Origin of the sequence: Bacteroides muris (ex Fokt et al. 2023) (assembly GCF_024704895.1) — a bacterium.
Lineage (GTDB): Bacteria > Bacteroidota > Bacteroidia > Bacteroidales > Bacteroidaceae > Bacteroides > Bacteroides muris.
The window spans coordinates 57,672-109,225 of sequence record NZ_JAMZEE010000010.1 but is presented as its reverse complement, the minus strand read 5'-3'; the positions used below and the strand labels follow the sequence as shown (position 1 = coordinate 109,225).

Sequence of the window (51,554 nt, the reverse complement as noted above, 5' to 3'; positions counted from 1 at the left end):
CAAGTGCTGTTTTGTTCATTGCTTTAATGTGTGGTAGGATACCATTAAAGATAATGAAAATCAGCCACTTGGCCTATCTTATTATACTAAATATTATTTACTAACTCATTTGTTTTCAACGGATTAACTGTAATTTTAACGAAGTATTATATTTATTTTCGCAGGCAATAAACAAAAGAGGCAAACAAGCATTTTGAGAACAAAAATGGTTATATGGAGCTATTGAGACAGAGGCTGACGGTCACGCCTACAGCAAATCCAGATTAAACTACTGATAAATGCTACCAAATTCACCCCGCAAGGCAACATTGTACTAAAGCAGGAAAAAGAAACGGACAACACCGTACTATTCACGGTAACAGATACCGGTTGCCGCATTCCCAAAGACAAGCAAGCCAATATTTTCCAACGTTTTGAAAAGTTGAATAAGAGAACCTGCTACGTATATATCTTGCTTCTCCAGCCGGTATCCCAAAATTGGAAATCTATATCAGGAAGGAATCAGTTACTTGAACAAGGCTTTTGAACTGACAGGTCTGCCTCCCTTGCCACTCAGATTGATTTATCGACAAAAGCTTTCAAAGGTATCTGTCAAACCGAAAATGCCGAAGAAAGAGAAATCGCAGTGATTACTTTTACCTATCCTACTCTTTCTTAAAAGCTGAAAACCGGTTTAAGTCCCAGCTAAATCCTATAATATCAAAACAATCCATTTACAAAAAGTTCAAAAACAAACATTTTTCAGTCTCTGCGGTATACTATGCCGCTTTCTTGAATTCTTATTTAGACGATATACAAATTATACGTTTTTTAATCAAGATTGATAGCAACTAATAAAGAAAACCACTATTTTTGTCGAACGAATTAGTACTAATAATAATTTAAATCTAAAAGAAAATGGCTTACGTAATTAGTGATGATTGTATTGCTTGCGGAACTTGTATCGACGAGTGTCCGGTTGGCGCTATCTCTGAAGGTGATATCTATCATATCGACCCCGAGACTTGCACAGAGTGTGGTACTTGTGCAGATGTTTGTCCTTCTGAAGCAATTCATCCGGGAGAATAATACAATCCCGCTTTAAGAAATCAAAGAGGTTGCATCAATATGATACAGCCTCTTTTTGTTTAGGGTCTTCCGGGGAATGCGTAGGGGATTTTTTGGGAAGTTATCAGGAGTTAGTTTGCGCATCCCCCTATCCATCAGGTTTTCCGGTGAAACCTTTATTACTATTTGTTGCATCTATAGATGCAACAAGTTATACCAATATCACTTCGGCATCCGTCAAGTTGAGGTTTACAACTGCCAACCTTAGCTTCAGCATCCTTACCTTATCGGCCTTTTCGTTCAAACAGCTTTCACCGGAAAATCCGATGGATAGGGGGAATACTCAAAAAGATGAAGGAGATGAGACCTAAAACTTACTGAAAAAATGATATTCGATTCGGTAGAGAAAACGCTCAAATTGGTTTCCATTAAGAATATTGCAGAACGAAACTTAAGTATTTTTTAATAAATGGGAATTTATCTTATACTTTTTCTTTCGCTTGTCCGAAAGAAAAAGTATCAAAAAGAAAGGCCCTGGGCTGAATCTTTGGTGCTACTCCGATACTGCCGCCGCAGACGGGGCTCGAACTCGCTCCGCTCAGACAATCGCCCCTTACCTGCGTCTGACAGCATCGGAGTTCACGCACCTACGCCTATGCCCGAAAGCTGCGCAGTGTGAGCGTTTGCATCCCATCCGCATGGTCTCGGGGCGTCAAGCGGAGGCAGTGATTTCAGCGTGAAGAAGGGCAGGCTATTTGAGCGTAGCGAGTTCCTGCCCTTTAGCTGAAAGCGCTGCCGGAGTAGCCCCAGAAGTGCAGCCTTGATGTTTTCTTTGGTACGCACCTCTCGGAAGAACCTTTTTTTAGAAACGAACAGTTCGTAATAGCATGACAGATGTCCTACAAACAATCTTGAGACTGCCCCAATATCCTTTTGATATGCTGCCGCAGAATGTAGAATGCTGGTTCTCCCATCGGTCCATGTCCATGACCGCCTATCTCATAAAGGTAGGTTTCTGCATGACCGACCAACTTCATCATTCGCCACATATAAGCATTCTCTTCGTATCGCCCAAAAAGTTCCAAGTTGCGGTCACCGGTAATAAGCACCAAGGGAGAAGCATCCTTACGTACATGAAATAGAGGCGCATACTCATCAATAGTGGGTTGCAGATTGTCTATGCCATTCATCTTCCGATAAGAAAAATGGCTGATTACCTGTCCACTAAAAGGAATCAGTCCTGCTATGGAATCGGCATCTACTTGGCATTTTCCCAACCATTTCTTGTCCAAACCAATCATGGCAGTCAGATATCCGCCTGCCGAATGTCCCGAAACAAAGATTTTCTTCTGACTCCCACCGTACTTCTCTACTTCCCGGAAAGTCCATGCCACGGCTGTCGCAGCATCGTCCAAACAAGTATCAATCGAAACATTGGGCAGCAAACGATAGTTGACTGCCACTACCACCATACCGGCATTCTTCAATTTTCCAGGGATAGACTTACTGCCACTTGTCAGGCCTCCTCCGTGGAACCAAACAACAGTCGGACAATTTTTTTTATTCTCGGGATAGTAGATATCCAGTTTGCAACGCTCTTGTGCATAGTTATCTTTAGAAGAAGAATAGGGTATATCCCGCAGCTCCCTATATGAGATTTTCTGAGCAAAAGAACTCAAGAAAATCAACAAGAAAGACAATATCAAATAAAACTTTTTCATATCAATACCTTTTGTTAAGTAATCAGTAGCCATAATTATTCCCACCTAACAATTTGTTTTCCGCCACTTCAGCAGCAGGAATAGCATAAAGCAAATTCTTCTTTGAACGGACAGTAGAACGGTTGGCATTACCACAAACAATAGATTGCGTTTCATTCATCACATCTAAATATAATCCCCAGCGCAGCAAGTCAAATTTTCGATTGAATTCCTGACAGAATTCCAGTCCACGCTCTTTCAGCACCATACTGCGGGCTTCCACTTGGTCTGTCACCTTACCTGCGTACAATGTTTCGGCTTTGGCTCGCTTTCTGATTACATCTACATCTTCCATAGCCGCCTGAACATTGCCCAATTCCACTTCGGCCTCAGCACGAAGTAGATAAGCTTCAGCAAAACGAATCAGTATGACATCCTGATTTTGCGCCGTGGCCTGTCGTGCTGAAAAGAACGAAGGATTGGCTATATCACCATTATAATGTTTGGTAAGGCAAGCAACGCCATATTTATAGGAACTATTAAAATCCGGACGAAAAGCCTTCAGATTTTCTGGAAGATTATCAGCATTATACACATCAGAGCTGGACGGGAAAGAAACCCACTTCGCAGTACCATTATAAGCCGTCTGATAATAATGCCACACTCCATGAACGATACGGTCATCGGTTTCATCATATTGTTCGTACAAATTGGGAGCCATATATATCCAGGCGCCAGCACCTCCATAAGGAGCCGGATTGTGATAATAGTGCAGATAGCTGTTATTGAAATCAGTATCGCCTCCGTTGGCAGATGCGCCCCATACAAATTCTTTATTTCTACGATTATTGCTTCCCCAAAGATTCAGATAGTCCGTAGCGAGATCATAATCCGTTCCCCTTCGGGCAATCACCATATCACACAATTCCTTTGCTCTGCTATAGCACTGTTCGGCATCGATATTGGCAGCACCTTCTACACCAGCACAATTGAACCTTTTCTGTTCACCTTTAATGTCCACTATCATTCCCACCCCTTTGTTGGAAAGTGCAGCAGACCCCATTGTACAGTATACCCGCGCCAACAATAAAGCTGCGGCTGTTTTATCCGCATGTCCCCATGCGCCAACATTTCCTTCTGAATTGTAGTACATACATTCAAGGGCTGTTTCCAAGTCTTCTGTAACTTGCCCATAGACATCTTCTACGGAAGAGCGCGGGCAGTTAAGCTCCGTTGCAGACGTCAGTCTCAAAGGCACAGCTCCATACATTCTCACCAAATGAAAGTAGGCAAATGCCCTAAGGAAAAGTGTCTCTCCATAAAGCTGCCTAACAACTGATTGCTCCGTATAGGCTGTGCTACTTTCAAGCGACTCCTTTGCTTTATTGGCTCGATTTATCATTCTATAAAAGACACTCCACAAATCATTGTTGGTATTGTAGGAATAATGCCCAGTAATATCTCCACTACCGGCTGAACTGAGCACCCAGCCTGGTGCAGCACAGTGGTCATGATCTTGGTCTGTCCATGCCTCGTAGGTCTGCTCCATACACCAGTTATCCCAAAAAATGGCATAGATTCCAGTTACCAACTGTTCAGCCCCTTTCTCGCTTTGAGCCAACTGCTCAGAGGTAATGGAGTAAGGATGTTCATCCAAAGAACAGCTTGCAGCAAAAACAGCCGCAAGAATTGTCATTATAATTATTTGTACCTTTTTCATACTTCAATTTCATTTTTATAATTAGAAAACTACATTAAGACCGAATGTAAAGCTACGCTGCTGAGGATAAGCACCAGAATCAATACCCCTCAACGAAGGTGTAGAACCAAAAGAATTTACTTCCGGGTCATATCCTTTATAGTTGGTAAAGGTCAGCAAATTATTTCCCGTGGCACTGAGCCGGATACTGTTGATGTGCGGCAACGGATTCTTTACAGTATAACCTATAGACAAAGAACGAAGTTTCAAGTAAGAACCATCATCCAAATACAGTCTGGAGAAGCGGATGTCCCTTCCCGTATAATAGAAATTCTTGGGTGCCACCGCAGTCTCAGGGTTAACGCTCCAAGACTGCTCATAGACATAATAAGGCTTGTTCTGCGTAGTACCTATGTCATAAAAGCGAAGTGAGTTCATGTTGAAGATGTCATTTCCTTGTACTCCCTGAAATAAGATGCTAAAATCAAGATTCTTCCAGTTTAGGTCAAGATTGAAGCCATAGTAGAAATCCGGATTGGCATCACCTATCCAATTCTGGTCTTTATCAGTGATAAAACCGTCATCGTCCAAATCCTTATACTTAACTTCCCCTACCCAGTCACGACGTATAATTTCTTCTGCAGCTGCATCCGAACCGTCGACTTTATAGTCAGGATATTGGGTTTTGAACTGATGGCTGTTGACAACCTCCTCTTTCGACTGCCAGATTCCATCGTGTACCCAGCCATAGAAAACTCCAATAGGATGCCCATCGGCAAGAGCATAAGGACGCATACTGTTGTAGATGGAATTAGGAAACATCGGTTCCTTACCGAAATCGCAAATTTCATTCTTATTAAACGATATATTCCCTCCGAATGACAATGAGAAATCTTTCCCTTGAATGGCAAAAACTTTCATATTGGCTTCAAAACCCTTATTTATGACAGAACCACTGTTGGACAGAATTTGTTCTATACCGGTACTGGAAGGAGTCTGTTTGTATTGCAATAAATCAGTTGTCTTCTTGTAATAATAATCCAGTTCCAAAGACACTCGCTTAAAAAACATCAACTCCAATCCCAAGTCATGCTGCCAAGTCGTTTCCCAAGTCAAGTCCTTATTACCAGGATTATAAGTATTGGTAGCATAACCGTTTTCAATATTCGAACCGAAAGGATAGTTGGCAGCTGCCATAATAGCAAATGTTTGATAAGAGGCAATGGCTTGATTGCCAGAAGCACCGTAGCTATAACGCAATTTCACATTGCTCAGCACACCGGATAATCCTTTCATAAATTTTTCTTCGGACAAGCGGTAAGACACTCCAACAGATGGAAAGAATGCCGCCCGTTTTCCTTTAGCAAACTTACTCGAAGCATCATTACGTGCCGTAAAGGTAAGATAATATTTACCAGCATAGTTATAGGCTAAACGACCGATGAGAGAAAACAACTGAGAATCTCCCTTATTGGAAGAAACCGAACTCATTGTACCTGCATCCTGCAAAAGCCATCCTTCTGTGTCGTCTGTTCCAAATCCCTGCACAGTGATTTTCTTATTATAAAAGCTTGATTCTTCCCATGAAGTACCTATCGTTGCACTAAGATTGTGCTTTTGATTAAAAGTTTTATTATACATCAACAAATTATCAAACAATAGAGAAGTACGCCAATTATCACCAGCATTAGATTTTCCTCCAATGCCTTTTCCTTCTGCCAAATAGCTTGGCCAATATTTATTTGCATCATTACGTGTGTAGTTATACCCTATTACAGTTCTAAAAATCAAACCATCCGCCAATGCTATATTCAAATAATTCGATGTTCTGAATGTCATATTCCGGTTCTCGTTCAGCGCATCAATATAACGAGTTGGTACTGCAACCATGCTGTATTCATTATCTAAATCATCTTGCGTCTGCGAAGCCGGATAGGTAAGAGCCGAACGTATCACTCCCTCCGTACCGTTATTTTGGTTATTGGTCGCTGTCTTCAATACATTAGAATTGGCAAATGTGCCCGACACGGATGTTCCAAACTTGAGCCACGGCTCCACCTGTCTGTTCAGATTAGCTTTCAATGTATAGCGGGAGTAGTCAGATTCCCTTATGATGCCCTCTTGGTTCAGATAACCTCCGCTTACAGAGTAGTCTCCCCCTTTAGACTGACCGGAAATGTTCAAATTCAGATCATGTGTCATACCTGATTTGAAAATCTGATTCTGCCAATAGTAAGGGTCGTTGTCATAATCATCTGGTCCCTTCAGATAAGTACCCTCACTATTGGTCACCCCTGGAAAAGGGAGATTAGTCTGTTCCCACTCAAAGTTGGAAACTTCCTGCGTATTGACGTAAGAGAGATTTCTGTATTCAGCATAATCCTTGGCTCCCATTACTTTTATCTTTTTGGCAACATGGCTACTTGTTAACTTATAAGACAGCGAGACTCGGTCTTTTACACTCAGTCCACTGCCACTTTTCGTGGTAATCAGAACTACGCCATTAGCACCGCGTGAACCATAAATGGCAGTAGCCGAAGCATCTTTCAGAATCTCAATGGAAGCGATATCATTGGGATTCAATGAAGAAAGTGCATTGCTGTAATTAGGCGAACTTGAATCAAAATTGATGGTATCATCATTGCTATCGGACACAGGTACTCCATCAATTACGTACAAAGGCTCCGTAGAGCCTTGGAAAGAGTTCGTTCCACGAATCTGAATGCTGATTCCACCACCAGGTGCACCATCATTGGACACCACATTCACACCAGTCAACCGCCCTTGCAAACCTTTTTCCAAGCTCACTGGGGAGTTCTTCAATAACTCTTCGCTTTTCATTTGTGCCACCGATCCGGTAAGGTCGCTCTTCTTCACAAAGCCATAACCTACCACCACTACTTCATCCAAAGTTTGGCTGTCTTCTTTCAAGATAATCTTCATACCAGAAACAGCCTTCACGTTTTGCGACAGATAACCGATAAAAGAAACTGTCAATGATGCACCAGCCGGACAATCTATTGCAAACCGACCGTCCAAATCAGTGATTACACCATTTGCCGCACCCTTTTGCAAGACATTGGCTCCTATCACCGGCTCACCATTCTGATTAACAACAGTACCTGTTATCTTCTTGTTTTGCTGCACAACTTCCATTACCGGACTTGCAACGACCCGTATTGGCGGCACCCCAACTAAGAGAAGAGCCATACAGGTTCCTCCAATCCAAAGATTTTTTTTAGAAATGCTTTTCATGTTTTTGTTTTTAGTTTTTAAATCCATTATCAAAGGCCATTATCAAAATTCTTCATACGTTTTTTCAAACAAGGGCAGGTACACCGCTCTATACCTGCCACTTGTTATCTAAGAAATACTTGTATGAATAGGCTTCAACCTTTTCGTCTGCAAAAGTAGAGTCACTGCCCAATAAATATACTTCCCATTTGAATATCGGGCTGTCCTATTTGTGTATGTAACCAAATCGGAAGTCTTTTTATTCAAAAGGGAAGTCCATATACTCCTCTATAGCCATGAAAATGTCTATCTTTGTGAACAGAAAAACATTCAATATTCTACTAATGAGGAACCTTTTGATAACCTTACTCTATTTGGCGGTCTGCGCCATACAAGCCAATGCTCAATTAAGTTTCCGTACATTTGATGTGAAATCGGGAATATCGGACAATTATGTACAATCCATACTACGTGACCAATATGGATTTATGTGGTTTGCCACTCTCAACGGCCTGAACCGTTACGACGGTTACCAATGCAAAAGATATACCACCACCCAGTTAGGTACTTACAATAACTGCATCAACACCATTGCCGAAGATGCATCCGGTATTATCTGGCTGAAGACACCCCAACACTACTTTTTCTACAACCGAGAACTTGACAAGATTGACAATAATATCCACAGTCAACTAAGTCCATTGGGCATAGAGGGAAACGTAGAAATGCTCTGCGTAGACGATGAGCATAACCTATGGTGTGCCACCAACAAGCGTCTCTATTACTATATATATAAGGAGAAGTTTCTCCACGAAATACCGCTGATTGGCAAAAAACCACTATCAGTCGCAGCTAAACTGTCACATTTCTACATTCAATTTGATGACGGAGAGATAGCACAAATAAATTTGGAAACGAAAACTATCCGGAAAGAATGCCAAGCGGCTTTCTCCCCGTCGGGAGAATACCGCATGTATATGGATACTCAATTTAGACTATGGGTCTACACAATCTATGGTTTCAACATCCAATGTTATGATACCAACAGTAAACAATGGATACACTTTTCCGGGAAAAAGATGTTAGAAAATGACTTCGCCAAATCTGTCATAGATGACGGAAAAGGAAATATATGGATAGGCTTCAACAGCAAGGGAATATATATCCTTAACAGCCGACTCGACAAATTCACCTCTATCCATAGAGACGGTGATAATCCTTTCTCCCTGCCCAGCAACCACATCAACTGTTTCTATAAAGACAGTCAGGATATCATGTGGATAGGTACCAGCAAACAAGGGGTTGCCTTTACCTGCTTGGACCATATTTCTTTTGAAATATGTCGCACACCAGTGCAAGAGGACATCAGCTGCATTCAGGAAGATGCCAAAGGATATTTATGGTTAGGCTTCGATGGGAAAGGGTTAGCACGCTACGACAAAAGGGACAAGACTTACCGACTGTTCACCACTGACAACAGCAACATCCCGTCAAACCTTATTATTGGTTCCTATCTCGACTCCAAAGGAAGAATGTGGTTCGGCAGCTATGGCAACGGTGTATTTTATGAAGAAAACGGAATTTTCCATTCCATCCCATATCCAGCGAAGAAGGCAGATGAAAGTCCCATCAACTACGTCCGGCATATCACCGAAGACGAAGAAGGGAATCTATGGATGGGAACCTTCATGAACGGAATATATTGTATGGATTCCAAAGGGATATTCACCTCCTATACCAAAGAAAACTCATGCCTACAGACCAACAGCATCACGGATTTATTCCGTTCAAATGACCATACCACACTATATATCGGAACAAGTACCGGACTATACAAAATGGATGTTCCAACTAAACAGCTTACACAAATAACCGGGAGAAAAGAGGATAAGCACCCTCTAAACAAGATACACGTCAACTGTTTGTATCAAGACTATCGGGGATTGTTATGGATTGGGACGCGAAACGGAATTTATATCTACGAAAATAAAGAGGGAAAAGTGACACACCTTACTAACGATGACGGCATATCCCACTCCTACATCCGAGGCATTACAGAAGACCTCAACAAAAACACCTGGCTGACAACAGACCGAGGAATCACCCACATCATCACAGTGAACGCCCCTCCTACAAGTTCATTTCTACACTATTGCTATCCCTATTTTGAAGAAGACGGCATCGGTGATATCGCCTTCAACAATTACTCCATCCATTGCAACCGAAAAGGTCACATCCTAATGGGAGGCACCGGAGAATATTTGAAGATATGTCCCGAACTGAAGAAAATCCGTTCAAACAATCACAAAGTAATCTTCACAGGACTCTACTTAGCCAATCAACGGATAAATGTAGGTAGCCTCACACAAGATGGAAGAATGCTACTTGACAAAAACATTCAGCTACTCGATAAAATCACCATGAAGTATTCGGACAATAATTTTGCATTGGAAGTGTCCGCCATGGATTATGGAGCACAACACAAGCTCCAGTATGCCTACCGAATGGGAACCAAAGAAGAATGGATAAAACTGGAAGGAAATCGCATCTACTTCAACAAGCTATCGCCAGGTATTTACAATCTGCAAGTGAAAGTAAACGAGCCTATCAGCAACAAAGCCCCCATCTCCACCCTCATCATCCGGATAACGCCCCCTTTCTATCTGTCAGCCACGGCTTACATCATTTACTTCATACTGCTGGTAGCAAGTATCGTTTTACTATTGAGGAGAATGCTCCACAAACACCAACGTATCCTGCAACAACAAAAACGAGAACTGGAAATCGCCAAACAACATGAAATGGACGAAGCTAAAATGCGCTTCTTTACAAATGTCAGTCATGATTTGCGTACTCCTCTATCGCTGATTATCACACCTATAGAAAAGCTGCTTCACTCCGAAAGAGCCCAAGCCTTCAAAGAAGACTTGAGCTTGATACATCGCAATGCCACCACCTTGCTTGACGAAGTGAACCAACTATTGGATTTCCGTAAATTAGACCAACAGAAAACTGGAAGGAAATCGCATCTACTTCAACAAGCTATCGCCAGGTATTTACAATCTGCAAGTGAAAGTAAACGAGCCTATCAGCAACAAAGCCCCCATCTCCACCCTCATCATCCGGATAACGCCCCCTTTCTATCTGTCAGCCACGGCTTACATCATTTACTTCATACTGCTGGTAGCAAGTATCGTTTTACTATTGAGGAGAATGCTCCACAAACACCAACGTATCCTGCAACAACAAAAACGAGAACTGGAAATCGCCAAACAACATGAAATGGACGAAGCTAAAATGCGCTTCTTTACAAATGTCAGTCATGATTTGCGTACTCCTCTATCGCTGATTATCACACCTATAGAAAAGCTGCTTCACTCCGAAAGAGCCCAAGCCTTCAAAGAAGACTTGAGCTTGATACATCGCAATGCCACCACCTTGCTTGACGAAGTGAACCAACTATTGGATTTCCGTAAATTAGACCAACAGAAGACAACATTCTCCCCATCATACGGAGACCTACCAAATTTCATCGCAGAGACATGCAAAGGATTCAAAGCCTTGTCACAAAAGAAGGGAATTTCTCTACAGATATGCATAAATTCCCCAAAAATAGAGATGGATTTCGACTGTAACAAAATGCAACGTATCATGTTCAATCTACTGTCCAACGCCATCAAATACAATTGTGAGAATGGAAGTATCATCGTCACCGTAGACAAAATCTTGACGGACAAAGGTGAACGGGCATGCATTCGAATAGCCGACACCGGCATCGGTATCAAAGATGAGAATAAAGAAAGAATATTCGACCGCTTCTTTCAAGAGCAACACAAGGCAACCACTTATATGGGAAGCGGCATTGGGCTACATATCGTGAAAGAATATGTAGCCTTGCATGGAGGTGAAATAAAGGTGGAAAACAACCAACCAGCTGGCTCTATCTTTACTTTCCTCCTTCCCATTACCCGAATATCAAAAACACCTCCCACTGCTGAAAACGCTCCTTTAGCAAAGGCTGAAGAAAGTACTCAACAAGAGTCCCTAATACCGTCAAGCAACGAAAAGATTTCTCTATTGGTGGTGGAAGACAACGATGATTTCCGGGAATTCCTTATCAGCTGTCTAAAGGAGAATTATGCCGTATTCGATGCTCCTAATGGCAAAAAAGCTCTTAGCATCCTCTCCCAACAACAAATTCAAATAATCATTAGCGATGTAATGATGCCTATAATGGACGGAATGGAACTATGTCACAAAGTCAAGACAGACATACACTACTCTCATATTCCAATCATTCTGCTTACAGCCCGCACGGCAGAAGAGCATATTCTCAGCGGTCTAAAGGAAGGTGCCGACGAATACATCACAAAGCCGTTCAATCTGGATATACTCTTATTGCGCATCCGAAAGCTGCTAATGTGGACACAAAATTCTCATGAAAAATTCAAGACGATTGATATTTCTCCATCCGAGATAACCATTAGTTCCCTTGATGAACAGCTCATAGAAAAAGCAATCCAGATTGTAGAAGGCAACATGGACAACTCTAAATTTTCTGTAGAAGAGTTAAGCGGTCAAATAGGAATGAGTCGTAGCGGTCTGTACAAGAAGCTGATACAGATTACTGGCAAATCCCCATTAGAATTCATGAGAATATTACGGCTTAAAAGAGGCAGAAAACTCTTAGAAGATAGCCAGCAAAGTATCTCTCAAATCGCTTATCAAGTAGGCTTATCTCCTAAACAGTTCGCCAAATTCTTTAAAGAAGAGTTCGGATATCTTCCATCCGAATATAAAAAGACAAGAGAAGCCGAATGACTTCTCTTGTCTTTTAGTATTGCGTAAACGACATATTAATATTATATCTGCAAGAAATAAGTAAAATGTAGTGCAACATATTAACTTTTGGTTGTACAATCACTTCAATTCAGCCAGTGCTTCTTTTATACGACGAATAGCTTCAACTATATTTTCATCGCTGGTTGCATAACTCATCCGAATGCATTCGGGAGCTCCGAAAGAGGCACCACCTACACAAGCCACATGAGCTACTTCCAACAGATACATGGCCAAATCATCCGAATCATTGATTTTACGTTCACCAGCAGATTTGCCAAAGAATGAATCACATTTAGGGAACAGATAGAAAGCGCCTTCCGGTACATTCACCTCAAAACCAGGAACTTCCTTAGCCAACGTTACAATCAAATCACGACGACGCTCGAAAGCCTTACGCATTTTTTCCACCGGAGCTTGTGTACCCGTATAAGCAGCCTCAGCAGCCTTCTGAGATACAGAACAAGGACCGGAAGTATACTGTCCCTGCAATTTATTGCAAGCCTTCACAAGCCATTCCGGACCTGCAATGAAACCGATACGCCAACCGGTCATTGCATATGCTTTGGAAACACCATTCACAATGACCGTACGCTCTTTCATTTCGGGAAATTGCGCTATACTCTGATGCTCACCGATATAATTGATGTGTTCGTAAATCTCATCAGCAATCACAACAACCTGAGGATACTTTGCCAATACCGCGGTCAGGCCTGCCAACTCCTCCTTGCTGTACACCGAACCCGTAGGATTAGAAGGAGAACAAAGAATCAGCACCTTTGTCTTCGGGCTGATGGCAGCCTCCAGCTGTGCAGGTGTTATCTTAAAGTCCTGGTCGATACCTGCTGGTACGATAACCGGTGTACCCTCGGCCAATTTTACCATTTCCGGATAACTGACCCAATAGGGAGCAGGTACAATTACTTCGTCACCCGGATTCACCAATACCAGAATTGCATTGCAAACCGACTGCTTGGCACCATTGGCGCAAGAAATTTGTGCGGCGGTATATTCCAGACCGTTTTCCTTCTTCAACTTCTCTACAATTGCATCACGCAAGGCAGGATAACCCGGCACCGGAGAATAGCGAGAAAAGTTATCGTCTATCGCCTTTTTCGCAGCCTCTTTAATGTGGTCGGGAGTATTGAAATCCGGTTCTCCCACACTCAGGTTAATTACGTCTACGCCTTGAGCCTTCAGCTCTGCGCTCTTTTGAGACATAGCCAGTGTCGCAGAAGGCGACAAACTGTTTAAACGATCTGATAATTGATTCATTTTGTTACTATTTAATGATTGTTACGCAAATCCGGTTGCAAAATAAGCGATTTTCTTTGATATAAGAAAACAAAAAGACAGTTACTTATTGAAATGGAGTGTATGTCCCATACGTTCCTTCTTGGTACGGAGGTAACGCTCGTTGTATGGATTCGGAGTAATCTCGATAGCAACGTTCTCCGTTATTTCCAAACCGTAAGCCTCCAAGCCCACGCGTTTCACGGGATTATTGGTCATCAGCCGCATTTTGTGTACCCCTATCTCACGAAGAATCTGGGCACCTACACCATAATCACGTTCATCCACCAGATGTCCCAAGCAAATATTAGCTTCTACAGTATCCATGCCTTCTTCCTGCAATTTATAGGCTTTCATTTTTTCCATCAAGCCAATGCCGCGACCTTCCTGATTCAGATACACGATTACTCCCTTACCTGCTTTCTCTATCATTTCCATTGCCTTATGCAACTGCTCGCCGCAATCGCAACGCTTGGAACCAAAAATATCTCCCGTTGCACACGAAGAGTGTACACGTACCAGAATCGGTTCATCCTGTTCCCACGTACCTTTAAACAAGGCAACATGTTCCAAGCCGTTCGATTTCTGACAGAAAGGAATCAAACGGAAATGACCGTGGTCTGTAGGCATGTCTACTTCCACACCTTTTTCCACAATAGATTCCTGCTTCAAACGGTAGGCAATCAGGTCACGGATAGAAATCAACTTCAATCCAAATTCATCCGCCATCCGTCGCAACTCGGGCAAGCGTGCCATTGTCCCGTCGTCATTCATTATCTCCATAAGAGCACCGGCCGGATAAAGCCCGGCCAGACGAGCCATATCAATAGTCGCTTCCGTATGTCCTGCACGACGCAACACACCTTTCTCCTGGGCATACAACGGATTAATGTGACCGGGACGTCCGAAAGTTGCCGGAGTAGAAGCCGGATTGGCCAACGCCTGGATAGTAGCAGCACGATCTGCCGCAGAAACACCTGTACTACAACCTTCCAGCTTGTCAATGGTCACTGTGAAAGGAGTACCCAGTACAGAAGTGTTATCCGATACCTGATGCGGTAAATCCAACTCACGGCAACGCGAAACGGTAACAGGTGCACAGAGTACGCCACGGGCATGTTTCAACATAAAGTTTACTTTCTCCGGTGTAATCTTTTCAGCTGCAATTATCAAATCACCCTCATTCTCACGGTCCTCATCATCCACAACAATCACAAATTCACCGGCTTTGAAGTCTTCAATGGCCTCTTCTATCGTATTCAACTTTACATTTTCCATAATCTATTTTGTTTTTATTTATTCTGATCTCTTTCTATGATTCCAATCACATCTTCATTCGTCTTGATAATCCGCTCCATATCCTTATTCAAACGGATACGGAATGCCCATATACGGAAATAAAAGAACAAGCCTATCGGGAGAACAACTCCGCAAAGCAGGTTCGGCCAATAATTGCGGAACGGGCGGACATGCGCACGGACCGGAATGACTGGATAAGTGTTCAGTGCAGTCAACAGAGTGACAGACTTTGTGTTAGACAATTCATCTATCAGGTTTTCCAGACGTTCGTTAATACCCTCCATTGCCTCATCCTGGTTATCAGTCATCCACAATCTAAAATAATTTGGAGCACGTTTCAGACCTTTCTTATCGGCATATTCACGGCAGTCGGCTGACAAAGCCTTCAATTCTTCCGGAATGCGTGCATAGTCAGGGTCGTGAATGATAACTTCCTTACGGAACAGATGCCGTACGCTACGAATGCCCACAACCTTCTTGAACCAATTTATATAGGCATCGGCATTCAATACCACTGAATCATTGTTGGATTTATATGTCAGGAATGCACCCAATGGGGCTAAGACAGCAGTACTGGTCCACATACCCATCCAGACCACCCACTGTCCGTCACGGGCCATTTTATACCCTGTATTGTTAATGATGTAATAGATAATAAAAATCAATACAGAAACCACCACCGGCATTCCCAAGCCTCCTTTACGGATAATTCCTCCGAGTGGTGCACCAATAAAGAAGAAGATGAGACATGCCAGAGAAAGAGTCAGTTTCTCATGCCAAGAAGTCATGTGTCGTCGAAGACTGCTTTCGGTCTGCGATATATTAAAGCTCTTAAAACTCCAGTCACTCCCCGCACTCTCTGCACGGCTAACGGCTGTGGATATAACCTTCTGTTTCTGCATCAAAGTAGCCACATTGTAGAGGCTGTCTACATTATACTCACCTAAATAAGCCTTTTCAATCTTCAATGTATCCTCTTTAGACAAGCTGGCTGTTACCTTATAAGTTCCTGCCATAGCTTCTTTATAATAACTACGCCCCACACTGTCATTCTGCAATTTCATGGAGTCAATGTCTGCCTGCAGCATTCTCATATCCTTACTGTTGGACTGATTACTCATGATGCCTGCATCCACCATATTGAAATCCGAATCAAACTCAATGATTGCATGTTTTTCGCGGAATGTCTCACGCCGGTAAGGCACATTCCTTTGGTTCATATTCTGCGATTTCAGATTCTCAAACTGCTCACCATTGTATAAATGCAAATATAAATGCTGTTTGTCAGCCGTCATCTCCAGACGTCCCGAATCAGACTTGATAACTTGAGCATTCTCAAAACCTTTCTCAAAATTATATATCAGTACGTCATACAGCATACCAGTTTTGCGGTTCTTATGCTTCACATACAGATTATAACCATCTATTTCATCGTAGAACACACCTTCAGGAATATCCACTTCGGGAGATTTCTGCTTCATGGAAATAAGCAAAGTCCATAATTTTGTTTGGGCTTTTGGCCCTACGACATTTTGGAAATAGAAAGAGACACAACAAATGAAGCAAATAAAGATAATCAGTGGCCGCACGATTTTCAACAAAGAAATACCGGCCGCCTTCATGGCAAGCAATTCAAAACGTTCTCCGAAATTTCCAAAGGTGATAAGGGCAGCCAGCAGAATAGCCAGCGGCAACGACGCAGGTACCAACGAAAGCGCAGAATAAAAGAAAAACTGTGCAAGGACAGTCATCTCCAATCCTTTTCCTACCATTTCATCCACATACCTCCATAAAAACTGCATCATAAAGATGAAGAGGCAGATGAAAAAAGTACCCATAAAGAGCATGCAAAAGCTCTTCAGAACAAATATATCTAACTTTTTTATGCGCAGCATTTTACTCGTTTCATGCAATGAGAGCACAAAAGTAGTACAAAAAAGGGAGTACGGGAAATTTTTAATCTAAAGTTAACTAAAAACCACAAGTTCTTCGCAAAGTATCCACTTGTGATTCCCATAATTCACGCAAATCCCCCACTTCATTCGCATCAGCAAAATCTGTTATTTCCAACACGAAATCATTGGTCAGTTCATTGTTTGTCATTTTCAGTTCAAAGTATTCACGCCCGTTCCCATCATCCAGCCAACGAAAGCGAATGAATGAATACGCCCGCACGGCAATAATCTCGGCATCACGTTTTTCTGTTTTTCCCCAAAAAAAGGTCACTATTCTATCGTCTGACTGAACCCTATCAGCAAACCAACCCTCTAAACCTGTAGGAGTACTTATCGCTGCCCAAAGAATACTTTTAGAAGTTGCATTCAAGAGATATTCCAAATGTATTTTCTTTCTTTCCATAGTCTATTCTTCTTTTTATTGCGCCCGCCAAGATAAATACTTTTTTCTAATTACAGAATATAAATCATCAAAATTATTTATATCTTCCTTTTCACACGCCTCTAATTCATTGACAATGTGACACAAATGCTTTCAACAAAAAGCACTACCAACCACTTCAGTACTATATCATCAAAAGAAAAAGCAGAAAATATCCATAAAAGTTTTGGCAATTTAAATAAAAGCTATATCTTTGCACCCGCAATCGAGAAATAATGGCGGGATAGCTCAGCTGGTTAGAGCGCATGATTCATAATCATGAGGTCCCCGGTTCAATCCCGGGTCCCGCTACAAAGAAGATTTAGACTGTTAGGAGGCTTCCACTCTTGGCGGTCTTTTTTATTTTCAATACTCAGTTTGTGCTATGGTTTGCGCCAGCGTAAAAACATTATTTTTGCCCTTTCAAATATTCAACCTAAAAGTAAAATGCCCTTAATGTTATGAAAAAAGGTTTACTGTTATACCTGTTTCTAGTCGTGTCCCTTATGCTTCAAGGAAATGTCTATTTCAAACATATAGGCAAGACAGACGGATTGCCCCAAATTTCAGTGATGTCCATTTGCCAGGATGAATTAGGGAGAATGTGGTTTGGTACTTTAGAAGGACTAGGCTGCTATGACGGCAACTCTATGACTGTCTATAAACCATCGCCAGAGCCCACTAGATTTTTTTTGGGGAATGAAATCCACAATCTTGTAAGTGACAAACAAGGAAATATCTTCTTTACTTCAGACAATGTACTCTTCCATTATGACCTTCACAAAGAGCAGTTCTCCCCTTTGCAACGGAAAGTCAACTGCCTCCATGTACAAGGCCATACCGTGTGGGCAGCAACACAAGATTCCGTCTTTAAGTGGAATCCGGTCAAAGAACAGTTCTCCTTTGTCTATCGTCTCAAACCAAACCAATATATAACCAGCCTTTATTCAGATACCAACGATTGTCTATGGCTCGGTACTTCAAGCGGGCTATACCGTATAGACAACCTAGCCAGCCCCACGACGGTATGTGTCATTGCCGAAGTCAATGTCCATTCACTTTATAGGGATACAAAAGGCAGGATGTGGGTAGCGGCATTCCGTCAAGGCATGTACAAGATAGAAAACGGAATCAGCCAGAAATTTGTCATAGAGAAGGATTTTGCATTGTCCAACAATGATGTACGGTGCTTTGTAGAGGACAATGAAGGCTCCATCTGGATAGGAACTTTCAATGGTTTGAACAAGATAGACACAGCAGGAAACGTGTCATATTATAAAAAGGATACGCAACCCGGCAACCTGAAACACTCCTCCATATTCTCACTCTATAAAGACTCGCAGGGTACCATTTGGGTAGGAACCTATTATGGCGGTGTGCAATACTTCAATCCCCAAATGGATTTCTTCAGACATTATTCCGAAAATGCTAACAGAGCAGATTGCCTCAGTTTCTTTTTTGTAGGCAATATGGTAGAAGATAAAAGGGGAGACATCTGGATTTGTACAGAAGGAGGAGGATTAAATTATTTAAACAGGAAGACAAGGCTATTTACTCACTATTTTACAGAACTTAAAACTAAAGGACTATCTTTCAACAATCTAAAATGTATAGAATATGACAAGCTTCGCGATTGTCTCTATGTAGGAACCCATAAACAAGGCTTTTTTTGTTTTGACATTCCCACAAGAAAAATAAAATATCATATGGAAGACGCCGGGACATCCCTTTCTAAAATAACCTTGCGGGGAGACAGCCTTTACATACTCTCCAGCAAAGGAATGCTTGTAAAAAACTTGCAGACCGGAACTACCGACTATCTATATCCATCCATTCAAGAAACGCACGGAGAAGGATCTTCTTTCCTGATTGATTCAAAAAAAAACATCTGGATTGCCCAACATAAGCAAATTGTTAGAATCAATATGCAAAACCCCAAGGAAAAATACATCTATAAGTATGGAGAAAAAGGTTTAGGAAAATTTCAGGTATTGGAAATGGCGGAATATCCCGACGGTACTCTATACTTGGGAACCTACGGCACAGGCCTGTATAAGTTCAATTCCAGGGAAAACTGTTTTGAACAGTGCACCGTTTCCAATATCCACTACTGCTATAACCTGTCAGTAACTCCACACGGCTATCTAGCCATTTCCAATGAAAAGGGCTTGCTCATCTATCATCCCGAGACCCTGGAAATGAGGATGATTGATGCCGAGAGCCAATTGCATTTATCAGCAATCAACGACGGATGCGGTTTATTGGTCTGCCGTAATGGAGAAACATTTGTCGGAGGCGCTTCGGGCATGACCTCCTTCATGAACACCTCCCTCCTTACGCCATCACCTCAATACAACCTGTATTTTTCATCCTTGACGGTCAATGACAGATTAATTTCATGCGAAACGCCCAACCACATATTGGACACTGCGCTGCCTTTTGCCAACCGGATAAACCTAAAATACAATGAAAACAACATTTTAATCACTGTTGCCTCCAACAGCTATATAAACAACACCGACAGAAAAATCTACGAATATCGGCTGGAAGGTTTCAGCAAAGAGTGGAGTACCAGTTATAACCACACGATTGTATATACCAATTTAAATCCAGGCAAATACAAACTTGTCGTACGCGAAAAGCAGCAAGGTTCACTTGACGACGTACACTCCATCGAATTATCCATTGTGGTCCACTCTCCTTGGTGGGCCACCTGGCTGGCATACCTTATCTATATAAGCATCATAGCAGCCATGGTCTATATCCTCTTGAGCAACTGGCAAACCAGAATGCAGCTGCGCGCCTCGCTGGCACAGGAAAAGCTTGAAAAAGAAAAAAATGAAGAGCTCATACAGGCCAAACTCCAATTCTTTGCCAACATCTCACATGAGTTCCGTACCCCTTTGACATTGATTATTTCACAAATAGAAGCCCTGCTACAGTCCGGCAACCATTCCCCGTTCTTACGGGCGCGCCTGCAGAAAATCTATAAAAATACCTTTCAGTTCAGGGAACTGATATCCGAATTGCTTGACTTCAGAAAAATGGAACGAGGCAAGTTGCAACTACACGTATGCCAGCTTGACATTGTAGCTTATCTAAAGCAAATCCATCTGGACTTTACCGACCAAGCACTGCTGCAGAACATACATTTTGATTTTCAGACAGATACAGAAAGTCTGATGTGCTGGTGCGACGGACGACAACTGAGAAAAGTATTCTCCAACCTACTGTCAAACGCCTTCAAGCATACTCCTGAAAAAGGTAAGATAGAGTTGCAGATTCACGAAAAGGAAACAACAGTCGAAATCAAAGTAATAGATACGGGTGAAGGCATTCCACAAGAAGCGCTACCATACATTTTCGACCGTTTCTATCAAGTAGATACCGCTGTCTCTTCTCCGGGCAGCGGCATAGGGCTGGCCCTGTCAAAGGGAGTGGTGGCACTCCACCATGGTAAAATCAGCGTACAAAGCGCCCTTCAATACGGAACCATCTTCACCGTTACTTTACCCAAAGACAATCTCTTCCAAGAAGACAACTATGTAACGTTTACCACCCAAGAAACATCCGGTTATGACTATGCCGTCCCTTACGAAGAAAACACCGGGAAGGAAAACTGTATGGAAAAGACAGAAGAAGAATCCGGAACGCAAGAGAATCCCACAGACAAAGATTGCATATTAGTAGTGGAAGACAACGAAGAGCTATTGCAGACACTAACTTATTTATTATCACCGCTATACCGGGTATCCATCGCCATGAACGGCAAAGAAGGACTGCAAAAAGCGATGGAAGAACGTCCGGAACTTATCCTGAGCGACATCATGATGCCTGAAATGTCCGGCATCGAAATGTGTTCCAAAATCAAAAACAATTTTGAACTATGCCATATCCCCGTTGTACTGCTGACAGCCTTGACTTCCGACAACAAAAAAATGGAAGGTCTGCAGTGCGGCGCTGATGACTACATCGAGAAACCTTTCAATAGCAAAATGCTGCTGGGACATATAGCCAATATCATACGCAACCGGAAGCTTCTGAAACAGAAATTCGGAAAGGATATCTCTGCCGGTATCCCAGCAGAAACAGAAATACAGGCATTGGCCTTAAATCCCATTGACGCCAAATTCCTGACTAAACTGGAAGATATAGTAAAGAAGCATTTGGCCGACCCGGCTTTTGATGTCAATATGCTGGCCAAAGAATTGGCCGTAAGCCGCAGTTCACTCTACAACAAACTAAGAGCTTTAAGCTGCATGACACCCAATGAATTTATTTTGAACAACCGTCTGAAGCTTGCCGCGGAACTGCTGAAAAGCAGTCCGGAACTACAAATAACAGAAATAGCCTACCAGACAGGATTCAACTCGCTACGCTATTTCAGGCATTGTTTTAAAGCTCACTTCAACCAGACACCCCAAGAGTACAGAGGCTGCTAAAAAATAAAGAATGTATAAGATGACTCCATCAGCATTCCCCTGCAATACCAACTGCTGTCCGGCAACTCCCTGAGCACCGAAAACACGTTGTACCTGCTCCGTTCACTAATGCCGGGAGAATTCCCTAAGGCCGATTTCCGCATATACATCGGAACCAAAGACGATAAAACGGTCAGGAACTACCGGAAGCAAATTCCACAGAAGCCGGAAGGCTATTTTCTGAAGAATGCAACAAATCCTGGGCAAATATAAAGAGAAGTTCCTTATCACCCTTAGAGAGCAACTGAATAAGGATATCCAAATCATGTAGAATGGCACCTATCTGAAAGTAGTCAAACAGATAGACAACCATACTCTTGCCGGGCGCTATATTCCTGAGGATTCAAATGGGGTGAACCGGATGAAGATTGTGGAATGACAGACTTACTTCTTGCTTATGGTTTTCTCCATCAGTATCTTTCCATCCACCCCTATAACTTGAAACTGCACCTTGCCTCCGTGCAGTTCCAAACGCACGGCAGAGCTTTCACCCTGCTCCAGCACGGGGAAATTATTTCCGTCCACATTCTGTTCATGGAAAAAATACCGGTGAGTATGTCCCGATACCAAGAGATCCACATTCCCCTTGTTCAAGACAGGCAAAAACTTGCGTATAGCGTCTTCCCAGCCTACCCATTCTTTCTCGTCCTTCCATTGTTGGCTCATCACCATGGGGAAGTGGGAAATGACAATGCGGTATTTGGCCTTTTTATACTCCTTGGTATTCATCAGTTCCTTCAGCCATTCGGCCTGTTCCGTGCGATAGGCATCATAGTCGTTCAGCCCGGCATATACCCAATGGTTCTCCGCCTTGTCCTCACCGCTGTCCAGCATCACCACCATCACGTCGCCCAGCAGGCAGGAACCGTAAATCTTCCCGTTCTTCTTCGGGAAATAAGAAGAATAGGTGCGTGCCAGGTTGCCGCGTGTCTCATGGTTGCCCCTCACCACCTCAAACGGGACGGACGATGCGAACAGCTTGACGCTGGTGTCGATGAACGAAGTGAACGGAATTTCGAACTTATCTATGTAGCTGGTCATGTCACCAGCATAGAAGAAAGCATCGCATGTCCGGTAGTCTGCCGCATGAAGCAGTTTCTCCAGTTTAGCGGCATCGAAGTGCATGTCGCTGGTGATAAAAAAAGAACCTCCCCTCTTCTGTGGGTCTATGGTAGAGAAGGTATGCCACTTCGTGGCAATACTGTCACCATATACCACCTTGTAAGGCTGAAACGAGCGCATCTCCTTGGAGATAATGCGATAGTCGTAGCTTGTGCCCGGTTTCAGATGCTCCACGCGCACCGAACTGAAGGTGTTCCAGGCCTCTTTCAGCCCGTCTTTCGAGTTGAAATGCTTCACGGCCTCAGCTTCCGGTGCATCATGCTGTTTCAGCTCCACCCAGGAGAATGCCTTCCGGGAAGTGGTGAACACGATGGTAGCTCCGTCCTGCGTCACTTCTTGCAGATAAGGGCCATGGTTTACGGTGAATGCGATTTGGGCGGCTGCTTCCAAGAGAGAGCAACCCATGAGAATAGATAACAAGAATTTCTTCATGCTGATTTTGTTTTTTAAAGTGAATTTTATTTTTTAAATAGTATAGACCAAGAAATGGCATCCATCCTGTTTGGACTTGAATCGGAAACTGTCCAATTTGGTCACGCTTCTGCCTCGCTCCACCCGGATATCCTTTATCTTTTTGCGCTCTATCGTCTTTTCTTTCTCATATTGGTCGGCAAACTCAGCATGGCGCGGGTCATTGATACCACCTATCGTGTCCTTCTCGACACGCACATGGAAGAGTGAAATCAGTTTCTTCATCATTGTTTTTCTGTTTTTTGGGGAAGGTTTTAAAAAGTTGTTTGAAACCTGCCATTTCGTTAAAGCTTCCGACTGCTCATGCGTACAATCACCTTACCGGAAGTTCCTTTGAACGCACATTCCGCCTCTAGCATCGTGATACCCTTGATGGGTTTCTCTCCTTTGTACGTATTCTTGGCGGGATAAGTCTTGAATACCGCTCCTGTCGGAGCCACTATCTGCATGTAGAAGCGTTTGCCGTTGCGCACGAAGACAGCCTTGTTGCCGTTTGCTTTTACCTCAGCTTTTGTACCGGCCACCCATGTCACTCTGGAAGAGGCATCAAGCAGTTCGACTTCATCCTCCACTTCCATGGTGCAGTCGTCAATCAACGTGAATTTGCGGTATGCGCTTTTCGCTTTTTCCCGATATACCTCGCACAGGTTCAATGTGGCGAAAGGCTGCTTGGCTTCCGGTTGCTCCTCGCAGACAAAGGCGTGTCCGTTGGCATATTGCAAATCGTGGTCTATGTTGATGACATTGTGCGAGAAGTTATTGTTGCGGAAATATTTCCAGCGTTGTCCGCCGGGCTTCCCGTCCCAGAATCCGGGCAGGTCATAGTCGTCCGCTCCGAGGTCTTCCGTCCAAAGCACGCCGTCGCTTTCCACGATGAATGTGCCGCAGTCCATCTGCTGATGTGCCTGATTGGGCAATCCGCCTTTGGCAACCAGATATACGGAACCTTTCTTTCTGCGGTCTCCGTTGAACACCACTATGTCGTTTATCTTGTTGTGATAGACCTCCAGGGCAGGTATGTTGCTTGCTTCCTCCACAGAAGCGGTGTCGAACCACGGCAGGGAAAGGAAAAATACCTGATCGAACATCCGGGCGCCATGCAGTGCTTTGCTTACCTCGTTCCGGTTCCATGCAGCCACTTCGGGTTGGTGAAACATTTTGCTGTAAAGGAAATAGGCAGGACCGCCGAAAGATTCATGTCCGATACCCGCGTTTCCGAAATAGAACGGATGTCCCGAGGGCGTAAGGGTGCGTATCTGGTAAAGCGCCGTGCGGGGAATGCCCGGCAATTCCGCAATCTTCCCCTTGTCGCCTCCGTTGTCCGTCACAGCTTTCAAGTACATGGCAAGGTAACGGTTGGTATATCCCCAGTAGGCCGGGCCTTCGTAGCACACCCCGTCCGGTGCGAACAGTTTCAAGCAATTGGGCATATACTTGGCAGCGTTCTCCAGAATGGCGTGGGTCTCTTCCGGATAATCCTCGGCCACGGCCAGTGCTCCCAGCACCATGCCGGTGTTGCACACCACGTTCCAGTTGGTCTCGCGCTTGGCCCAACTGCCCGGTCCTCCTTTTTCATACTCCGCCAGCACACGGTGCAAAGCGTTCTTGTAGATGCAGGCTTTCACTAATTGCTTGGTGGCACGAGGCAGTTCGTCATAGAGCCAGTCGTATGCGATGGCCACGGCAGCAGTCATTTCCGCTGTGTCCAGATAGTGTCTGGGATTCCAGTCGGGATAGCCGCACACCCATAAAAGTGCCCGGTTAGCAGCGTCCAGGTATTTCCGTTCTCCATACATCCGGTAGGCCAGCGACAATGTACCCAGCCTGAATAGGTATCCCCTCGACGTATAGAGCATGTTTCCATATTTATCCATTTCGTAAGGAAGCTGTTTCAATCCGGCAACAGAGTCAGCCTCCGTTTTCAGGAAGGAAGCCAGCTCTCCGGCCAGCGGGTCATTTTTTATCAATTGCTTCACTTCCGGGGTCTCGGCTCCGGTAAACAACAAGCGGGGATGACTCTGCAACCATGGTTGTTGTCCCCATGCAATACAAGTCCACAATAGCATAAATAAAAGCATTGTGCTTCTGTTCATTTGGAGTTTCAAGAAAATAAATTTGTTCATGGCGATTAATTCTAATAAAGTTTCTTTGAACAAAAGAAGCCTAAAATTAGATTAATCAAGAGAAGTATCGTCCAATTTTAGGTACATTTTCGTACTACCTGTCGAAATTCACACTTAAACAGGCCTAAATGATTATCCATAATATCCCTCATACCACTTTCCACATTACGATATATCAGTGCTACAGGGAGGCTGGATATGTGGATTAGTCTGTCGGGAAAGCAATATAGGGAAGATATGAATTATGTACAAGAAGCACTTGATAACCAATTGTTTATATTCTTTTTAACCATTAATACATGTACGAATCTACCCCATTGCTATACAAAATACACCCGTTTGTAATAAGTGTTAAATGTATGAATTTGTTTGTTTTCTCCCCTTAAAGAAACGAATGTAGTCCATCTGTGATTCCTCACGATTTTATTTTTGCAACGATGAAAAACCTTAAAATTACAGTAAACCATGTGTCAAAACAAAAAAGACAAATGTATGTTTCATGCTAACTTATCCAAACTTTTAGTTGGAGGTGCCTTTTTATTGGCGACAAGTCCGGTGTATGCTACCGGAAGAAACCATTCCGACTCTTATGCAGTGAACTCTTCACTTATCGTGCAACAACAAGGACGTACCGTTACAGGTATAGTGATAGACGATAAAGGAGAAACCATCATTGGCGCTAATGTAATGGTAAAAGGAACAACCAACGGTTCCATTACCAATATCGACGGTCAGTTTACATTGAACAATGTGCCCGAAGGCGCAACGCTGGTCATCAGCTTTGTCGGTTACAAGGAACAAGCTGTCAAGGTAGGCGCGCAAAGCAATCTCAACATCACGCTGCAAGAAGACAGCGAATTGATTGATGAAGTTGTGGTAGTGGGTTATGCTTCGCAGAAGAAAGTAAATCTGACGGGATCCGTATCTTCCGTAAACATGGCGGATATTGCCGAGAAGCGTCCCGTCACCAACTTGTCTTCCGGTCTGGCCGGTATGGCGGCAGGTGTTTCCGTGACATCCAGCAGCAACGTACCAGGCAACGACAACGCCAGTATCCTAGTGCGCGGACAAGGCTCGCTGAACAACTCGGCCCCGCTCATCATCATCGACGGTATGGAGAGTAACATCAATACCGTGTCTCCGCAAGACGTGGAGAGCATGACCGTGCTGAAAGACGCCGCTTCGGCTTCCATTTACGGTAGCCGTGCTGCCAACGGTGTAATCCTGATTACTACCAAGAAGGGTAAGCAGGGTAAGATTTCCGTAGATTATACCGGTTACGTCTCTTTGGAATCCATCGGAAAGACAGTGGAGGCTGTAACCAACTATGCCGATTACATGGAACTGAGAAACGAGGCTCATCGTAATTCCGGTGGAGGAGAATATGCCCAGTTCAACCAAGAAACCATTGATGCCTGGAGAAATGACAAAGGCCGCAATCCTCTGCTTTATCCCAATACGGACTGGACGGACGAAATGTTCCAGACAGCCGTGGCCACCAATCACAACCTTTCGTTGAGCGGTGGCACAGACAAGATTTCCTTCTTCACTTCATTCGGTTATCTCAAGAATCCGGGTATCATTGACAATGCCGGTTACGAGAAGTACAGCTTCCGTTCCAATGTAGAGGCCAAAGTGGCCAGCTGGTTGACGTTGGGTGCCAAGCTTAACGGTTATCTCTCCAACAACGACATCGCTTCCGACAACATAAAAGACATCTTTACTTATAGTGACGCCAGTTCACCGGGAGTAGTGCTCCGCCATCCCGACGGTCGCTTCGGAGGTGCACAGGCTCTGGGTGAGGACATTCAGGTCAACAATCCTTTTATGTATCTCTATCGCAACAAAGGCAACAAAGAGATGCGCAACTTCCGTAGCGCATTCAATGCAACTTTGACTCCCGTTAAAGGTTTGACTCTCCAAGGCTCTTACTCATACGAATTTACCGACAAGTTCAATTCATGGAGAACCCAGCCCATCAACCTTTGGAACTTTGCCCAGGATAACATAGTCAGAGCAGATGCCACCAGACACTCCATCAACAACTATAACCGCAAGGAAGAACGTATGTTCATGGATGGGGTTGTCCGTTACGATAACAAGTTCTTCGACAAGCATCTGGATTTGAATGTGATGGTAGGTGCCAGCCAGGAGATGTCTCGTGACCGCAAGATAAATGCCAGCAGAAAAGACCCGATAAATGGAAACGTTGATGTAATCGACGGTGCCACATCTGATCCGAACACATCCGGAAATCAGAATGAATGGACCATGCGTTCCTACTTCGGCCGCATCAACTTGGGTTGGGACAACAAATATCTGTTGGAGATGAATATACGCGCCGACGGTTCTTCACGTTTCTTGAAAGGTAACCGCTGGGGTTACTTCCCCTCCTTCTCGGCTGCATGGCGCATCGACCAGGAAAAGTTTATGGAGAAAACCCGTAGCTGGCTGGATGCCTTGAAGTTCCGTATGTCTTACGGTGAACTGGGCAACAACTATTTGGGAGATGACCCTTATTCTGCCAACTATATGTCTATCTCCAACTACAACGACTTAAAGTATGCTTTGGGCAATGTAGCTCAAACGGGGCTCTATATCAGCTCCATTGCCAATGCTGCCCTGACTTGGGAAAGTACAGCCGTTACCAACTTTGCCGTTGACTTTGCCACACTGAACAACCGCTTGTCCGGTAGCGTGGAATATTTCATCAAGAACACCAAGGACATCTTGATTGACTTGCCCGCTCCGTTGGTACACGGTAATGCCAAAGTTCCCCGTCAGAACAGTGCCAAGGTGCGTAACAACGGCTTCGAATTGACGCTGAGCTGGAACGACCAAATCAATGATTTCCACTACAACATTGGTACGAACTTTACTTTCGTTGAGAACAAAGTGACCAAGTACAAAGGTAACGAACCGAGTTATAACGGAAACACTATCCTAAAGGAAGGATTACCCATCTGGTCGGAATACGTACTGCTGATTGACCGCATCATCGAAACTCAGAATGACTTGGATTATGTAGAATGGCTTGCCACTAATTCAGTAGATAAAGATGGAAATAAAGTAAATCCTTTCACCCAATACAAACGTCCGGAATTGGGTGACGTACTCTATAAAGATACCAACCATGACGGTGTTTTCGACGATAATGATCGCGTAGTGAGAGGTCACGGAAACAAGCCCCGCCTGTACTTCGGTATCAATTTGGGCTTCGAATACAAAGGATTCGACTTCTCTATGCTGATGTCCGGTACAGGCAGCTATAAAGTGCAATACCAATCTATGCACTCCTCCAATCTTCCGGCCAGTGCTTACCAAATCGGTAAGGAAGTGGCGGACGGACGTTGGTATGAAGGACGTAACACGCCTGCCAAGTATCCCCGTTTTCTTATTAACGACAGTCGTAACACCCGTGCCAGCGATATGTGGGAAACAGACAAATCTTACTTGAAGATAAAGAATATCCAGATGGGATATACCTTGCCAAAGAAGTGGACAAACGCAGCTGCGATGAACCGTGTACGTCTGTTCTGTAGCTTAGAGAACTTCTTCACTTTCAGCAATTATGTAGGTATGGACCCCGAGACAAGCGGTTTGACTTATCCTGCCATCCGTCAGGCTTCCTTCGGACTTAACGTTTCATTCTAAACAAACAACAATAACATCATGAAAAAATATATATTACTTCTGGCAGCAGCCGGGCTGATGAGCAGCTGCTACGACTTGGATCAATTTCCGCATGACAAAACGAGTTCCGGAACCTTTTGGCAAACCGAAGAACACGCATACCAAGGTATGGTGGCTATGTACGAAACCTTGCGGAACGAAAATACTTTCGGCGCTTACTACAACTTGGATGCACTGGGCGAAATTGCCATGGATTACAACAACTGGCAGATGCCTGCCATTATCAAAGGAACTCATAATGACCGTACCGCCTATATCACAAGCAAATGGCAAAGTTCTTATAATGGAATTTTCCGTGCCAATTTACTGTTGCAGAATATTGACAAGGTAAATACCAGCGATGAGAAGAAAGCGCTCTATAAGGCTGAGGCCAAGTTTATGCGCGCTCTCCACTACTTCCATTTGCTCGACTTCTACGGTGGTGTGCCCCTTTATGACGAGACAACTGTGGTAGATCAGGAGTTTATGAATATGAAGAAGCCCCGTACTACAGCCGAAGAGACCAAGAAATTCATCTTGGACGATTTGGATGAGGCAGTGAATGTATTGCCCGTGAAATGGGGAAGCTCTGACTATGGACGCGCCACGCGTGGTGCTGCCGTGGCTCTGCGCGGTAAGGTGAAACTTTATACGAAGGACTTTGCCGGTGCCAAGGCTGACTTTGAGGAAATCGTAAAAGATCCTCAAGGACGTGACTACGGCTATCGCCTGAACGATAGCTATCCCGACCTCTTTACGCTGGAAGCCGACCAGTCTGCCGAAATGATTTTCAGCATTCAATGTGTGAATGGTGCCGACAATGAATATGGTTTGGCTTACTGCCTCCGTCTGGGCAGTCGTGCCGCTTTCGGCGGTTGCTGGAACAACAATATGCCTACCGACATCTTAGCCGATATGTACGAATACAAAGACGGTCGCCCCTTCAGCTGGGATGAGGTTTATCCGGGTTTCTATGGTGACAGAGCATTGCAAAAGAGCATCTTTGAGGCGAAGTTGAGCACAGACAAGAAGAGCGTTGAATCTTATCCGGCAGACAGGGACAAAATCCGCGCCATCTACAAGAACCGCGACCCACGTATGGAACAGACATTGATTACTCCATATGCTCACTTCTTGGGTTGCAACGGATTTACTCCTAAGGAGATGGAATATGTGCTGGCTACAGGTGTGAACGAAGCCAACGGTTTCTTGCGCGACAATCAAAACCACAATAATTATTATTGGCGCAAGTTTGTGCCGGAAGGTGATATGGACGGCATTTTACTTGAGCGTAGCAGTTCACCGGTGGACTTCCCGCTTATCCGCTATGCTGATGTATTGCTGATGCTTGCCGAGTGCTACAACGCGGTCGACCAGCAAGATGAGGCTGTTGCCCTGATTAATCAGGTACGCCAACGCCCGTCCACCAACATGCCTGCCTTGAACAGCGGTGCCGCTTGGCTAGAAGCTCACAGCAAGGAAGAAGTGTTTGAGCGCATCATGCACGAGAGAGCTATAGAACTGGCTTGCGAAGGCCATCGTTTCAGCGACCTTAGACGTTGGGGACTTGCCAAGGAGAAACTGAATTACGAATATGACGATATTTTGGGTAAATTCATCTTTAAGCGTGAATTCGTTGACCGTGATTATCTGTTCCCCATTCCGGCTGTGGAGTTCGAACGCAATTCTGAGTTGGGCGAACAGAACCCCGGTTGGTAACCTCTTGAGATAGATTTAGCAAATGTTTATATCCTGACCATAAAACTTTATTTATCGATAATTCATTTATGAAAAGTAAACTTATTACAACCTCTCTCTCTCTGCTTCTTTGTTTTCCGGCTTTCAGCCAGAAAACAGAAGCCGAGAAGTCATTCATTCAAGAAAACATGGAATTTGCCGCCAAGCAGTATCACCTGATGATGAAGACTCCTGCACAAGGCAAAGAAAACAAGGGAATCATGCCCCACAGTATGCGCAAGGACGGTACAGTATCCAAAGGCAGCATCTATCTGTGGACTGCCGGATTCTTCCCTGGCACTTTGTGGTACATCTCCGATTTTCTTGGCGACAAGGCTCTGCAAGACTCCGCACTGGTTTATACCAAGTATATGGAACCTTGCAAGACATTCACTGACAATCATGATATCGGCTTCATGATGTATTGCAGTTATGGCAACGCCAACCGCTTCGCACCGAAAGAGGGTTACGAGGATATTCTGACCGAATCGGCCAAGTCTCTCTGTACCCGCTTCCGTCCCAAAGCAGGTGTCATCCAGTCTTGGAACGGCTTCCGTTCCTGGCATGGCGACAAGGTATATGATTTTCCCGTCATTATCGACAACATGATGAATCTGGAACTGCTGTTCCATACCAGCAAGGTGACCGGTGACGACGAATACAAGAACATAGCTATCTCGCACGCCGAAAAGGTGATGAAGAACCAGATACGCAAAGACTACAGTCACTTCCACATCATCTATTACGACAAAGAAACGGGTGCTCCCATCAAGGGCGAGACCTCGCAGGGCTATTCCGACAACTCTTGCTGGTCCAGAGGCCAGTCATGGGGTATCTACGGATTCACTTTGTGTTACCGTGAGACGGGCGACAAGCGTTTCCTAAAAACCGCCCAAGGCATGGCTGACTACTACCTGAACCATCCTAATCTGCCCAGCGACAAGGTAGCATGGTGGGACTTCAATGCTTGGGAAGAGGGCTATGTGCCCGGTGTACGTTCCAGAGCAAGCATTACACCCATTCTTTATCGCGACGCTTCTGCCGCAGCCTGCACAGCCTCTGCACTGCTGGAGTTGAGCACTTACGTGAAGGGCGCCAAAAGCAAGAAGTATTTGGAAGGTGCCAAGCAGATTCTACACTCCTTGGGCAGTGCTGCCTATCGTGCCAAGTTGGGCGAGAATGCCAACTTCATCCTGATGCACAGTACAGGTGCCATTCCTCACGGTAGTGAACTTGACGTACCCCTGACGTATGCGGACTATTATTTCATAGAAGCTCTGCATCGCTACAACAAAATATTGAACAACGAACCACTATTCTAATCTAATCTCAGCAATCTAAATCATTTTTTTCCTACTCCCACCATTCTCTCTTCCATAAAAAATATGACATTAACAAGAGATCGGTGGGAGTATATAGATTCCATATAAAGGATTACTTCTAATTTTGAATGTCCCAATGATACATTAACCGTTATAATAAAGAAAACATGCAACGATTACATTATTTCATTTTACTATTAATAGCAGTAATGACATTGCCCACCTCTTCCTTGCAGGCCAAAAGCAAGAAAGACAAAGCAACCAAAGAGCATCAGGTAACCACCGGTGCCGAAGACCGTGCCACATGGGTAAAGTTGATGTGGAAAATATCCTACCCCGTCATCCATAACCTGGCAGAGGGGACTTTGCGCCAGAATATGCCGATAGAATCCCGGAGCGGAAATCCGAGAGGTTATGATGAAGTGACCCACTTGGAAGCTGTAGGCCGTACATTGGCCGGTGTAGCTCCATGGTTAGCACTACCCGATGATGACACAGAAGAAGGAAAGCTCCGTAAACAAATGCGTGAGGAAGTACTGAAAGGGCTGAAGAATGCAGTTGACCCAACTTCTCCCGACAAACTGAACTTCACCAAGCAGCCGCAGCCCATTGTGGATGCCGCCTACTTGGTGCATGCTTTTCTGCGTGCCCCAAAAGCCCTATGGGAACCGCTGGACAACACAACCAAACAACGCTATATAGAATCATTGAAAGCCCTACGCAACCGGACGGGTGCATACAACAACTGGCTGATTTTTACCGGCCTGAACGAATCATTCATCAACTGGGCAGGAGGTGAATGTGATCCTTTCCGCCTGAAAATAGCCAAAAACAAGATAAGGGAATGGTACGTGGGTGACGGATGGTACAGCGACGGCCCCAAATTCAGCATGGACTATTACAATGCTTACGTATTGAATCCCATGTATGTAGCCATGCTGGAGACATTGGCTGCCAAGAAGAGAGCCACTCAGAAGGAGGTGGATGAAGCACTTCAACGCATGATCCGCCACTCCGAATTTTGTGAACGTATCATAGGACCGGACGGAACTTATCCGGCTTTCGGCCGTTCCGTAACTTACCGCACCGCCGCTTTCCAGTCCTTAGCTGATGTTGCATTGCGTGAAAAACTGCCGACACATCTCACTCCCGCACAAGTACGTTGTGCGCTGACCGCCGTACATCGCAATATGTACGAAGGAAACCAGAATTTTGACAAAAACGGTTGGCTGGTTCTCGGTTTCAACGGACATCAGCCGGAAGCCGCTGACGGATACACCTCTACCGGAAGCCTCTATATGGCTACCTTAAGTTTCTTACCATTAGGCTTGCCCGCTGACAATCCTTTCTGGACAGATGTACCTGCCGACTGGACTACCAAGAAGGCATGGAAAGGGGAAAATCTTCCTAAAGATTACAAGGTAGAGTATTGATTTCAGGATAATATCTTACTACCGATTGATGAAAGTGTATCATAATATGACATTTATGATTCACCCCTCTCTTATTCAATCACCTTATGTTCACTAGTGTTCCGTTAAAAATACTCATCTCATAGAAATTGTGCTTTCTTCAATATCAAAGAGTTCTGATTTTTATTTTCTCAAAAATGACATAAACGAAAGTTTAACGGGACACTGGTGACTTAGGTTTCTTAATATCTGTGACAGGGGTGATTTTCATATTTTTGGTGTTTTGACACATCCCCTTAATGATAAGTTGTTCCAACTGGAATGCAGAACAAGACTAAAAGAAGTTATTCCGTATCTCCTTTGCTATGTAACGGCCCATCAACTCCTGCCCCGGCTTGTCGGGATGCAATCCGTCGCGCAGATAGCGTCCACTACCGGAAGACTGCTCAAACTTCTCGGTAATGCCGCAATTGGAGTAACAATCTATCAACTGCACGGAAAGCGCCCGGCACAACTCACGCAGAATGGCAATCTTCTGCAGATTCAGTGCATTGTGTTCGGGGTTGCCGGTCTGAATCGGCGTGCACACAAATACACGGCACTGAGGATAATGCTCCAAAATGGTCTGAATGGCCCAACGGGCACCGCCCGCCATAGTACTGACATCCACTTCGTCGAGTGTCTTCCCCTTAAGGGCCTCTTCAGCACTACCCAGGTTACGGTCGTTCGTTCCCATAGAGAACACAAAGACATCGGGCGCAGGGTAAGCGCCACTTTCCACCTCAGCTATGAACTTCTGGATATGTACCTTCGATACGTTGTTGTGCCGCATCTGCAACTCATGCCTATCCTCTGTTGCCTGCCAACCGCCGGAGATGCCGGCAAAGCCTTCGCAGCCATAATCCTGAGTGTCGGGGTGGCATGCCCATGTAGCAGAACCGACCGCCACGTTGTGATGTGTGGCTAATCCGAGCTTATCCACTACAGTCTTAGACCATTGCTCACCTGCGGTGATGCTGTTTCCGTCGCACCCGAAGTTCAGCTTGCTGAAGTCCGGATAAAGAGATTGCGCATTCAACGCAATCCCCATCCAGACAAGAATCCCCCAAACCATTAATCTATTCATTTCCTTTCTAATAAAAAACTATGAAAAACGTTCAATAATCTCCATGCACATGCGTCCGTTGTGATACGGACATTTCCAGAACCCCGCCTTGTCATCATCAGTGTTCACCGTGCCGTCGGCACGCACACTCCAATGCCATTCTCCGTGCTCGTAGTCTACCAGATGCTGCTTGATGAAGTCCCAGCATCGGAGAGCCTTCTGCATGGCTACTTCGTCATCAAAGTGCTGGTAGAGGTTGACATGCCCCACAACGTTCTCAGCCTGCACCCACCAGTGGCGGTCGGTATCAGTCTCTCCCTTATCCGGAAAAGCCTCGTATATCATGCTTCCGTCGGGCGTCAAACCTTCATCGGCAGCAGCGGCAATGTACTCTACGAGCGGTTCCACTTTCTCGAGGAGGTCCTTATCTCCCAAGACCAGAGCCGCCTCGTGTATCAACCAGGAAGCTTCAATGTCGTGACCATAGGAGACAATACGGTACTTGCTTACCCAATCATCATTGAAGAACAGCTCCAGATGACCGGTTTTGATATTCAAAATCCGTTCAGTGAAAAGAGCTGTCAAATTGCGGAGCTGCTTCTCCAGACGGGCATCCTTCCATATCCGGAAAAGATTGGTATAAGGTTCCAGAATATGCAGATGGGTATTCATCGTCTTGCGCTCGTTCTCATCTTTGGCGCTAAGGCGCATGTCGGCTATTTCTCCCCATTCGCGGGTCAAGGCTTCGCAATAACCGTTCTTCACGGGGTCGAAACTATGTTCTTCAATAGTCTCGAACAAGCGGATGGCATATGCCAGCGCTTCATCATCGCCCGTGGCGCGGGCATATTCACTCAGCCCGTAGATGGCGAACCCCAAAGCATAAATCTGCTTCTTGGTATCGAGCGGATTGCCTTTATAGTCGAGAGACCAGTAAACTCCGCCAAATTCATTGTCATAGAAACGGTCGACAAGAGTACGTTTGGCACGCGTAGCCGTTTCCAGATACTCCGGTCTCTTCAGCAAGCGGTATGCAGCCGAGAAGGTCCACAAGATGCGGGCGTTCAGGATTGCCCCCTTTTCTGCTTCGGGCTTCACCTCCTCCCAACCCGTGATACGGCCGTAGAAACCGCCGTTCACTTCATCCGTCATTTTGTTTATCCAGAAGGGGAGGATATTGGAAACCAGCTCCTCCTCCATCTCCTGTTTCATCTTCTTGATATCCACAAGTTTTTGAGTTATGAGTTATAAGTTATGAGTTATTCTGCTGAAGGTTCTCACGGCGCTCTTTCAGGTCTGCATTGATGGCTGCCATACGCGTCTTATTCAATGGATAGATGAATACGACAACGATGGAAAGTGCGGCTATCGCAGCAGGAATAAAGCTCATCAGATACTTCAAACCATCCAGCGCTTCGGGCGTCTGCACAGCATTCTCAGCGGTGTTGTAACCGAAGCATGCCAGCAGTGCCATTACTGCCCAGCCTGCAAATGCACCGCCAAACTTCTGCGCCATAGAGCCGGAAGAAAATATCAGCCCTGTAGAGGACGTACCGTCTTTCTGCTCGGCATAGTCTGCCACATCGGCATACATACTCCAAATAAGCGGAGACACGATACCGGTACAAATGGAGATAAGCACCTGGAAAATCATCATCAGCCACCATCCCAGTCCGTTATTCGGCACAAAAAAGAAGAGCACACTGAACACTACCAGGCACACGAGCGAAATGATATAGGTGGACTTCTTTCCGAACTTCACGGACAGAGGCACAGCCAATGCCACACCGGCCATGTTGCACACTTCACCTACCATCAGGAACAGGCCGGCATACAACACGAGATTGAAGAGGCCAAAATCGAGGAATGCATTGGCACTGATATAGTCCTTGAAGAAATAGGCGGCAGTAGCTCCACGCACCGTATTGAAGAAATTCGACAACAATGCCGCACCGTTCAATATCCACCAGGGCGAGTTGCGCACCAGCGACTTCACATCCTTGCCGATGGATTCGGACGCCACACTCTTGACATGCTCGCGCGTCATGCCAAAACAAACCAGAAAGCCCAGAAAGCAGAGCGTGGCAATGCATACCATGGCATATTGCCAACTGGAAGCATTGCCATAGTCCATTGATTTAAACCAATTGCACAATGGCTCCCATGCTCCCAAAGCAATAAAACTACCCCCGTATGCAAAGAACATACGGTAGGAAGAGAAAACCGTTTTTGTGTTCGAATCATCAGTCATCACCCCCAACATAGCACCATACGGAACATTGATTGCCGTATATACCGTCATCATCAGGATATAAGTGACATAAGCCCATATCAGCTTACCCGTCGTCCCCATGTCGGGCGTTGTAAAAAGTAACATCCCGGCGATGGCAAAAGGAGCTGCAATCCACAGCAGATAAGGACGATACTTACCCCAACGCGTATGAGTACGGTCTGCAATGACTCCCATCATCGGGTCGGACACAGCATCCCAAATACGTGTCACCAGCATCAGCAATCCCGCATCAGCCAAGCTCAGACCAAAAATATTCGAATAGAAGAACGGCAGATAATAGGAGAATATTTTCCAGAACATAGAGGAAGACATATCCCCGAAACCATAACCGATTTTCTCTTTCAGTGTTGCCATAGTATGTTGTATTTTTATTTTTTCATTATCTTCAGGTTCTTGTCTATCAGCTTCTTCAGCGTTTCTACCGAAGCTGATGAAGACAAGCCGTCAGCAGGCGTATTCATGCAATAGTCCACCAGCTTGTCAATGGTAGAAGTGGCTACATGCATCCGCGTGTCGGAAGAGGCGTAATAGATGAACACCGTTCCGTCTTCGTCGGCAATCCAGCCGTTGGTGAAAAGCACATTGCTTACGTCACCTATACGCTCCTCGCCTTCGGGCACCATAAAGGCACCACCGGGGCTGGCTATCAGCTTCGTCGGGTCTTCCAAGGAAGTCATGTACATATAGAGCACATAACGCAACCCGGCGGCACAACCGCGGACACCGTGAGCCAGATGCAACCAGCCTTTCGGAGTCTTGATGGGATGCGGACCTTCACCGTTCTTCACCTCCTTGATGGTGTGATAGTAACGCCGGTCTATGATTTTCTCTTCCTTCACTTCGGCACGGGTTATGTCGTCTACCAATGCCCAGCCGATACCGCCCCCGCTCCCGGCATCAATAAAGCCGTCTTGCGGGCGGGTATAAAGGGCATACTTACCGTCTACAAACTCAGGGTGCAGCACCACGTTGCGTTGCTGACTCTTGGTTTTCAGGTCGGGCAGGCGTTCCCAGTTCTTCAAATCCTTGGTGCGGGCAATGGCAGCCGTAGCCGTAGCCGAAGACAAATCGCCGGCAGGCGCATTGTCGTCGTGGCGTTCGGCACAGAAGATACCGTAAATCCATCCGTCCTCATGAGCCGTGAGACGCATGTCGTATATATTCGTTGCCGGAATCATGTCTTCGGGCATGGTGACAGGATAATCCCAGAAACGGAAATTATCAATGCCGTTGGGGCTCTCGGCTATGGCAAAGAACGACTTGCGGTCAGCGCCCTCCACGCGTACCACCATCAGGTACTTGCCGTTCCATTTGATGGCACCCGAGTTCATGGCCGCATTCATACCGATACGTTCCATCAGGTACGGATTGGACTTCTCATCCAAATCATACCGCCAGAATACGGGTGTATGAGCCGCCGTCACTACCGGATATTTATAGCGTGTGAATATGCCATTGCCGTCTTCTACAGCCACATTCTTTCTCGTTATCAACTCTTCGTGTTTCCGAAAGAGTCCCTCTACCTTTTCTTTAAAAGCTTCCATGTCTGTTATATTAGGTTGTTTGTTTATTGATACAGATTTACATCGGCAGCAAACAGGGCCTTGGGATTGTTATAAAACTCCACAAAATCTCCCGCAGATGCCTGTCCCGGATAGGGGGCATAGTAATGGGTCACCTTTTCACGGGCATTGCGCCACACCAGCACATAGGCAAGCGGATACTTCTCCAGCACAGGCAGCAAAGTACCAGTCCACCATTTTGCATCGGGAATTCCTTCGTAACCGGTTTCGGTCACGGCAATCACTTTATCATGTGCTTTTCCTATACTGTCTATAATGGAAAGCGCCCTGTCCATTCCGGCAAGATAGTGATTCCGGTCGAACTGATAGGTATCGAAACCGATAACGTCTATCAACCCGTCACCCGGATATTTCTTCAGGTATTCCGTGGTATCTTTGGGTTCCGTACCCGGAGAGTAAGCATAAAGCACATTATCCACTCCTTTGGCCTGCAGGCTGTCCACCGTCATGTGCCACAACGTCTTATACTCCTCAGGGGTACACAGCCTCTCGCCCCACCAGAACCAACTGCCACTATGTTCGTGCCAGGGACGGAAAAGTATGGGTATCTTCACGCCGTCCGCCGTCTTCAGCGAATGAAGGAAGTCGGCAACTCCCCCCAACCAACCGACAAACTTCCGGTGGTTCTCACCTCCGGGCAGGATGGACTTCACCACCGTCGTATCCGATACGTCCCAGGCATCACCACCCGTCTTGGGATTACGCGCATGCCAGCTGAGCGAAACCATCCCGCCCCGCTGATACTGATTGATTATCTCTTTTCTGATTTTATCGAAAGGAACCTTATCCAGATTGGCTGCATTTCCAAGTTCCAGCTCCCCCAAATCAAAGCTGATGACAGCCGGATAGTCGCCACACACGCTCTTCACATCCGAACGCCCTTCCTCACCTTCCCAGCCGATACCATATACCGTATCATCATGATGGCCGAACATGATACCTCCGGAAGGAATTTTCTTCAGGTTAGCCAGCAAGTTCTCCGTTTCCTGCGTACGTGCAGCAGCAGTCACTTCGTTCACACTCTGTTCTTTCTTGGAAGAACCGCAGGCGGTCAACAGACTTGCCGCCAGAATCATCATAACAAATTTCTGTTTTTTCATATCCATGTTTTTCAATCCAGTATTATCAGTACACATTGATTTGCGGTACAAAGATAGCCGATTGCGCCAAGGGAAAATGATACAATTTTATCCCTTTACTGTATTAAAAAGCAGAATATGGAAAAACACATCATCTGACTTTAACCGGGACACGCTTCTTCGAGACGATTCCCCGTTCCGCTTTTCTGCGTTCCAGCTTCACCGGTCCGTTTGTAAAATCGGGAACATTGTACGAGTAAATCAGACGGTCGTAATATTCCCACGGATTTTTCTGAGGAAGCAGGAAAGGCTTGCCCACCACCCCATTCTCATCCAAACCAGCCAGATACAAACGGGTATAAAGCCCATCTCCCCTGCGGCTACTGAACACAAACCATCGGGAGTTACTGCTCCAGTTGTGGAAGCTTTCCGTATCGTCGCTATTCACCTCATTTATAGGGCGCATACCGCCATCATGCAAATCCAACAACCACAAATCGGCTTCCTTGTGCCAGATTGAGAAGTTACCGTAATCGGACAATGTAAACATGATATACCTGCCGTCGTACGAGGGTCTCGGGAAAGAGATGCTTTTTTTCATAGCTGCTGCATTGACCAGCGTATCTATCTTTTCGCCAAATGTCCCGTCTTCCGGGTTGAAATCCACACTACACAAGCTATAACGTATCTCCTTATACTCCGCCGGTATCGGCCTGGCTTCCGCAGCACAGAAGTACAGTTTGCGTCCGTCCGGCGAGAATACGGGAAAAGTCTCGAAGACCTCCTTCTTCCGAAGCAAGGGAGAGAGCAGCAATTCATGTGTCTCGGGATGGTAGACCAGCACATCCGATTCCAGGTCGAGCACCTCCACGCGCTCGTCCTTCACTGCATGGAAAGACTGGCGCGTATTGTTGACGGAATAGGCAATATACTTACCGCTTGGATGCCAATAAGGATATACACCCGCCGAGAGCGTGGAATCCGTTTTCGTATCCAGCATTTCGCGTTTCCCGTCTATCTGCATCAAGGTCCCTCCGTTCTTTCCACGGATATGCAGGCTCAGATAGTCCGGGTCGGTTTTGTTGAAAGCATGACAATTCAGGCACATGCCCGGCACCATGGTGTTCTCCAGCAAGGGACGCTCCTCGAACGAAGAAAGGTCACGCTCATAAATGCCCATCTTGCTATAAACTTCATATCCGGGAGCCAGCTTGCGGTATACCACCCCATAATCTATAGGATACGGACTGACATACATGGGAAAAGAGCGGTACTGTTTCCACTCCCCCCCTTTCCGGACACACACCGTAAACAAAAGGCTGTCTCCCTTGTTTTCTTCCAAAAGTTTCCGCCATTCCTTTTGCGGGAATGATACTATTTTATCATTAACATGCATTTCTCCGGACTTTCCTCCGGTCACAGTCACATCCACGCGTTCATACGCTCCACCGATACAGTTGAAATTCATGGGAGCAATGGTTGCAGGAATGGTCACACCGATATAGTCGGGATAGATATCCGGCCATTCATCCACCTTCTCCGGAGAAGTCACCGGATTGCTACAAGCGGCAAACCACCATGCAGCCATAATGCAAACAGCTATATTCTTCATCTTTTTCATCTTACTTTCTTAGTAGCAAATAATTCCAGTATGTACTGCCGAAACGCGCCTCCAACATCTGCCGGGCATTCTGCTGCGAGGTATATATCCGCGCAAATTCCGTTACATCCCGCACCACTTGGGGCGAAATGCTCCACGGCATACCCTGAAAGTTCTTGTGCGTCTGTGTCCATACATATACCAACGCCTCCTGATAGCTGCGGGGAATATGGTCGTAACCGGCATGCTTGCCCAGCGGATAATACTTCATGAAACGTTCCAAATCACGCTGCTGCAGGACGTATGCCAGCATATACTCGAATGCCATCCGGTTCCGGTGGTCATGTTGATACAGTAACCCCAGCATGATGTCCATCTCCCGGTCGCTGAACAAAAAATCCTCCGTATAACGTATCTGCCTCAGCCAGCCCCATTCTTTATGGGCATTTATTTTTTCTTCATCATACAGATAAGTCATAGCCTCCTCCGCCCAATCCTTATAGAAAAGGGTCTTTCTCAGTGCCCGCAGGTATTTGGCGGCCACCTCATATTGCCCGTTAATCAAATTGGTTTCGGCCAGCCGTTTGAAGCAACGACTGCTTTTATTGAAGTTGGGAATCGACTCCATCGCTTCGAAAGTGAAGCGTTGTGCCGTATTTATCATTCCCAGATGATAATATGCCTCGCTGGTGGGCAACGGCGAAGTAAAGTCACGCTGGAACTCCGGTAGCAGCCCTTTCGTCCCGTTCTGATAAAACTCGAACATGCGGTCGCCCATCTGTCCCGTCTTTCCCAAAGCAAGATTCAGGCAGGTCACGCCGAAAGGTGAAACCGGTGACTTCTCTTCTGCCTTTTCTATAATCTCCTGCCATTGTTTATTACGTACCAGCCGATCATACTCCATCGCCTCCTCTTTATCCACATCGCAACCGGCCGCCACGTAGTAATAGCCGAACAATGTTACCGCCACCACTTGCAGAACTCCATAAAATACCGGCTTCTTCTTCAAAGCGGGCAAAGCTGCCAGCAGGAAGGGAAGGACAACCAGCAATACGGCAAGCCCTATCTCTATCCAGGGAATCACTGCCGGGAAACGGTAATATCCTATACCGCCCATCAGACGGTAAATGGGGAATTGTACCCACATGCTTGCCAATAGCGGACAGCCGATACCCCACAATCCTACACCCCAGAACACTCCGACACCACCCCAGAAATTCTTACCTTTAAGATTCAACCGGAACTCGCGTACAATCACCCAGCCCATAAAGATGAAGTGTGCCGCACCCGCTGTCCAGTAAAGCAGCGGAAGGACTATCAGAATGTACGCGACACGCTGCCACTTCCCCTTCAAATCCGCATACCAGCAGGATGCTGACAATACCAGCAGTAGAGCCACCGCCAATGACAGCATCGCATTTTCATCACCCATGAAATGCCACAAGACAATGATGGGCAGAAAACTCAGCGGATAATACACATCAGCCGCACCCTGCTCCTTCGCCAGTTTCCAAACCAACCGTTGCAACAACACGTACAAAAAAGCCAGGATACTGGCACCTGCCCACACGTGATAATAAAACTGTGTCAGATATTCGGCTATATAATCAGCCAGTCCGCCTGGAACAGCCATCCGTTCCCAAAAGTAATCAGCATCGAACAAGAAAAGCTGAAACTGTTCCTGATAGGAGAGATGGGCCGGATATACGTTTCCCCAGAAGAGAAGCACCACTATGCCGAAAAGTATAGACACCCCTATCTTCCAAGTCTTTTTCAGAAATATATACATAGAATCATTTACTATTTTACAATTTACCATTTGTCACATTGAATATTTTGTCATTTGAATTCCTCTGCCTTCAGTTGCCGGTTTATCCGCTTGATGGAAGAAGCATCAAAAGGAACAGGAGTGGCCGACAAATCGGGGATATTGTAGGATTTCAATGTCAGATCGTCTTTTTCAGGGTCGGACTGAGGTAGCACAAAAGGCTTATGCGCCTTCCCTTCGGCATCCAGATAGGCAAAATAAACCCGCCCGTACTGCCCGTCACCCCGCTTGCTGGCAAAGGCAAACCAACGGCTGCCTGACGACCAACTGTGATAAGTGTCCGAACGGTTGGAGTTGACCATTGGCAGGGAGTCTACAGTACCCGTCCGCAAATCCATCAGCTGCAACTCCGTCTCCCGGTGCCAGATGGGGAATGTTCCATAATCGGCAACGGTATAGAGCAGGTAGCGTCCATCCGGCGAAGCTTTCGGATGGCACACGGAGCCTCTCTCCAGCCGGGCGTTCCAAAGGGTATCCACGCAGTCGCCCCATGTGCCGTGATCGGCATCGAACGCAATACGGCAAAGCGAATAGCGTAATTGCCGTATGCTGTCCGGCAATGGGACGGCCGGAGCCGAGCAGTAATATATCCATTTCCCGTCTGCCGAGAAAGTGGGAAAAGTTTCCAGTACGGTGGAATCTGCCGTAAGCGGAGATAGAATCATCCGGTTTCCGTCAAAATCGGCGACAGCCAAATCGGAGACGGTATCGTAAACTTCCAGACGGCGGTTACTTTCCGTATGGAACATGGGAATAATCACATTAGACGAGAACACACCATACCGCCCGTCAGGATGGAAATCCCCGTAGACAGCCGCAGATATCATCTGTTCATTCTTCAAGGCAAGCTTACGGAGCTTGCCGTCACGGTTCAGGACAGTTCCTCCTCCCTCGCCCCGAAGATGGAACATCGAAAGGCTGCCACTATTTCCTCCGTGCACATGGCAGTTCATGCATTTGCCCTCTGTCCGGCTGTTATCCGCCAAAATACGCTCTTCGAAATTCTCGATGCAACGTTCACGTATCTGCAAAGCATTCCATACCTCATAACCGGGCTCTATCAGACGGTAACTGACATAGGCGTCAAGCTTGTCCGCCACTACCTGCCATGCAAAGGAAGGATAGCGCAGCCAGCGGCCGTCGGTACGGGCAGTAACAACTACTTCCAAAGTATGTTCCTTCTCCGCTTCAAGCAATGCACGCCAAGCTTTCAAGGGGAATATCGCCTTGTTCCCGCGCGCATTTATCTCCAAGCTGTCCGATGCTCCCTTTACACTCACGCACACCGCATCCACCCCTTCATTCCGCACAAGGAAATTCAAAGGAGCCACATTGTAGGGAATGGTTACATCCTGATATTCCGGATAGAGCACCAATAACCGGTCTGCAGGCTGTACAGACTCCGGACGGGGACTGCAAGCATATAGGCAGTAGCACAGTAACAGCCCCACAACAACTTGTATATATTTCATATCTATGTTCATCATAAATCACTTCCCCTTTTTCATCGTAGCATAGTGGAAATAAAACCAATATGTTTTTCCGTATTTGGCTTGCAAAGGGGCACCATTACCACCATTCGCCTCGTACAGTCGGGTATAATCGCCAAATTCATCCAATACTTGAGGCGGTATATTCCATTTTTCCACTTCATCCAACGAAGCCTTTTTCCCGGCAAGATAGATAAGTAAACCTTCGGCATACAATCTGGAAGGAAACTTCTTTGCAGCAAACTCCCGATAATCTCCGGCGAAAGCCCCAATATCCTTATTCAGCAAATCAAAGCAGAGAAGGTAATCGCATGCCAACGTATTATCAGGATTATTACGTAACAGATGACGAAGTGAAAGCGGAATGTCGGCAGAAGAACGCAAAGTATCCGTTGCAGGCAACAACAACCGCTTCCGTTCCAGCCATTGGCAGACTTCGGCCGTCTGTTTTCCGGGAATACGTCGTTCTGCCCAATCACGGTAACACATTGTCTTTTGCAGGAGACGAAGATATTTCATGGCCGCCGCCTCATCACCGTTCACCAGGTTGATTTCCGCCAAACGCTTGACAGCTCTTGCTCCGGTATGATGCGGAGAAAAAATCATTCCCAGAATGGCAGCATGTTCAGCCATCGTCATATCTCCCAACGCAAACCAGACTTCATTGGCTGCATAAATAGTGAGGTAGGTAGAATGGGGAGCCACGGGCAGAAACAGCCCTTGCGAAGCCGGTTGATAACCATCCATCAGCCGGTCGGGAAGTCGGTTCTGCTGTGCATTCAGCAAATTATAATAATAGGCAGTGAACGGAGAGCGGTATTCACCCTCCGCCAACAGTTTCCGTACTTTTTCCGAACGGCCGAAATACATTTCCGAATCCAACGCCAAAAGATATTCCCGCCCTAAATCGGGCATATTGTACCATCGTGACGACCAATCGCCACAGCCAAACAGCCAATAGCCGGACAATACCGCCAATATGCTTACCGGTAAGCCCGACTTCCACGAACGTCGCATGCAGCTACGACACAACAACAAAACGCCTCCGATACCGGTTAAAGCGATTGTGCCGGAAAGCGGATAACTCAATCCGCATTGCCTTCCTGCCTCCCAAGCCACCGCCAACACCGTAGGAACCCACGCCCAACGTCCCATGTACGGAACCAACAAACGAAACACCACCACTCCCCAAAGCAACAGCACGACAGCCATTATGGCCGGACCACCCCCTTCGTAATAAAAGAATTGAGTGAGGAAATCTCCTGACAGACGTGCCAGAGCCGCCGGATGCCGCAGATACCCGACCAATGGTTCGGTGGCAAGCAAAAAGAGCTGTGTCTGCTCCCGATGGAACAGATGATAGGGCAATATCCGGAAGAAAAAAAGGAACAACGCCAAAGCGCCGATTCCTGCCGCTCCCCATTCAATGTATTTCCTTCTGCAAGCTTTCATCCAACAGTTTTTGTTGTTCTTCCGTCAAGGAGCCACGCAGCATCTTCCGCATGAATATTCCCAACGTATTGTTTCCCTGCTCTTTCAAAAACAGAAAGTTCGTTTCCTGCTCCTGCATCCTCAGACTGTCACGTATCCGTATCAGATGCAGTGAATCTTTTCCGGTGGCATTCCGCAGTCCCGTCCGGATGAAATGGTAAGCCTCTTGCTTCTTTTCCCTCCCCTCTTTCCATTTCTGAAGGGCATCATTTTGCGGAGTGCCCGTTACCGAGCCGACAGAGTCGGCCTTCACATGTATGGTTCCCGGCTCCGTCACCACCAGCAGTTCCTGGATGTAGATACGCAGCAGATGGCGCAGACGCAACACCCTCATCTCCTCCCCTTGTCCGGAAAAAGAAAAAGAGGCATTGGTTATCTTTACAGAATCCACCCGCCCCGGCGCATTCTCCATCGGCACGAGGTATATCCATTCCCCGTCGTATTTCACCGACGGCAACGTTCCTTCAATCACATAATTCTGTCCGGAATTTTCACAACTTGCCCAAAGAAGGCAACTGATACAGAAAAACAAGATACGTGTTTTCATCCTTATACATTAGAATTTCAACAAAGGTAAGCGTTTACCAACTGTCAGCCTAATATTCAATTAACCAAAGATAATATTTTTAATCAGAGATTTTCTTCATCGCCATGCACTCCATTTCCACCAGCCACCCCGGGCGGCAGACGGGAGCCAGCGTAATGACTTTCGGAATATCGGGAAAACGCTCATCAAACATCTCTTTCACTACAGCATAATCCGCTATATCACGAAGATAGACAATGATATGCCCCACATCTCCAAAGCCGCAATCGGCCTCCTTCAGCAGAGCTTCCACATTCTCCCACATCCGTTCTGTCTGACGGCGTACATCTCCGGCATACATCACTTCCCCACGGTTGTTGATACTCGCCGTACCGGAAATGAGCACTTGCTGGCGGTCGTCGTAATCCACCGCCGTTCCCCGCTCAAAGCTGACCCCATACTCGTAAGTGGGATTCAAGTGTGTGCGGGCATAGAGATATTTGATTTGTCCGGGCTTTAATCCCGCTACGGCAAAAGCGTCAAGCATCACCAATGCTTTCGGATCGGCATGACGCCCACCGATACCGGTACTGGCAATATAGTGCGTGTTCTCCGTCAGGTTCTGGGTGACGAACATCTCATTGCGTGCCTTGACTACACCGGCATAATTGCAATCCACATTCTGCACAAATATCCAGGTACGCAGGCAATTGTCGGCCAGAGTACACCCTTCCTCCATCAGTTGCATGGCATAGTCGTTGAGCAAAAGACGCATCTGGTATTCCGAATTGGCGGCACGATTGAAGCTGCCTCCCATCCAGAGCTGGCGGTAAGCACCGTGTTTCACTTCATACAGTCCGTTCGGCAGCACTCGTGTCTGCACATCGGTCTGCAGATAGGCCCACAAAGCAATCTTGGTGCCATCCAGCGGAGGCTGTTCCACCACAGACAGCGCGCAATCGGAGCTTTCCGCCGTAGCGGCAAGCAACAGTTCCGCTTGGTTGGCGGCATCACTCAGGAAGTATCTTTTAAAAACCGCCACGGCTCCGGACAGTTCTTTTTTCAGTAAAGCGGCATACGCATCCAACACGGCATTCATCTGTTCACGATAGGTCTGTTTCGGGTCAGTGGCATGTATCATCACATGGTATTCCGTCACTCCGCCGGTCACAACAAATGCAGCCACTTCCGCCCTGCCCGAAGGATAAGAGTATGATGTGTATTTCATATCATTAACAAGAGATTGTTTCAATCGCAAAGATAAGTTTTTTATCCGACAAGGAGTAGTGAAAATCGCAACTTTCGCTTGTTTTGTTCTTATAAAGAAGTTACTTTTGTAGAAATCTATAAAATATACAGTCATCATGAGCGAAAATATTTATCCCATCGGCATCCAGAACTTCGAGAAGCTGCGCAAAGGCGGCTATTTCTATGTGGACAAGACCGCCTTGGTATATAAGATGGTGAAGACGGGCAGCTACTATTTCCTGAGCCGTCCCCGCCGTTTCGGCAAAAGCCTGCTCATCTCCACGCTCGAAGCCTACTTTCTGGGAAAGAAGGAACTTTTCGAGGGACTGGCCATAGAAAAGCTGGAAAAAGACTGGGTGAAGCGTCCTGTGCTGCACTTGGACCTGAATATCGGAAAGTACGACACACCGGACAGCCTGGACAAGATCCTGAATGCCGCGTTGTCCGATTGGGAACAGATTTACGGTTCCGAACCGTGGGAGAAGTCCCTCAGCCTGCGCTTTGCCGGCATCGTGAAGCGTGCCTACGAACGGACGGGACAGATGGTGGCCATCCTTGTAGACGAATACGACAAGCCCATGCTGCAAGCCATCGGCAACGAGGCATTGCAAAAGGAGTTCCGCGAAACGCTGAAACCTTTCTACGGCGTACTGAAAACGATGGACGGCTGCATCCAGTTTGCCATACTGACGGGCGTCACCAAGTTCGGAAAGGTAAGCGTGTTCAGCGACCTGAACAACCTGAACGACATTTCGATGTGGGATAAGTATATCGACATCTGCGGCATCAGCGACCGGGAACTGCATGAGTATCTGGAAGACGAGATGCATGGATTTGCCGAAGCCCAAGGCATGACGTATGACAAATTCTGCGACAAGCTGAAGGAGTATTACGACGGTTACCACTTCACCCCCGACTCCATCGGCATCTACAACCCTTTCAGCCTGCTCAATGCCTTCGACCGCAAACAGTTCGGCAGCTACTGGTTCGAGACGGGCACGCCCACTTATTTAGTGAACCTGCTGAAAAAGCATCACTACAACCTGGAACGCATGGCCTACGAGGAAACAGACGCCCAGGTGCTGAACAGCATCGACTCCGAATCCACCAATCCCATTCCGGTGATTTACCAAAGCGGGTACCTGACGATAAAGAGCTATGACGAAGAGTTTGACATCTATAAATTAGGGTTCCCAAACCGTGAAGTAGAAGAAGGTTTTGTCCGCTTCCTGCTGCCGTTCTATGCCAAGACTAATAAGGTAGAAGCACCGTTTGAGATACAGAATTTTGTTCGGGAAATACGTTCAGGCAATTACGACGCCTTCTTCCACCGCCTTCAAAGCTTCTTTGCCGACACCCCCTACGAGCTTGTGCGCGACCAGGAACTTCACTATCAGAATGTGCTCTTTATCGTGTTCAAACTGCTGGGATTCTATGTAAACGTGGAGTATCATACCTCGCAAGGCAGGATAGACCTCGTGCTGAAAACCGACAAGTACATCTACGTCATGGAGTTCAAGCTGGAAGGCACCGCCGAAGAAGCGTTGCGACAAATCAACGAGAAGCATTACGCCTCGCCTTTCGAAGCCGACGGACGGCAACTGTTCAAGATAGGGGTGAACTTCAGCGGACAGACACGCAATATTGAGAAATGGATATGCCAGGATTGAGAAAGGCTTGACATATCATTACATTTTTCAGACAGAAGAACAAAAAGACAAAAGAACATATTTTCTTTCTTTTGTCTTTTTGTTCTTCTGTCTGAATTAATAGGAATCTATGTCAATCCGTAATGAGATTATAAACCGGCTTTCTCTTCCTTCACCCCTTCACCTTTCGCATTATTTCCCTATCGTTCAACCCTTTCCGGTGAAACTTCTTTTTTCTTTCTCACCACCTCGTACACATTGCCGTACTTCGTATGCCGGCGTTTCAGTCCCGCCCGCAGCAGCACCGAACCGAACTGCACGGGATTGCTGCCACGCATCAGGGCGGGATGCTTTTTTGCAACTCGTCAAAGATGTCGGCGGCAGTCAGGTCAAAGCTCTTCTCTGCCGGAAGCGGGGCACGGAACAAGCTGCGAACCGCCTCCTCCACAAGGCTGACACGATAGAAAGCCTCGTTGTGCGCTTGCTGCCGACAAACATACTTATTTATGCTGCGTAACCCTTTATTTTCAGTACCTTTGCATGGTTCTTTATAAGTGAACGACCCGGGTTGTTCGTTCGGCCGACCGGAGTCGTTCACTTATAGGAAGACACTTCCGAGGAAAGAAACAAATACGTTGAACGCACTAAAACCTATTGATATGGCAATACTATATGACTGGTACGAGAATCCCGGCACCAACGAGGAAGCCCCGGAAGAGAGAGGCCTCCATCCCCGCCCGTTGCTCAACGGGAAAGTAACCATGCGGCAGCTCTACAACCGCGTGCATGCCCGCAGCTCGCTCACGGTGGGCGACGTGATGAACGCGATAGACTGCCTGACGCAAATCTGCGGCGAAGAACTGCGCGACGGGCACGAGGTGCACATCGAAGGGCTGGGCTACTTCGCCCCCACCCTGGAAGCCACACAGAAAGTGACCCGCAGTACCCCGAACAAGCACCTGAAACTCCGGCTGAAGAGCATCAGTTTCCGTCCCGACGTCAGGCTGAAACAAGCAATGACGGGAGTCAGTGCCATCCGCAGCAAATACACCCGCCACTCCCAGAAACTTTCGGAAGTGGAGATAGACATGAAGCTGAAGGAATACTTTGCCGACCACGACGTGCTGATTCGCAGCGACTTCCAAGCGCTATGCGGCATGGCGCGCACCACCGCGAACGTCCACCTGAAACGCTTGCAGCAAGAGGGCAAGCTGAAGAATGTGGGGAAGCCCACGCAACCCATCTACCGGGCCATGCCGGGATACTACGGCGTGTCGCGCGATGCAAAGGCGGGGCGATGAGGGTGGAAAGCGGTTTCACCGGGAAAGCCGATGAACAGGAGGATGGGAGAAGGAGGTGAAGGAGATGCAGGGATAAAAAGAAACATTCTGCGCCCTGAAATCAGGGGTAATACAAAAAGGAATGTGAATTGCATCCGGAAAGGCAATAGAGAATGAATGCGAAAAGGCGAATCTCACGACTCGCCTTTTCCTGATTTAACCATTAAACAATTGTACTATTCGGTTAATGCATTTACAATTATCCGATGTTACGGGCGACTAATAAAGTCGGGGGGGTAACGACAACTGCTTTGAGTTGAATAATTCATTTATAGATTATTCTTAAAGTGCCTTTTTAGAAAACACAATGGAGAAGAATGACGCAGGAACTGTGAAAGTCCTACCAGCAGAAAGCGGTTGTCTAACATTTCCATACTCCAAATAAATATAATTTCCATTGGTAGCACTCAAAGATTTTATAGTGTATGTGCCTGGCTTAATGTAAAAGTAATGAGCACCGCCTATATGTCCGGTATAATTAAAGATACCATATTC

Annotated in this window: 31 protein-coding genes, 1 tRNA gene and 3 pseudogenes (1 of these 35 only partly in view); 11 read left to right on the top strand and 24 right to left on the bottom strand. The window is 46.0% G+C overall.

Features of this window, described 5'->3' with window-relative positions; translation table 11 throughout:
- Window positions 1-241: 241 nt before the first annotated feature.
- Together M1B78_RS06050 and M1B78_RS06045 are read left to right on the top strand one after the other, a co-directional pair.
- Window positions 242-430 (top strand): annotated as a pseudogene (locus tag M1B78_RS06050) (ATP-binding protein); the annotation flags it as partial.
- 467 nt (window positions 431-897) lie between these two features.
- Window positions 898-1,068 carry a DUF362 domain-containing protein gene (locus M1B78_RS06045; RefSeq protein WP_005834872.1) on the top strand — a complete coding sequence of 57 codons (171 nt, stop codon included), beginning with the start codon at window positions 898-900 and terminating at the stop codon, window positions 1,066-1,068.
- Window positions 1,069-1,686: 618 nt separating this feature from the next.
- Here M1B78_RS06045 and M1B78_RS06040 read toward each other — a convergent pair.
- The 4 genes from M1B78_RS06040 to M1B78_RS06025 are packed head-to-tail and all read right to left on the bottom strand — an operon-like array spanning window position 1,687 to window position 7,602.
- Window positions 1,687-1,890, bottom strand: coding sequence for a hypothetical protein (locus M1B78_RS06040; RefSeq protein WP_257940179.1), 204 nt, complete (start codon window positions 1,888-1,890; stop codon window positions 1,687-1,689).
- Window positions 1,891-1,946: 56 nt separating this feature from the next.
- Complete coding sequence (locus M1B78_RS06035) at window positions 1,947-2,768, bottom strand: alpha/beta hydrolase (RefSeq protein ID WP_257940178.1); 822 nt, start codon at window positions 2,766-2,768, stop codon at window positions 1,947-1,949.
- A gap of 22 nt (window positions 2,769-2,790) precedes the next feature.
- A complete protein-coding gene (locus M1B78_RS06030) occupies window positions 2,791-4,467 on the bottom strand; it encodes a RagB/SusD family nutrient uptake outer membrane protein (protein ID WP_257940177.1) in 1,677 nt (558 codons plus the stop codon).
- Window positions 4,468-4,488: 21 nt separating this feature from the next.
- A complete protein-coding gene (locus M1B78_RS06025; RefSeq protein ID WP_257940176.1) occupies window positions 4,489-7,602 on the bottom strand; it encodes a SusC/RagA family TonB-linked outer membrane protein in 3,114 nt (1,037 codons plus the stop codon).
- A 542-nt stretch (window positions 7,603-8,144) separates the two neighbouring features.
- Between M1B78_RS06025 and M1B78_RS18855 the strand changes: the two are divergent.
- Window positions 8,145-12,501, top strand: a pseudogene (locus M1B78_RS18855) (two-component regulator propeller domain-containing protein).
- Between the two features lie 99 nt (window positions 12,502-12,600).
- Here the strand turns inward: M1B78_RS18855 and M1B78_RS06010 are convergent.
- From M1B78_RS06010 to M1B78_RS05995, 4 genes are all read right to left on the bottom strand, one after another.
- On the bottom strand, window positions 12,601-13,794 hold the full coding sequence (locus M1B78_RS06010) for a pyridoxal phosphate-dependent aminotransferase (protein WP_257940174.1): 1,194 nt from the start codon (window positions 13,792-13,794) through the stop codon (window positions 12,601-12,603).
- A gap of 81 nt (window positions 13,795-13,875) precedes the next feature.
- Window positions 13,876-15,090, bottom strand: a complete 1,215-nt coding sequence (locus tag M1B78_RS06005) for a bifunctional 3,4-dihydroxy-2-butanone-4-phosphate synthase/GTP cyclohydrolase II (RefSeq protein ID WP_257931022.1) — start codon at window positions 15,088-15,090, stop codon at window positions 13,876-13,878.
- A gap of 14 nt (window positions 15,091-15,104) precedes the next feature.
- A complete protein-coding gene (locus M1B78_RS06000; RefSeq protein WP_136009706.1) occupies window positions 15,105-17,006 on the bottom strand; it encodes an LptF/LptG family permease in 1,902 nt (633 codons plus the stop codon).
- 76 nt (window positions 17,007-17,082) lie between these two features.
- On the bottom strand, window positions 17,083-17,469 hold the full coding sequence (locus M1B78_RS05995) for an START-like domain-containing protein (protein ID WP_136009705.1): 387 nt from the start codon (window positions 17,467-17,469) through the stop codon (window positions 17,083-17,085).
- Window positions 17,470-17,725: 256 nt separating this feature from the next.
- Here M1B78_RS05995 and M1B78_RS05990 point away from each other — a divergent pair.
- Window positions 17,726-17,799, top strand: a tRNA-Met gene (locus tag M1B78_RS05990).
- A 149-nt stretch (window positions 17,800-17,948) separates the two neighbouring features.
- Window positions 17,949-21,929, top strand: coding sequence for a two-component regulator propeller domain-containing protein (locus M1B78_RS05985; protein ID WP_257940173.1), 3,981 nt, complete (start codon window positions 17,949-17,951; stop codon window positions 21,927-21,929).
- A gap of 423 nt (window positions 21,930-22,352) precedes the next feature.
- Here the strand turns inward: M1B78_RS05985 and M1B78_RS05980 are convergent, their stop codons facing one another.
- The 3 genes from M1B78_RS05980 to M1B78_RS05970 are packed head-to-tail and all read right to left on the bottom strand — an operon-like array spanning window position 22,353 to window position 25,639.
- A complete protein-coding gene (locus tag M1B78_RS05980; protein WP_257940172.1) occupies window positions 22,353-23,522 on the bottom strand; it encodes a metallophosphoesterase family protein in 1,170 nt (389 codons plus the stop codon).
- 33 nt (window positions 23,523-23,555) lie between these two features.
- On the bottom strand, window positions 23,556-23,789 hold the full coding sequence (locus tag M1B78_RS05975) for a hypothetical protein (protein ID WP_136009702.1): 234 nt from the start codon (window positions 23,787-23,789) through the stop codon (window positions 23,556-23,558).
- Between the two features lie 56 nt (window positions 23,790-23,845).
- Window positions 23,846-25,639, bottom strand: coding sequence for a heparinase II/III domain-containing protein (locus tag M1B78_RS05970; protein WP_257940171.1), 1,794 nt, complete (start codon window positions 25,637-25,639; stop codon window positions 23,846-23,848).
- A gap of 537 nt (window positions 25,640-26,176) precedes the next feature.
- Between M1B78_RS05970 and M1B78_RS05965 the strand changes: the two genes are divergently transcribed.
- From M1B78_RS05965 to M1B78_RS05950, 4 genes are all read left to right on the top strand, one after another.
- On the top strand, window positions 26,177-29,338 hold the full coding sequence (locus tag M1B78_RS05965; protein ID WP_257940170.1) for a SusC/RagA family TonB-linked outer membrane protein: 3,162 nt from the start codon (window positions 26,177-26,179) through the stop codon (window positions 29,336-29,338).
- Window positions 29,339-29,356: 18 nt separating this feature from the next.
- Window positions 29,357-31,075, top strand: coding sequence for a RagB/SusD family nutrient uptake outer membrane protein (locus M1B78_RS05960; RefSeq protein WP_257940169.1), 1,719 nt, complete (start codon window positions 29,357-29,359; stop codon window positions 31,073-31,075).
- 68 nt (window positions 31,076-31,143) lie between these two features.
- Window positions 31,144-32,415 carry a glycoside hydrolase family 88 protein gene (locus M1B78_RS05955; RefSeq protein ID WP_257940168.1) on the top strand — a complete coding sequence of 424 codons (1,272 nt, stop codon included), beginning with the start codon at window positions 31,144-31,146 and terminating at the stop codon, window positions 32,413-32,415.
- A gap of 167 nt (window positions 32,416-32,582) precedes the next feature.
- Entirely contained in the window at window positions 32,583-33,848 is a 1,266-nt protein-coding gene (locus M1B78_RS05950; RefSeq protein ID WP_257940167.1) for a DUF2264 domain-containing protein, read from the top strand.
- Window positions 33,849-34,161: 313 nt separating this feature from the next.
- On the opposite strand, the gene M1B78_RS05945 is transcribed toward M1B78_RS05950, so the two are convergent.
- The 11 genes from M1B78_RS05945 to M1B78_RS05895 form a co-directional block, all read right to left on the bottom strand.
- The gene (locus M1B78_RS05945) at window positions 34,162-34,953 is read right to left on the bottom strand and encodes an SGNH/GDSL hydrolase family protein (protein ID WP_257940166.1); all 792 of its coding nucleotides are present in this window, start codon (window positions 34,951-34,953) and stop codon (window positions 34,162-34,164) included.
- A gap of 18 nt (window positions 34,954-34,971) precedes the next feature.
- Entirely contained in the window at window positions 34,972-36,159 is a 1,188-nt protein-coding gene (locus tag M1B78_RS05940; protein ID WP_176468043.1) for an AGE family epimerase/isomerase, read from the bottom strand.
- A 25-nt stretch (window positions 36,160-36,184) separates the two neighbouring features.
- Window positions 36,185-37,579: an MFS transporter gene (locus tag M1B78_RS05935; protein ID WP_016273957.1), complete on the bottom strand. Its 1,395-nt coding sequence runs from the start codon at window positions 37,577-37,579 to the stop codon at window positions 36,185-36,187.
- A gap of 14 nt (window positions 37,580-37,593) precedes the next feature.
- Window positions 37,594-38,769 carry a glycoside hydrolase family 130 protein gene (locus M1B78_RS05930; RefSeq protein ID WP_257940165.1) on the bottom strand — a complete coding sequence of 392 codons (1,176 nt, stop codon included), beginning with the start codon at window positions 38,767-38,769 and terminating at the stop codon, window positions 37,594-37,596.
- A gap of 23 nt (window positions 38,770-38,792) precedes the next feature.
- The gene (locus M1B78_RS05925) at window positions 38,793-39,908 is read right to left on the bottom strand and encodes a glycoside hydrolase family 26 protein (protein ID WP_257931008.1); all 1,116 of its coding nucleotides are present in this window, start codon (window positions 39,906-39,908) and stop codon (window positions 38,793-38,795) included.
- A gap of 130 nt (window positions 39,909-40,038) precedes the next feature.
- Complete coding sequence (locus M1B78_RS05920) at window positions 40,039-41,499, bottom strand: hypothetical protein (RefSeq protein ID WP_430732561.1); 1,461 nt, start codon at window positions 41,497-41,499, stop codon at window positions 40,039-40,041.
- Window positions 41,500-41,509: 10 nt separating this feature from the next.
- Window positions 41,510-43,276, bottom strand: coding sequence for a DUF6057 family protein (locus M1B78_RS05915; RefSeq protein WP_257940163.1), 1,767 nt, complete (start codon window positions 43,274-43,276; stop codon window positions 41,510-41,512).
- Window positions 43,277-43,326: 50 nt separating this feature from the next.
- Window positions 43,327-44,802, bottom strand: a complete 1,476-nt coding sequence (locus M1B78_RS05910) for a TolB family protein (protein WP_257940162.1) — start codon at window positions 44,800-44,802, stop codon at window positions 43,327-43,329.
- Window positions 44,803-44,805: 3 nt separating this feature from the next.
- On the bottom strand, window positions 44,806-46,257 hold the full coding sequence (locus tag M1B78_RS05905; RefSeq protein WP_257940161.1) for a DUF6057 family protein: 1,452 nt from the start codon (window positions 46,255-46,257) through the stop codon (window positions 44,806-44,808).
- Complete coding sequence (locus M1B78_RS05900; RefSeq protein ID WP_257940160.1) at window positions 46,229-46,843, bottom strand: DUF4369 domain-containing protein; 615 nt, start codon at window positions 46,841-46,843, stop codon at window positions 46,229-46,231. Before M1B78_RS05900 ends, M1B78_RS05905 begins: the two co-directional genes overlap by 29 nt.
- A 79-nt stretch (window positions 46,844-46,922) precedes the next feature.
- Window positions 46,923-48,050 (bottom strand): Rid family hydrolase, encoded by a 1,128-nt coding sequence (locus M1B78_RS05895; RefSeq protein WP_257940159.1) that lies wholly within the window; start codon window positions 48,048-48,050, stop codon window positions 46,923-46,925.
- Window positions 48,051-48,186: 136 nt separating this feature from the next.
- Between M1B78_RS05895 and M1B78_RS05890 the strand changes: the two genes are divergently transcribed.
- Entirely contained in the window at window positions 48,187-49,740 is a 1,554-nt protein-coding gene (locus M1B78_RS05890; RefSeq protein WP_257940158.1) for an ATP-binding protein, read from the top strand.
- Window positions 49,741-49,919: 179 nt separating this feature from the next.
- Here the strand turns inward: M1B78_RS05890 and M1B78_RS05885 are convergent.
- Window positions 49,920-50,203: pseudogene (locus M1B78_RS05885) on the bottom strand (DUF3874 domain-containing protein); the annotation flags it as partial.
- 175 nt (window positions 50,204-50,378) lie between these two features.
- Between M1B78_RS05885 and M1B78_RS05880 the strand changes: the two are divergent.
- On the top strand, window positions 50,379-51,020 hold the full coding sequence (locus M1B78_RS05880) for an HU family DNA-binding protein (RefSeq protein WP_257931000.1): 642 nt from the start codon (window positions 50,379-50,381) through the stop codon (window positions 51,018-51,020).
- Window positions 51,021-51,341: 321 nt separating this feature from the next.
- On the opposite strand, the gene M1B78_RS05875 is transcribed toward M1B78_RS05880, so the two are convergent.
- Window positions 51,342-51,554, bottom strand: the final stretch of a protein-coding gene (locus M1B78_RS05875) for a hypothetical protein (RefSeq protein WP_257930999.1). 516 nt of this gene lie beyond the right edge of the window; the window shows 213 of its 729 coding nt (coding positions 517-729); the start codon falls outside the window, past its right edge — the gene reads right to left on this strand; its stop codon occupies window positions 51,342-51,344.

Coding starts and splice junctions, on each gene's coding strand:
- M1B78_RS06030 (WP_257940177.1), bottom strand. CDS start 4,467: ATGAAAAAGGTACAAATAATTATAATGACAATTCTTGCGGCTGTTTTT.
- M1B78_RS05915 (WP_257940163.1), bottom strand. CDS start 43,276: ATGTATATATTTCTGAAAAAGACTTGGAAGATAGGGGTGTCTATACTT.
- M1B78_RS06010 (WP_257940174.1), bottom strand. CDS start 13,794: ATGAATCAATTATCAGATCGTTTAAACAGTTTGTCGCCTTCTGCGACA.
- M1B78_RS05970 (WP_257940171.1), bottom strand. CDS start 25,639: ATGCTTTTATTTATGCTATTGTGGACTTGTATTGCATGGGGACAACAA.
- M1B78_RS06000 (WP_136009706.1), bottom strand. CDS start 17,006: ATGCTGCGCATAAAAAAGTTAGATATATTTGTTCTGAAGAGCTTTTGC.
- M1B78_RS05920 (WP_430732561.1), bottom strand. CDS start 41,499: ATGAAGAATATAGCTGTTTGCATTATGGCTGCATGGTGGTTTGCCGCT.
- M1B78_RS05950 (WP_257940167.1), top strand. CDS start 32,583: ATGCAACGATTACATTATTTCATTTTACTATTAATAGCAGTAATGACA.
- M1B78_RS05890 (WP_257940158.1), top strand. CDS start 48,187: ATGAGCGAAAATATTTATCCCATCGGCATCCAGAACTTCGAGAAGCTG.
- M1B78_RS05975 (WP_136009702.1), bottom strand. CDS start 23,789: ATGATGAAGAAACTGATTTCACTCTTCCATGTGCGTGTCGAGAAGGAC.
- M1B78_RS05985 (WP_257940173.1), top strand. CDS start 17,949: ATGAAAAAAGGTTTACTGTTATACCTGTTTCTAGTCGTGTCCCTTATG.
- M1B78_RS05910 (WP_257940162.1), bottom strand. CDS start 44,802: ATGATGAACATAGATATGAAATATATACAAGTTGTTGTGGGGCTGTTA.
- M1B78_RS05905 (WP_257940161.1), bottom strand. CDS start 46,257: ATGAAAGCTTGCAGAAGGAAATACATTGAATGGGGAGCGGCAGGAATC.
- M1B78_RS06045 (WP_005834872.1), top strand. CDS start 898: ATGGCTTACGTAATTAGTGATGATTGTATTGCTTGCGGAACTTGTATC.
- M1B78_RS05965 (WP_257940170.1), top strand. CDS start 26,177: ATGTTTCATGCTAACTTATCCAAACTTTTAGTTGGAGGTGCCTTTTTA.
- M1B78_RS05955 (WP_257940168.1), top strand. CDS start 31,144: ATGAAAAGTAAACTTATTACAACCTCTCTCTCTCTGCTTCTTTGTTTT.
- M1B78_RS05900 (WP_257940160.1), bottom strand. CDS start 46,843: ATGAAAACACGTATCTTGTTTTTCTGTATCAGTTGCCTTCTTTGGGCA.
- M1B78_RS05935 (WP_016273957.1), bottom strand. CDS start 37,579: ATGGCAACACTGAAAGAGAAAATCGGTTATGGTTTCGGGGATATGTCT.
- M1B78_RS06025 (WP_257940176.1), bottom strand. CDS start 7,602: ATGGAAGTTGTGCAGCAAAACAAGAAGATAACAGGTACTGTTGTTAAT.
- M1B78_RS05960 (WP_257940169.1), top strand. CDS start 29,357: ATGAAAAAATATATATTACTTCTGGCAGCAGCCGGGCTGATGAGCAGC.
- M1B78_RS06035 (WP_257940178.1), bottom strand. CDS start 2,768: ATGAAAAAGTTTTATTTGATATTGTCTTTCTTGTTGATTTTCTTGAGT.
- M1B78_RS05880 (WP_257931000.1), top strand. CDS start 50,379: ATGGCAATACTATATGACTGGTACGAGAATCCCGGCACCAACGAGGAA.
- M1B78_RS06005 (WP_257931022.1), bottom strand. CDS start 15,090: ATGGAAAATGTAAAGTTGAATACGATAGAAGAGGCCATTGAAGACTTC.
- M1B78_RS05980 (WP_257940172.1), bottom strand. CDS start 23,522: ATGAAGAAATTCTTGTTATCTATTCTCATGGGTTGCTCTCTCTTGGAA.
- M1B78_RS05945 (WP_257940166.1), bottom strand. CDS start 34,953: ATGAATAGATTAATGGTTTGGGGGATTCTTGTCTGGATGGGGATTGCG.
- M1B78_RS05930 (WP_257940165.1), bottom strand. CDS start 38,769: ATGGAAGCTTTTAAAGAAAAGGTAGAGGGACTCTTTCGGAAACACGAA.
- M1B78_RS05995 (WP_136009705.1), bottom strand. CDS start 17,469: ATGGAAAGAAAGAAAATACATTTGGAATATCTCTTGAATGCAACTTCT.
- M1B78_RS05925 (WP_257931008.1), bottom strand. CDS start 39,908: ATGAAAAAACAGAAATTTGTTATGATGATTCTGGCGGCAAGTCTGTTG.
- M1B78_RS05895 (WP_257940159.1), bottom strand. CDS start 48,050: ATGAAATACACATCATACTCTTATCCTTCGGGCAGGGCGGAAGTGGCT.